The organism is Marinobacterium sedimentorum, from assembly GCF_024267675.1.
Lineage (GTDB): Bacteria > Pseudomonadota > Gammaproteobacteria > Pseudomonadales > Balneatricaceae > Marinobacterium_A > Marinobacterium_A sedimentorum.
On the sequence record NZ_JALDYX010000015.1, the window covers coordinates 56,219 to 109,110 of the forward strand.

A 52,892-nucleotide genomic window follows, 5' to 3' on the forward strand; every position below is an offset into this window, starting at 1 on the left:
CTTTCGTTGCCACTAGAACGCTGAGCGCAGCTGCGCTAACGGCATTTCGCGACGCCTTTCCGGCCTGGCAGGATGCCGATGCTTTCGAACTTGCGGACTTGTAACAGGGCCTTTCAGGCTGGCCGAGTGATAGCTGATACCTGGTATACGGGGAGCGGAGTCATTAAAACGCCTGCTTGAAAAGGTTTCACGGGCGGCGTCCAGAGTGGCGCTATACTGGTACCATGCCTGTGGCGCCTGTGCGAATTTTGATCGTTATTAAGGCAGTCCCACAAGGTAGGTGTACCAAACACCAATTGCCCTTTTATGGGCCTTTTGCCGGCATTGTTCCGGCTTGAAGGGGCAGCCCGAGAGGCTGCCCCTTTGCTTGATCCGCTGCTAAAAAGCGCACTGCGTTGCTCTGCGCCGAACTGCCGCGATCCATTCCCATGCAACTTCATATCCCTGCTGCGGCGGTGCCTTATTCAGGCTTCGTTCCATCGTTCAAATCCCTTACACTAGCGGACCTGTCAGGCGGAGCGCTGCAGCCTGTGGGCTGGTGCCTGCTATGCCGCCATGTTTAATCCCTAATCACAGGCCCGCAATGAGCAATAGTCACACCCAGAGTATCATTGAAGCCGGTCGCTGGATCGACGCCCAGGGCTGGTGCCCGGCCACCGGCGGTAACTTTTCACTGCGCGATGGTGCCGATGAGGTGCTGATTACCGCCTCGGGGCGACACAAGGGGCATCTGTGCGAGGCCGACTTGCTGCGTGTTGATCTGGCCGGTGCCGCACTGGATTCAACCCTCAAGCCTTCTGCCGAAACCCTGCTGCATACGCAGCTGTATCAGCTCGATAGGCAGATCGGTGCCGTGCTGCACACTCATTCGGTCAGCGCGACTGTACTGTCGCTGACAACCCCTGGCGACTGGCTGGGTATCGAACAGCTTGAAATGCAGAAATCCCTTAGCGGCAATCAGACCCACGATGCCGCCATCCGCATCGCCATCTTTGACAACACTCAGGACATGCAGGCACTGGCCCGCACAGTCGCGCAGTGCTGGCAGCAGGGCGCGCTGTCCTGGGGACTGCTGGTGCGGGGTCACGGGCTCTATGCCTGGGGGCGCGATATGGCAGAAGCGCGGCGTCACCTGGAAGGGCTTGAATTTCTGTTTGCCTGCCAGCTTGAGCTCAGACGTTTGGGAGTCGCGCCATGACCATCAAAGCGATATTGACCGACATTGAAGGTACTACCACGGATATCGCCTTCGTGCACCGCGTGCTGTTTCCCTACGCCTATGAACGTCTGGCGGATTACCTGCGTGCCCACGCCGATGAAAGTGCGGTACAGGCTATTCTGGAGCAGGCACGCAGCGAACTCAAAAGCCCGGATGCAGACCTGGAACGCCTGATCGGCGCCTTTCGTCACTGGATTGAGCAGGACCTCAAGGTAACGCCACTCAAGGCGTTGCAGGGGCTGATCTGGGTACAGGGCTATCAGCAGGGGGATTTTCGGGGCCATCTGTACGAGGACGCCCACCGCCTGCTGCAGCAGTGGCACGCTCAGGGAATCGAGCTCTACGTATTCTCCTCGGGCTCGATCAAGGCCCAGCAGCTGATTTTCGGCTACAGCGACTACGGTGATCTGACACCACTGTTCAGCGGTTATTTCGATACCACCACCGGCCCCAAACGCGAAGCCCAGTCCTACAGCGCTATTGTTGCCAGCATTGGCTGCAGTGCCGATGAAATCCTGTTTCTGTCCGATATCGAACAAGAGCTCGATGCCGCGCGTACAGCCGGCATGCACACAAGGCTGGTGGCCCGCGCCGAGCCACCGGCGGCGCCTGGCCATGAGTGGGTCAGCCGTTTCGATGACATTTCCCTGTAAATTTTCTGTAAACAGCGGTAAGGAAAACACCATGAGTGCCATTACAGTCTATGCCGACGACAATCCGCAGCAGGTGCTGCTGCACAGCGAGCAGGGCGAGCGCATCAGCGAGATACTGGCGGGCATAGGCGTCAATTTCGAGCGCTGGCAGGCGGCGTGCGAAGTCACCCCGCAGATGAGTGGCGACGAGATTATCGCCGCCTATGGCCGCCAGATCGACGACCTCAAACGCAGTGGCGGCTATGTCACCGTGGATGTGGTGAACATGTCACCGGATCATCCGCAAAAGGACGAGTTCCGGCAGAAATTCCTGGCCGAACATACCCACAGCGAGGACGAAGTACGCTTCTTCGTCGCCGGTGAGGGCATGTTCTATCTGCACCTGGATGCGAAGGTCTACCAGGTACTGTGCTGCAAGGATGATCTGATTTCAGTGCCGGCCAATACCACCCACTGGTTCGACATGGGGCCTGAGCCGCGCTTTTCCGCCATTCGCCTGTTCAATGATCCCGCCGGCTGGGTGGCGAACTTTACCGGCTCGAGCATTGCCGAACAGTTCCCCAAGTTTGGCTGATTAATTCCCGGCAATCTGCAACCACCGGGAGCATCCGCGGATGCTGTCGGTGGTTGCGGAACCTGAGTCAGTTGCTCTGGCGGGTGTCATGCGTGTCCCCTGTCTTAAAACTGTCTTAAAAACATCCCTGGCGTTGCCGCTTGTGCGGCCTTGTGACTACACTTTGGGCTGTCCGTGGATGCGGACCCGCAGAACAGTAGTCATTCAAGGATGTTCATATGCACCTTCCCGTAAAATTAAGAAACTCAATTGCCGTCATTCAGGGGCGCGCCGGCCTGGCTGCACTGCTGCTCGCTGCCTCAGCGTGCCTGGTGCCGGCAGGCGTCGCTCAGGCCGCGGCCATTCTGGAGGGCGACCGCAGTGTGCCGGTCGATGCCCGCAATGGCATGGTAGTGACGAGTCATTACCTGGCCACCGACGAAGCCCTGAAGGTGCTTGAAAACGGTGGCAATGCCATTGATGCCGCAGTCACGGCGGCCTTTGCGCTGGCGGTCACCCAGCCACGCTCGGGCAATATTGGCGGTGGCGGCTTTATGCTGGTGTCCTCCGAAACGGCCGGCGAAGTCGTAGCGATCGATTACCGCGAAAAGGCGCCCGCCGGTGCCACGCGGGACATGTTCCTGGACAAGGACGGCAATGCCGACAGTGATCTGAGCCGCTATTCCCACAAGGCGGCCGGTGTGCCGGGGACCGTGGCGGGCCTGGCGCTGGCGCTGGAAAAATACGGCACCCTGTCACTGGCCGATGCGCTGGCGCCGGCAATCCGGCTGGCGGAAGACGGCTTCGTCATACCGTCTCGATTCAGCGACGGTATCAGTGAGCGGGCCGACAGGCTGCGTCAGTTCGAGTCCAGCGCCAAGGTGTTCTTCAAGCCGGATGGCAGCCTGTATCAAGCCGGCGAGCGGTTTGTGCAGAAGGATCTGGCGGCCACCCTCAAGCGCATCGCAGCCCAGGGCGTAAAAGGCTTCTACGAAGGCGAAACCGCCGACCTTATAGTGGCGCAGATGCAGCGTGGCGGTGGTCTGATCAGCCATGAGGATCTGAAAAACTACGCTCCCGCCATTCGCAAGCCCGTGCATGGCAACTACCGCGGCTATGATGTCTACTCCATGAGTCCACCGAGCTCAGGCGGCACCCATGTGGTGCAGATTCTGAATATGCTGGAAGGTTATCCCATCGCGGAAATGGGGCATAACTCGGCGGCGACCATTCACCTGATGGCCGAATCGATGAAGCGCGCCTACGCCGATCGCTCCGAATATCTGGGCGATACGGACTTCGTCAAGGTGCCGGTGGCGGGACTGACCTCGAAGGATTATGCCGCCGAACTGCGCGCCGGCATTGATCCGTTGAAAGCCACCGACAGTGCCAGCCTCAAGCCCGGTAATCCGGTGCCTTACGAGAGCAACGAGACCACACACTTCTCGGTGGTCGACAAGTTTGGCAATGCTGTGTCTAACACTTACACCATTAACTTCAGCTACGGCTCGCACATAGTGGTGGATGGCGCCGGCTTTCTGCTGAACAACGAGATGGATGACTTCAGCGCCAAGCCCGGTGTGCCCAATGCCTATGGGCTGCTGGGGGGCGAGGCAAACAAGGTTGAGCCTGGCAAACGCATGCTCAGCTCCATGTCTCCCACCATAGTGCAGAAGGATGGCAAAAACTTCCTGGTGACAGGCAGCCCCGGCGGGTCGCGCATCATTACTACCACGCTGCAGGTGTTGATGAATGTAATTGACCACAACCTTAATATTCAGGCCGCGGTGAATGCGCCGCGGGTGCATCACCAGTGGTTGCCGGATGAAATCCGGGTGGAGGAGGGTATCAGCCCCGATACGGTGAAACTGCTTGAAGGCATGGGGCACAAGGTGTCGCAGCAAGCCGCCATGGGGGCGATTCAGAGCATTATGGTGGCCGAGGATGGCACCTTTTACGGTGGCGCCGACCCAAGGCGCAGCACCTCGTCGGCACGGGGGTTCTAGCTTTCCCATGTGCCGCCCGCTGCCTGTTCTGTGAGGAATATTCCGAACTGAAACGGTGCCCGACAGGCTGCCAGCTTCTGGCTGGTCTATGATTGAGACAGACTTTATAACAGGGGGGATACGGTAATGTCCCGCGGGCAGGAAAGGTACCATGAGCGGCAGCACGGGCTGTCGGTCTTTGGCAAGGATCTGGTACGACGCTGTGGTGCTCATTGCGAGTTGTGTGACCGTCAGGGCGTCAGGCTCAAGGTATTTGAAGTGCCTCCGATGGAGGCGCAGGCCAATTTCGAACACTGCGTCATGCTGTGTGAAGCCTGCATGCACCAGATTATCCACCCCAAAAAACGCGATCCCCACCACTGGCGCTGTCTCACCACGGCTGTGTGGAGTCAGACGCCGGCGGCCCGTGTACTGGCCATTGCGCTGCTGGATACCTTTATCGGCCGCGAAGACTGGGCCATGAAACTGCATGAACAGCTGTATCTGGAGCCCGAAGAGCAACTCTGGGTCGATTCAATCGACTTTTAGTCTGCCGCTCCAGTGCCGCCCCCCACTTGCGTCCTGCATCAAGCTGCGTAATCGCCGTCTGTCACACAGGTGGGCCCCAGCGCCTTGCCGGGGTCGCTGCTAGCTTTGGGCCCGGGGCGTAACGCCGAATTCGAAGGGCGTCAGGTAGCCGTCCTGATTGGCATCGAGGGAGCTGAAATAGGTTTTCAGCTCTGCATAGGTATTGGATTCCTGCCAGCTGAGCTTGCCATCCTTGTCCGCATCCAGGTCATTAAACAGGTCTTGAACAGGGTCGGCATGGGGGCTGGTGGATACTGCAAACAGGGTTGCTGCGAGGGTCATGGTCAGGCCGTATGTGGCTAGGCTGTTCATGGACATCTCCGTTCCTTTTGATAAGTCTCGCTGTGTCTATAGCGATATCTATGCCAGAAAGTAATGATGTCTTTTTAGGTGAAATAAAGTACTTATATAACAATAGCTTAAATAAAATATCTGGCTGCCGCGGCCCTGACTGAGAGCTTAATAGCGGGGGAATAGCTTCGCCAGATGTTACCTATTGGAGACAGTTGAGTCGCCTTTTCTATAAAGTACATATAATTCAGTGGCTTAGAGCGTTTGTTTTTGGCGACAGGAGACTTAAGCGCGATAAACACCTAAAGCGCTGTGGGTCGGGAAAATCGGTAGGGACAGCTAAGGGCTGGCGGGTATTGCTGGATAGTAGCTGGGAGAAAGCCAGACCGGCCGCGGGGCCGGTCTGGCTTTGGGGATAGGCGCCCGTCTAGAGGCGGCTGAGGGCGCCGGTCTCAATCTGCTGTGGTGACAGTACCTCGGTATCCAGAATCCAGCCGGTGACGAGTTTGGCCGGCGTCACGTCAAAGGCCGGGTTGTAGACCGGTGCGTCTTCCGGGCTCCAGCGCACCTTGCCGAAGCTGCCGCTGACACCCTGAACTTCAGCCGCGGCACGCTGCTCGATGGGAATCTGGCTGCCGTCCGGGCACTGCGGGTCAACCGTGGTGTAGGGCGCCACCACGTAAAACGGAACCTGGTGATACCGGGCATTGACCGCCAGTGAGTAGGTGCCCACCTTGTTGGCAAAGTCGCCGTTGGCCGCAATTCGATCCGAGCCCACCAGAATGCAGTCAATCTTTCCCTGCGCCATGAGCATGGCGGCCATGCTGTCGCAGATCAGGGTATAGGGCACCTGCAGCTGGCGCATTTCCCAGCAGGTCAGGCGGCCGCCCTGCAACAGCGGTCGGGTTTCATCCACGTAGACATGAATGCCCTTGCCCTGGCGGTGAGCTTCAGCGATGACGCCTATGGCAGTACCGACGCCAGCAGTGGCCAGGCTGCCCGTATTGCAATGGGTCAGGATACGGGCGCCGGGCGCAATCAGGGCGGCGCCATTGCGGGCCATGTTCAGGCACAGCTGTATATCTTCCTCGAAGATGCGCTCGGCGCAGCCAATCAGCGCGCCGGCGTCGTGCTGCGCCAGCGCAGCCAGCATTCGGTCCATGCAGTTCATCAGGTTTACCGCCGTGGGACGGGCCTCGCGCAAGGTGGCTGCGGCCTTTGCAAGCACGGCTGTATCGCAGCCCTGTTCGGCCAGATGAGCCAGCAGCAGGCTGGCGCCTATACCAATCAAGGGTGCACCGCGAATCTGCAGTTTGCGGATCATGTCCACCATGGCGTCCACCGAGGTGCATTCCAGCCAGTTTTCCTGGTCGGGCAGCTGGTGCTGATCCAGTACCCAGAGCTGTCCCTGCTGGTATTTCAGACTGGTGGAAATAAGGTCTTTCATGGCGAGTCACAACTGGCTGTCTTGATGAGTGCGCTACGATAGCAAAGTGACCGCGATGAAAATAGATGAAATTGCTATAAGCAAATCGCGGGCGTTTTTGCCAGAATAGGCGCTTTTACTCTGTATTTTACGGGCAGAAACCATGACCGACTGCAAGTTTTCCAGCGACGCCGAAGTAATAGCTTTCGCGCGGGACAATTCCGGCGTCTTTCAGGCCGGGGCGACGCTGGGCGTCGAAGAGATCGGCGACGGCAATATCAATTTTGTGTACCGCGTTTTTTCCGACGACGGCACCAGCGTGGTCATCAAGCAGGCGCTGCACTATATTCGCATCATCGGTGAGGGTTGGCCGTTGTCCCAGGACCGTATCCGCATCGAAGCCGAAGCGCTGCAGCAGGAGGCCGAGTTCTGCCCAGACCTGGTACCGCGGCTGTATCATTTCGATGCCGAGCGTTGTGCCATCGTGATGGAAGACATAGGCGCCCATGAAAACCTGCGCCATGCCCTGATTGCTCGAACCCGCTTGCCGCTGCTGGCCGAACAGCTGGGGCGCTTTGCGGCCGATACCCTGTTCCATACCTCGGATCTGTTTCTGGATGCGCACCGCAAGAAAGAACTGGTGGGGCGCTTTATCAATCCGGATCTCTGCAAGATTACCGAAGATCTGTTCTTCTGGGATCCGTACTGCGATCACGAACGCAACAACATCAACCCGCTGCTGTGGGACGAGGCCGAAGCCCTGTGGCAGGATGCGCCCCTGAAGCTGGAAGTGGCCCGGCTCAAGCACCGCTTTTTGACCTGCGCCGAAGCCCTGCTGCACGGTGACCTGCATTCCGGATCCGTGTTTGCCTGTGCCGAGGGCACCAAGGTGATCGACCCGGAATTCGCCTACTTTGGGCCTATCGGCTTTGATGTTGGCAGCCTGCTGGGCAACCTGTTGCTGAACCATGCCGGTCAGGCACAGCTACCTGGCTCCGAAACCGAGCGCAGCGCCTATCAGGACTGGCTGCTGGAGACCGTTACCGGCTTCTGGAATACCTTTGCCGGGCGCTTTGACGCCCTGATGGCAGAGAAGACACAGGATCCGTCGCTGAATCTGGCGCTCTATCGCGAGGCCTACCTGGCGGATCTGCTGGCCGACAGTATCGGCTACGCCGGTACCGAGATGATTCGTCGTACCCTGGGGTTGGCCCACGTTGCCGATCTGGAGTCGATTGAGGATCCGCAACAGCGCGCTCTGGCTGAGAGCCGGGTGCTGAAGCTCGGCCGTGCCATGATCATGCAGCGCGGCCAGTTCGGCTCTATTGATGCGCTTATTGCGTTCGTGCGTGCGAACTGAGGCCCATAGCTGAGCCTGTTGGTGACACCGGCGGCCCCTGGGCCGCCGCTGTCACAAGGCAATCTGGATGCCGCCAGGCTGCTAGCGACGCTCTGACATGAAATGATGATAGATCTGCACCAGCTCGTCTTCGGTGAAGGTCACCACCACCAGTTGCTGGCCTGGATGGATCAGGTCCGGATTCTGCCCCACTAAACCCTGCTCATAGTTGTAGATATAGGTTTCGCGGACCTTGTCATCCAGCACCTTGCCCAGAAAGGAGCTGCGCTTGTCCTGCAGCCGCTCGTCGGCATCCCGGGGAATGGCTACCTGGATGGAGCCGCCCGCCTGGGGCAGTTCCAGCCCTTGCGCAAAGGAGGTGATCAGGCCGCTGTTAAGAATGCCCCAGAGCCCGTCCTTGTCCAGCTCATTCACTGAATGGATGTAAAAAATCTTGCCATTGGCCAGTTCCGGATTGCTGAGCAACTCCTGCAACGTCACTTGTCCTGCGAGCTGGGGCAGGGTGCCGCTGGACAGTGCCTGCTGCTGGCTGCCGGCATCATCGCGCTTGATGGACGGGCGCAGGTCCACGGCATAGGCCGTTGCAGCGGCGGCATCAATCAGGTCTGCATTGAGTTCCATTTCCAGTTCGATATTGTCCGACAGCACCTGGTTTTCAGGCAGCAGCAATAGCTGATTGGCGCTGACAAAGCTGTTGGCCTGACCTATTTCAATCGGCTGGTCGGCATTGGCGGTGAGCTGCTCTATATGGGATTGGGCCTGCTGGCGTTCCTGGTCGCTGATAACGACCTCGGTGGGCTCGGTGGAGTCCTGGGGGGCAAGAAACAGCCAGGCGGCGGTAATGGCCAGCGCTACGGTCACAATCAGTAGCAGTCGTTGCATCGGTGTGGTTCCCCTCTTTGCTGACAGACTAGGTTACAGGCAGATAAGGGCGCAGCTCGTCGCGACCACTGTAGAACAGATCGCACTGGGGCGAAAGTCTCGCTGCGGGGCTGGAAATCGGGGGGCAGGTCCTTGTTATACTGATCTGCCCTGTGCCCCGCAGGTTCTGTTACAACCTTGGAGGAATGCCGATGGCCGGTTCAGACCCGAACAGCGACTTCGATCAGTTGATGCAGCGTGACGGCGTTGCGCCCATTCGCAGCAGTCCGCGGGCGGATACAGGCCGGGCACCGCTGCCGCCGGCGGTTATAACGGCCAGGCGCCGGGCGGCGCAGGGTCACCCGGATGGCCTGGGGCTTGAAATCCTGCAGCCGATCGATCCTTATGATCCCCTGGCCTGGAAACGCGATGGCGTGCAGGATGGCGTCTATCGCAACCTCCGTCTGGGGCGCTACCGTGCCGATGCGCGGCTGGAGCTGCTACGAAAAACCCTGCCCCAGGCACGGGATGAACTGCGCAGTTTCCTGCGCGAATGCCTGACCCACGGCATCCGTACCTGTGTCATCAGCCATGGCCGCGGGCGTCACAAAGACGATGCCGCCAGCCTTATGCGCAGTGCCCTTAACCAGTGGCTGCCATCACTGGATGAGGTGCTGGCGTTTCATTCGGCGCCGACACAGCAGGGCGGGTTGGGTGCGCTTTATGTGATGCTGCGCAAGAACGAGGCGCAGCGTCAGGACAACTGGGAGCGACATCAGAAACGCGGCTGATAATCCGGCTGCGCTCGCCCCGGGCCCCGCTATACTTTTGAGTCAGGCAGACTGGCTGTGGCAATGAAGTGGAGTAGGTCATGACAGAGAAGATCGAGGAGGTGCTGCTGTTCTGGTTCGGGCCGCTGCAAAATGGCGTTGCCTGTGAATCGAAACAGCGGCTCTGGTGGGAGGGGCGAGAAGAGGATGATCGCCAGCTGGATGAGCTCTTTGGCGCTCTGGTGCGTCGCGCCATGCGTGGCGAACTTGACGCCTGGAGCAGTAACCCGCGCGGGCGACTGGGGCTGATTCTGTTGCTCGATCAGTTCAGCCGCAGCATTTACCGGGGCACGCCCGATGCCTTTGGCGGTGATGCCAGGGCGCTGCAGAACTGCCGCCAGGGCATAGCGCTGGGCCACGACCTTGCGCTGGAAACCGCTGAAAGGCTGTTTTTCTACATGCCGCTGGAGCATGCCGAATCGCTGGAGGCGCAGAACCTGCATGTGGCCCAGCTGGAGTCCCTGCGTCAGAGTCTCAATGGCGCGCACCGCAGTCTGCTGGACAATGCACTGGATTTTGCCCATCAGCACCGTGACCTGATCCTGCGTTTTGGCCGCTTTCCTCACCGTAATGATGCCCTTGGCCGGGCCTCGACGGAACAGGAGCTGGCCTACCTTAATCAGTCGCACCGGCGCTGGGGTCAGTAGAGCAGTCGTTGGTTGTGGTGGCGCTGTAAATTTTAAAATGAATTAAATTCAATAAAATTAGAAAATACATCAATTTAACTAATTGTCATGCTTCGTCATAATGCCTGCCACTTCAACGGCTGCATCAAGGGATGAATTCAATGGCAACCACTCATACACTCGGCTTTCCCCGTATTGGCGCTCAGCGCGAGCTCAAGTTCGCCCTCGAATCCTACTGGAACGGCAGCAGTACGCGGGAGCAGCTGCAGCAGGCGGGCAGCCGCATTCGCCAGCAAAACTGGTCGCAACAGCAGCAGGCGGGCCAGGCGCGGGTCAGCGTGAACGACTTCTCGCTGTATGATCAGGTGCTGGATCATTCCTGCCTGCTGGGGGTCATCCCGGCGCGTTTTCAAGATGGATCAAGCGATGCCTTCGATACGGCCTTTCGCATGGCCCGTGGTCGGGCACCATCGGGTACGGCGGTACGTGCCTGTGAAATGACCAAATGGTTCGATACCAACTATCACTATCTGGTGCCGGAGCTCGAGGCGCAGCAACGTTTCACTTTGTCGCCTGACAAGCTGCTGGCCGAAATTGCCGAAGCCAGAGCCTGTGGCTTTGACGTCAAGCCGGTGCTGATCGGGCCTGTGACCTACCTCTGGCTGGCAAAGTCCGCGGGTGAGAGCTTTGATCGTCTGCAGTTGCTCCCCGCATTGCTGCAGGCCTACGGCGAGCTCTTCGAGGTGCTGGCACAAGCGGGCGTGGAATGGCTGCAGATCGATGAACCCATTCTGGTGCAGGAGCTGGAACTGAACTGGCAGCAGGCGCTGCAGCATGCCTACCAGGCCCTGTCCGGTACGCCACTGCGACTGTTGCTGACCACCTATTTCGGTAACCTGGGGGATAACCTCAATCTGGCGCTGTCCCTGCCGGTGCAGGGGTTTCATCTGGATGCGGTGCGCGGCGGGCTTGAGTATCGTCGTGTGCTGTCTGAACTCGCTGATGATCAGGTACTGTCGCTGGGTGTGGTGGATGGGCGCAATATCTGGAAAACAGACCTGTCGGCGCGGCTGAACGAACTGAAGCCTGTATCAGAGCAACTGGGTGATCGCCTTTGGCTGGCCAGTTCCTGCTCGTTGCAGCATGTGCCTGTGGATCTGGCCCAGGAGACGGCCTTTGATGCACAGTTGCGTAACTGGATGGCCTATGCGGTGCAAAAACTTGATGAGCTGCAGCTGCTGGGAACGGCACTGAATGGCGGCAATGTTGCCGCGGCCCTGGCGGACAATGCACTGGCTCTGGCGGGGCGGCGCAGCTCTGACCGGGTGCACCGCGAGAGCGTCAGGCAGCGCTGCCAGCGGCTGTCGCTCAAGGATGGCGAGCGGGGTCTTGAATATGCGCAGCGAGCGCCACGTCAGCGCGAGCGCCTGCAGTTGCCGGCCTTTCCCACCACGACCATCGGCTCTTTCCCGCAAACGCCGAAGATTCGTCAGACCCGTGCCAGCTACAGGCGTGGTGAACTGACCGAGGCGCTCTATGTGGCCCGGATGCAGGCCGAGATTGCCGACTGCATCCTGCGTCAGGAAGCCTGCGGGCTGGACATGCTGGTGCACGGTGAAGCCGAGCGCAATGACATGGTCGAGTACTTCGGAGAACTGCTGCAGGGCTATGCGGTCAGCCAGAATGGCTGGGTGCAGTCCTACGGTTCTCGCTGCGTCAAGCCGCCGGTGATCTACGGTGATGTCTACCGCGATGCCGCCATGACGGTGCAGTGGAGTCGTTATGCCCAGTCGCTGACCTCTAAACCGGTCAAGGGCATGCTCACCGGGCCTGTGACCATGCTGCAATGGGCCTTTGTGCGGGACGACCAGCCGCGGCAGCAAACCTGCCTGCAGGTGGCGCTGGCCCTGCGCGACGAGGTCTGCGAGCTAGAATCCGCCGGTATCGCCGCCATTCAGATCGACGAGCCTGCGATTCGCGAGGGCCTGCCCCTCAAGCGCAGCGAGTGGGATCACTACCTCGACTGGGCCGTCTATGCGTTTCGCGTTTCGGCCTGTGGTGTGGCGCCTGAAACCCAGATCCACACCCATATGTGCTATTCGGAGTTCAACGGCATTATCGAGGCGATCGCGGCCATGGATGCGGACGTTATTACCATCGAAACCAGCCGCTCGAACATGACGCTGCTGGATGCCTTTATCGACTTCGAATACCCCAGCGAGATAGGGCCGGGTGTCTACGATATCCACAGCCCCAATGTGCCCGAGGTGGCGCAGATGGAAGCGCTGATGAAAAAGGCCGCCGAACGTATACCGGCCGAGCGTCTGTGGGTCAACCCCGACTGCGGTCTCAAGACCCGTGGCTGGGAGGAGGTCGGCCCGAGTCTGGAGAACATGGTGGCGGCGGCAAAGCGCCTGCGCGGCAATATCTGACGCAGGCCGCTGCGGCGATGCGGGGGTAAAATCGGTACACTGTGGGACCAACGCCGGGCGGCCACAGGCTACCGGCGCTTCTGTCCCCTGTTTGCCGGAGCCCCTTGATGCCTGAAAAGCTGCAATCCCCCCCAGATGCCACGCCCGGAACCCGCGGGCGCCAGCTGGTATGGCTGCAGGGTGATGCACTCTGGGCGCAGCAACAGGCCGCTGTACTGCTGGCGGCCACAGCTGCGCAGCAGGTGTTGTGGATTGGACAGGAGGCGCCTGCGCCTTTCGAGGCGACCGAGGCGCCTCGGGTGCAGCGCTGGCTCGGGCGTGAAACCGATGCCGTGGTGCTTGATGCCTGGGCGGGGTTCAACCCCAATGCCTTTGGCCAGAGTGTCGGTACCGTGCGCGCAGGCGGAGTGCTGTTTCTGCTGACACCCGCCGCCGCGCCCTGGAGCCGGTTTGATGACCCCGAACAGCAGAACCTGGCGACCTTGCCCTACGACTCCACTGATGTGGGGCACCGCTTCGTACAGCATCTGATACGGGTGCTGCAGGCCGACGGCCAGGTGCTTTCTCTGCTGCAACTGGCCCCGCAGGAATTGCCTGCGGGGCATTTTTCTTCTGTTCATGCGCTCGTAGCCAGGCTGCTTGCCCTGCAGGCGAGCGCTGCCTCTGAAATCACTCCTTTGCGTCGCTGTGTGCCGCCTTTTCGCAGTCAGGATCAGCAACAGGCTGTGGCCGGGATCCTTCAAGCGCTCAACGATGCCGTGCCGCTGGTGCTGACGGCGGATCGCGGGCGCGGCAAGACGGCGGCCCTGGGCCTGGCGGCAGCACACTGGCTGGAGCAACAGGGCGGTGACATTCTGGTAACGGCCCCATCCCTGGCTGCACTGGATGCGCTTTTCGAGCGCGTGCAGGCGCAATTGCCGGGCGGGGAGCTCAAGGGCGGCTGTTACCGCCATGCACGCGGCTCGGTGCGCTATATGGCACCCGAGCGCCTGCTGCAGGGTGATACTGCGCTGTTCGCCCAGGCTCAGCTGCTGCTGGTGGATGAAGCCGCCGCTATTCCGGCGCCGGTGCTCAGTGGCCTGCTGGCGCGTTTTGGTCGCATTCTGTTCGCCTCCACGGTGCATGGATATGAAGGCACCGGGCGCGGCTTTGCGGTGCGCTTTCGCCGTGAGCTTGAGCGGCGGGCGCCGGGCTGGCGGGCGCTGAGCATGACAGAGCCCGTGCGCTGGAGTGCCAATGACCCGCTGGAGGCGCTGTCATTTCGCATGCTGTTGCTGGATGCCGAACCCGCGGAGCCTACAGCAGTGCGCCATTTGTCGGCGGCACAGCTGGCGTATCGGCGCCTGGATCGTGATCAGCTGCTGCAACAACCGGCGCTGCTTGAGCAGCTGTTCGGCTTGCTGGTGCTGGCGCACTATCGCACTACCCCTGGCGATCTGCGTATCCTGCTGGACAGTCCCAATCTGTCGGTCTGGGTTGCCTGCGGCCAGGGTCAGCTGGTGGGGGCCCTGCTGGTGGTCGAGGAAGGCGGTTTGCCGGCAGACCTTGCCGCGGCGATTCACGATGGCTACCGGCGCCCGGCCGGACACCTGATCCCCCAGGCGCTGATTGGCCAGGAGGGTTTGCTGGCGGCGGCGCCGCTGCGCTGCCTGCGCGTGATGCGCATCGCGACCCACCCGGCGCTGGAGCGTCGCGGCATTGCCAGCGCCCTGCTGAGTGAGCTGGCGAGCTGGGCGCAGCTGCAAGGTCAGGATGGCGGGCGTCCCGTCGACTATCTTGGCACCTGCTTTGGCATTAGCCAGGATCTGCTGGGCTTCTGGCGACACAATGGCTACAAGGCCATCCGTCTGGGCACTACCCGTGATCCGGTGGGGGGCACCTTCGCCGGCATTCTGGCGCAGCCGGTCAGCGAGGCGGGGACAGAGCTGATTCGCGTGGCGCGTCAGCGTCTGCGTACCGGCCTGCTGCACCAGTTGCCGGCCCCGCTGGCGCAGCTGGAAGCGGATCTTGTGGTGGCTCTGCTGCCAGATGCCGACGTGGAGCTGGCAGATTTTGAACGCGCCGAGCTCGACGCCTTCGCTCTGCACAAGCGTGCTTTTGAGAGCTGCGAGCCGGCATTGTGGAAGCTGTGCAGCGCAGGGCCAGAGCACTGGCAGCGTGCGGGTCTTAGGCCGCAGGAACAACGTTTGCTGGTGCGCAAGCTGCTGCAACGTCACAGCTGGGAGGTTCTAGCCGCCGACAGTGATGGCGGGCGACGCCTGCTGGTAAGGCAGCTGCGAGAGGTTACGAGGCAGTTGCTCTGTGCCTCGTCGATGGGCATGATGAGGTAGCTTGAATCTGGCCGGTGCTTTGCGGTGGCAGCCAGGTTACCCGGCGGGGCAGTGGCGGGAGCAACGAGAACAACGGAAATAACGGCAATCGACAGGACGGACATGCCTGTTCGTCTGTCAGGAGGGGTGGATGCGGCCAGGCGTGGTGCGGGGATTCTATCTGGTGGCCGGGATGCTGGCGCTGTTGCTCGGCGTCATTGGCGTTGTCCTGCCACTGCTGCCGACCACGCCTTTTGTCATTCTGGCGGCATTCTGCTTTTCACGCAGTTCCGAGCGGCTGCACCAGTGGCTGCTGAATCAGCGGCTGTTCGGGCCGCTGATCCGTGACTGGGAAGCCCATGGCGTGATTCCGCTGCGCATCAAGTGCCTGTCCACGACCATGATGCTGGTGCTGATCAGCTATCCGATGCTGTTTCGTGATTTCGATTGGCGTCTCAAGGCGCTGGCCGGCCTGTCCATTCTCTGTGCACTGCTGTACATCTGGAGCCGCCCGTCGGTGCCGGCACCAGGTGCCTCCCGTCAGAGTGCCTGACTATTGGCCGGCCACAGCTCCAGTATTTCGACCTCCATGCCCACTTCCAGCACGGCTTCGTTCATCGGCACCAGATTCTGCCCGAACAATACCTGACCCTTTTCACCACGGCGGTATTTGGCCAGGGTGCGCAGCGGCTGCTGCTGCGGGTTGGCTAGCGCGGTTTGGCTATCCAGATTGACCATTACGCAACGGGAACAGGGCTTGACGAACTCCAGTTCCAGACTGCCGATGCGAATGCGCTTCCAGTGATCTTCCGCATAGGGCTCGCTGTCGGCGATGACGAGATTGGGGCGAAACTGGCCCATGCTGAGCGGGGTTTCGCAGCGGTGGGCAAGATCCTGCAGTGAGCCCTGACCTATCAGCAGCAGTGGATAACCGTCGGCGAAGGCCACAGGGGCGTCGGGGTTGAGTGCGGTAACGCGCCTCGAGGCTGATCCGAAGTAGAGCAGCTGGCAGGGCATGCCCAGATAGTCGCTGAACCAGCGATCCGCCGCCTCGCTGCATTGCTGGCCCTGCACCTCATCGTCCCAGACCTGAACGGGCTGGTAGCGGGTCGAGAACTGGCTGTAGCTTAATCGCATATCTGCGCAGCCTGTGGCGCTCAGTATAAGACCCTCGACGCAGGGCGTGGCGCGCACGCGCAGCAGGGCAGGGTGCTTGCGGGCGGTGAGGAAGCGGCCGCGGCTGTCGGTCAGTATAAAGCGCCGATCGAAGGCAAGGCCTTCGCGCTCCACAAAAGCGCGCTCAAGGCGCAGACCTGCGGTCGATTTAATGGGGTATATATGCAGGTCGGACAAGTACGGCATCGGTCTTCCTTGGGCTGGTTGCACTAGGGTGGCTTGCTGATGATGGGGTCAAGACAGGTGCGCAGCGGCGCGTCCTGACTGGATCTGGCAATAAGATAATCCTCACCCCTGGGGTATTCAAGGTCGACAAATTCGATTCGATCCTGCAGCAGAGCGCCATCGGCATGGCGTCATTGCATCTCGCAGTGTAGCCGGCGCCTACAGGCGAGCTCAAAACCGTCCTGTACTTTACAGTTGATGGGCGTGTAGGCATGGGGTGACCCGCCTGTGCGGACAGTATAGGCTGGTGCCGCTGGCTGCAGAAATACTGTCGGCAGTGGATTTTGCAGTACCGCTATAATTGACACAGATGCGCAGAGCCAGAGGAATAATATGAACCTTGACCCGCAACAGCTGGTAAAAATTGCCAATATGAAGATGCCGTTTGGCAAATACAAGGGGCGGGTTTTACTGGATCTGCCTGAGCCCTATATGGTGTGGTTTGCCCGTGAGGGCTTTCCCGGCGGGGAGCTTGGGAACCTGCTGCGCATGCTTTACGAAATAAAACTCAATGGGCTGGAGGCGGTGGTTGAACCACTGCGACGCCAGCACCGGGGAGCAAATCGTGAAACTTGATTATCTGTTTATGCCATTGCGGATATCGGGGCCGGTGGCACCATCGATTCCAATACGCTGCAGTCGCCCATTATCGGCTTTATCTTTTCCAACAAGGGGTTGATGTACAACCTTACACTGGAAGGCTCAAAATTCACACGGATGAACAAATGATGCGAATCAAGGCAGTACCTGTTGTTTTGTTGCTGGCGGCATTTTCGGTATCGTTCTCGGTACCGGGCTTGGCGCAAAAGCCGGAATCCCAAGAAGATAAAAAATACGACAAAAAGCACGACAAAAAATACGACAGCCAGGCGGAGATAATTTCGGGCAAAAAGCACGAGCGTGCGGATGAGCAAAGGCATGAAGTACAAGGTACAAAAAGCCAGAGCAGTTATCTGCTCGCGCCCCTGGCGGGGCAGGATCGAGACTATATACGCCAGTATTTGCGCACCGGCGATGCCGGCTTCTCGGGTGAATCTGACGGCCAGGGCAAGCACAAGTCGCTGCCGCCTGGCCTGCAGAAAAAGCTCGATCGAGGCGGTGAGCTGCCCCCTGGCTGGCAAAAGAAGGTCGCCCGCGGTGAGGTGCTGGAGCCCGATCTGCGCCGCCATGCACAGCGCCTGCCCGCCGATCTGAATCGGGGCCTGCACGGCTATGATGCCGGCACCGAGCTTTTGTTGCTCGAAGATCGTGTTGTGCGTGTCGCCACTGGCCAGGGTACGGTGCTGGATGTAATTGATATTGCTGATATATTGGTGCGCTAGTCACCTGTAACGGACACTGTCATGACACCGGCGATCAATGCGGCGAAAAAAGCCAACATCAGTTTTCAGGTTCACGAGTATGTCCACGATGCGGCGGCGCCGTCCTATGGACTGGAAGCCGCGGATGCGCTGGGTCAGTCGCCCCGGCGGGTGTTCAAGACCTTGCTGGTGGCGCTTAATGGTGACGGTCGTCGCCTGGCGGTTGCGGTGGTGCCGGTATCCGGCCTGCTGGATCTCAAGGCGGTGGCCACGGCGCTGAGGTGCAAAAAAGTCACCATGGCTGAGGCGCAGGATGCGGAACGCACCAGTGGTTACGTCGTGGGGGGGATCAGCCCGCTGGGGCAGAAAAAGCGCCTGCCAACGGTGCTGGACAGCAGCGCCCTGACATTTCCCAGCATCTACATGAGCGCGGGCCGGCGCGGGCTGGAAATCGAAATGGCGGCCACTGATCTGATTGCGCTGACCAGCGCGGTCACGGCGCCCATCGGGCGGGATTAATGGCGCCTGCAGCACGTTTACCCGTTCGGAGTCTTAGTACTCCCAAGCCTGCTTTTCACGCCATATACATAACGTTCTAGCTTATCTTGCGGGCGGCCACACGGCTGCTGTCGCGGCTCTCTACCCTGTTGCTGTTGTCGCCTGGCTTGAAGTCACTCGCTTCCAGGCTGTGGCGGTTTAGCAGCTTGTAGAAATCGGTACGGTTGCGCTGTGCGATACGTGCCGCGTGGGTCACATTGCCCTCGGTAATGCGCAGAACCTTGATGAGGTAGCGGCGTTCAAAATCGGCCCGGGCCTCGTTGAACGAAGGTACCACGCGCTCCTGATTGGCCAGCGCCTGGGAGACCAGGCCTTCGGACACAATGGGGCTGTTGCTCAGCGCGACGACCTGTTCGAGCACGTTTTCCAGCTGGCGCACGTTGCCGGGCCAGGCAGCCTGGGCCAGCAGATGGATGGCGCCGGGTGAAATGCCGCGTACCTTGGGATTGTGGCGGTCCGATGCCTTGCTTAGAAAGTGTCTTGCCAGCAGCGGAATATCTTCCGGGCGCTCGCGCAGGGCCGGCAAATCCAGATTGACTACGTTCAGGCGGTAATAGAGGTCTTCCCTGAACTCCTGTGCCTCTATGGCCTGTTCCAGGTTGCGGTGAGTGGCCGAAATGATGCGCACATCAATCGGCACGCTCTCGGTCGAGCCCACGGCGCGAACGGTACGCTCCTGCAGTGCCCGCAGCAGTTTTACCTGCAGCGGCTGGGGCATGTCGCCAATTTCGTCCAGGAACAGGGTGCCGCCGTGGGCGGCCTGAAACAGCCCCCGGTGCTGGGTGATGGCACCGGTAAAGGCGCCCTTGTTATGACCAAAGAGTTCGGACTCCAGCAGTTGTTCTGGCAGCGCGCCGCAGTTGATGGCGACGAAAGCCTTGCTGGCGCGGCGGCTGGCCTTGTGAATGGCCTTGGCAAAGCACTCCTTGCCACTGCCGCTGGCTCCGGTAATCAGCAGGCTGACGTCGGATTCGGCGACACGCTGCGCCTGCAGTAACAGGGACTCTATGGCGGGGCTGGTACCAATGATGCCGGCTCGCCATTCCTGATCCTGGCGGCGTGCGCTGGACTTGAGGGCAGCGCGGACAGTGTCCAGCAGCTGGTCACGGTCGATGGGCTTGGTCAGGAAGGCATAGACGCCACGCTGGGTCGCCGATACGGCTTCGGGGATCGAACCGTGGGCTGTCATGATGATGACCGGCAGATCCGGCCGTCGGCGCTGTACCTGCTCAAATAGTGCCATGCCGTCCATATGATCCATGCGCAGATCGGTGATGATCAGATCCACAGTATCGCCGGACAACAATTGCAGGGCTTCCTGGCCGCTTTCGGCGGTGCTTATGCGGTAGTCCTGTGCCTGCAGACGCATCTTGAGCAGCTTGAGCAGTGCACTGTCGTCATCGACGAGCAGGAGGTGTGGCGTTCTGTTCATGATCATAAATCCTTGCGTTGACGCGTGATCTCTTGTTCCAGATCCGTGAGCGCTTCTATCTTGCGTGTTAGTTCAGTGATCTGGGCATTTTGCTGCTGAATCTTGGCACTCTGCTGCTGAATCTTGGCACTCTGCTGCTGTATCAGGCTGTGTAGCTGCTGGCGTGGTTCCAGCTGGCTTTTCTGGATATCAAGGTAACGGTCTGCGGTGCAGTCGGCACTGGGGTAAAGCGGCAGGCTGGTCAACAGACGGCGGCCCTTGCCGAACTGCTCGGCACTGGCCATGGGGCTGGTGAGCAGCAGCGCCTCGAGCGCCTTGTCATTGCTCCTAATCGCCTGTGCCAGTTGCTGCTTGCGGGCCCGGTCGCTCTGGCTCAGGTAGCGCTGCTGATGCTGCAGCAGGTCGGCCAGTGCATCATTACTGACATAGCAGGCTGGTCCCAGGTTGCTGGCCGCTGGCTGCAAGGTCTCGGGTATCTGGCAGCCGAGCAGGCTCAGCAACAGGGGTGCGGCCAGCAGATTACGAGGCATGGCTGTCATTCACCGCAGGTAACATGATTCTGAACACCACTTTATGATCGGCATTGTGGGCAAGGTAGAGTCTGGCACCTAGAGCTACGGCGGCGTCATGCGCGACGCTCAGGCCAATGCCCGAGCCCTTGAGGGGCCCTCGGCGCCGATTTTTTCCCTGGAAAAAGGGTTTGAAGATCTGATCGATTTCAGCGGCCGGAATCGTTGGGCCGCTGTTGCCTATATCAATATGCATCTGGCCATCCTGTATCTGATAGCAGACACTGAGTTTGCCCTGTTCATCCCCGTAGTAAATCGCATTTGAAATCAAATTGCTGAGAATTCGATGCAACATGGCCCGATCGGTGGGCCACTTGGCGTCTTTTGTCGGCCGCTGCAGCAGAATCTGTTTTTGCTCAAGCAACAGCTTGTGCGGATGCAGTGCTGCATTCAGGCAGCTGTCCAGACTGGTGCTGCGCACATCCAGTGGCCCTGGTTGCTGCAGTCGGTTGTAGTCCAGCAACTGCTCAATCAAGGTTTGCAGCTCAAAGCTGTTGCGTTGAATCAGCTCAATGATCTCGCGTTGGTTATCCGTGAGCGGACCTGCGACTTCCTCCGCCATCAGGTCTGAACCTTCGCGCAGCGTGGTCAGTGGCGTTTTTAGCTCATGTGAAATATGGCGCAGAAAGCGCTGCTTTTCCTGTTCGAGCTCGTTTAGATGATCACCCAGCCAGTCGAGCTGGGCGTTCAGGTCAACCAGCTCGCGTGGCCCGCGCAGCGGTGCCGTGTTCTGTGGCTGGCCGTGACCGAGGGCGCGGATGCGGCCAATCAGCTGGCTGACCGGGCGACTGATGCGCAGGCTGAAGAACAGCATCAACAGCGCCGAGACTGCAATCAGTATCGCCGCCAGCAGCCAGAGCGCCTGCTGTGTGGTACGGGCCTGAAGATCCAGTTCGGCGAGTCGCTGCTCCAGCTGAAGGTTGCTTGCGCTAATCAGCTTGCCGGTCAGCAATGCCAGCTGCTCCAGCAGTGGCAGTCCGATTTCACCGTTCTGTGCCTGTTCGATCAGGCCCAGGGTTTCCTGCAGTGAGGGTATGACCGGATTGCCTCTGAGCAGGAAGCTCTGAATATCCAGCTGATTGCGGTAATCACCTATCTGCTCCTGCTGGCGCGTGCGGATGTCGCTGCGCTGCAAAATGGCGTATTGGCGCGCCGAACGCAGTATGTCCTCCGCCAGCACGTTGAGCTGCAGGTTGCGCTGACTGATCTCCAGCGACAGACGCGCTTGCTCGCGGCCTTGGCGTGCCTGCTCGACAAGCTCGTTGCTGGCTTGCAGCAGGAGTACGCCCAGGGGCGTGACGACCAGCAAAAATGCCAGCAAGATCAATTGCCTAAGGGAACCGGCGCGCCAGCGATGTGTCGGGGTCATAGGGCGGTTCCGAAGACTGAACAAGAAGGCAGTATTATCTATCAAATGAAATCTGTCGTTAAGCACAGACGCTAGCAGCCTGTCGGGCTTTTCCGCAGTAGATCAGTGTTAAGTCCGACAGGCTGCTAGGGCCGGGCGCTGTTGGCGATCTGTGGCTAGACGCGTACCGAGTCCAGCTCCTGCGGGCTCAGGTAGCCATCCAGATCCAGATCCATGCGATAAAACTCCTGACCGAGGGTTTTGTCCTGGCGCGCCTCGAGAAAGCTGAGCTTGCCATCAGCATTGCGATCAAGCTGGTAGAACACCGGCATGGAAATCCGCGGCTGAGCCGCTGGCATCCTTTCGGTGGCTGCGGCCGGGTTTAGCGGCAGCCAGAGTGTTAGCAGTGTCAGGGCACTGGCCCCAAGGGTGGTCGTGATTTTCATCCAGGCTTTCCCTGTCGGTGGAAAGAATCAATACGGCAATACAATATACATGCCTGATATCAATAAATATAATAAAAACAATAAGTTAAGCTTTGTCCTCGGATTTTTGCCGCCATCCGGGGCTGATGTCGTTGATAGATGTCTGTATTGGTGTCTCCATATACCGACCATTAGCTGTAGTACAGGTATAATTGTTTAAATATCAATGTCTTATGGTGTATCTTTATGGAGACAGTCGGTATCAAATGGCTAACGGCGAGCCTTGTCGAACTGCGCTGAGCCGCCAGGGATCGGTGCTGCCAGCTCAGGCAAGGTTGCCAGGTATCGGGCTGGCTATACCGCGGTCGTCAATGGGACGGTTTGTGCGCGGTGGCAGCGCGATATGTGCGCTATCTTCGGTCAGGCGGGAAGGGGTGTCACCCAGATAGGAGGGGGCTAATAGAGGCTCGGCAGGTTGGTCGGGCAGGGGCGAGGATTGAATCCGGGACTCAATATCCACCGGCTGAACCGGGCCCGGTTTCAGAGCCTCATTGGCGGCGCCCAGAGTTGCGGCGGCCACAATAATACCGCACAGCAGCAGGACAGAATTATTCACGGTTGCACTCCTTGTCAGATAGGTCGGGGCTGGTCTTGCCCGCGTTGGTGTATCTGAATACAAGAGTCGTGCCACTTTAATTTATTTGTTTAAAAACATATAGTTACTGATGTTATATGCGGGTTTGTAAGCACCGCTGTAGCATTTGGGTTACTGCTTGCCATGAAACTGTCACTTTTCGGTGACGGTTTTGTGTTTTAATCCTAAAAATACAATAAAAACAGTAGGCTAGCGGTCGTCAGGCGGCGACGGCAGCGACCGGCGTTGAGGTAACTGGGTCTGATGCGGTGCCGGGGAGATCCCGGCACGGCTCTGTTGCTGCGGTTGTCATGGCAGGCCGGGGGCTATTAGTCGAGCCGGAAGCCGATTTTGACGACAACCTGGTAGTGCGCGACCTTGCCATCCTGGATGTGGCCGCGCATTTCCTTGACTTCGAACCAGTCCAGATTCTCCAGCGATGTAGCAGCCTTGTTGACCGCTTTCTTAATGGCATCGTCATAACCGACGGTGGATGAGCCCGCGACTTCTATCAGCTTGTAGACATGTTCTGACATGGGGATACCCTCGCTATTGGCGGCCGCACTAACTGGCGGCTGTCCTTAATTAATAGCAGTGGGTGTCCGGTTCTTCGATGATGGGGTTGCACAATTCGCCTATTCCTTCAATTTCTACCCGTACCCGGTCGCCCGGCTTCATATAGCCCCGTGGCTTCATGGCGACGCCCACACCGGAACTGGTACCGGTGGCGATGATATCGCCGGGCTCCAGCGTGCAGACAGTGGAGAGGGTTGCGATAAGCTGATAACAGTTAAAAATCAGGTGGCGAGTATTGCTGTGCTGGCGCAGTTCGTCATTGACCCAGGTACGCAGCTCAAGATTGTGCGGGTCAATGGCGTCGCTGGTTTCAATCCAGGGGCCGATGGGGCCATGGGTATCGAAGGATTTGCCCAGCGTCCAGGTGGGGGATTTGACCTGCCAGTCCCGCACAGAAACATCATTGGCAATGGTGTAGCCGGCAATAACGCTGGCTGCCTTGTCCAGTGGAACATGGCGGCAGCGCCGGCCGATGACGATGGCCAGCTCGCCTTCATAGTCGAGCTTGTCGGAAATGCGGGGTCTGTGAATCGCCTCGCCCGGGCCTATAACGCAGCTGGTCTGCTTGTTGAATATGGTGGGGAATTCCGGTGTGGCCAGGCCTGTCTCGCGAATGTGGTCGGCATAATTGAGACCAACACCGAGAAATTTGCCGGGGCGGGGCACCGGGGCCAGCAAGCGGACCTGGTCCAGCGCTATGACGGCGCGGGGCTTTGTTGCGAGCTGCTGCAGGCGCTGCAGGGCGGGTGCCCCTGCTGTCAACAGTGCGATCATGTCGCCGGGTAGCATGGGGTCCGCGGCGGCATCGATGATGTGGTCATCGATCAGGGTGCCGACGGACTGACGGCCCTGGTGTTCAAAGGTGATCAAGCGCATGAGCGGGCTCCAATCTGGACGGGTGACTTTGGCTGAGGCCTTGGCTGAATGGCGGCAGCCGGTACTTCACCGTGACTTGTTCTCCAAACCGAGCCTGGCGATCTAAGAAAGCAGGCGGCAGTGGTCAGGCGTGAAGGGTGTCAGTGTGCGCAGTGGAGGGCGCTGATGCAATACCGTCGGGAGTGCGGGCGGGATTCAGCACCAGCAGCAGCTGATGGATAATGCCATCGTACACTGCGGCCTGAGGGCGTTTTTTGCTCATGACGCGCAGCCCCCAGACGCCGCTCATCAGAAACTGACCCAGGGTCGAGGCATTGGTATCGGTTCGTACCTCGCCGTTGTCGATGGCACGTTGAAGGGTCGTTGCAAGGTGCTGTTCGATGCGGTTCAGGTGCGCACTGATGCGTTCGCGAATCTCGTCATCCTGGGAGCCCATTTCCAGCAGGGTGTTGACCATCAGGCAGCCGCGCCCGTCCCTGTCGTCTATCAGTTCCTGGCGCAGGCGGCTGAACAGGGCTTCAATGCCAGCCAGCGGTGTGGCTGCTGCAATGAGCTCTGCCTCAATCCGGGCCAGGCGATTGCCGGCGTAGGTGTCGATAATTTCGAGAAAAAGATCGCGCTTGCTGTGAAAGGCCCCGTACAGAGAACCGGGTTTGAGTTTGGTGGCCTGCACCAGGGTATTGATGGAGGTCGCGCCATAACCGGAGTGCCAGAATACGTTCATCGCAGACGATATGACTTCGGCGCGAACAAATTCAACCGGTCTGGCCATGGGTGTGTTCTCCACATCAAATGCGGCTATTATCGGTAACCTCATGGAACATTCAACCTAAAAGTAACATTTAATATGCGTATTTTACGTGCAGGTGCAATCTGCCTGCTGTCGGCGGTCGTTTTCGTTGCAGGTTGTGCCTTGAATCCGGGGCCTGCGGATGGCGTCGAGCTGCACTTCTACCGCGGAGAAGTGACTCCCAATGCTGGCGCCTGGGAGATGCGGCCCTGTTATTCACGCCGCAGCCGGGTATTGATCGATCCCCAGGGGGTGCTGGCGGCACGCTACGCTGAGCAGGCGGTATTACCGGGGCTGCCGCTCTATATGGAGCTCAGGGCCAGTGCAGACGGTGAGGTGCAGCAGCTGCTGCTGGTCGGTGGCGACAGTCGGGCCTGTGCTGCGGAGCTTGATGGCATTTTTCTGCGTGCGGCCGGCGCGGCGCCGGACTGGGCGGCGGATTTGTCGGGTGACAGGCTGGAGGTGCGGGATCAGAGCCGGCGTATTCGCTTTCGCTTCAGGGTGGCGCAGGAGACAAGCTGGCGTGGTGATGGGTTCTGGAGCGGCAGCCTCAAGACGCCGGATGGCAAGAGTCGCGATGTGGAACTGCGCCTGACGGAATCCCGCGCCAATGATTCCGGCTGTCGGGATGAATCCGGCGTCTGGTATGGCCTGAGTGTGGACATGCGGATGGACGGACGTCGTTACCGGGGCTGTGGCCGCTACGGTGATCTGACCCGTGCGGCACTGGCCGGCCGCTATTCCCGTGTGCTGGTGTCCGGAGAGGGGCCCCAGCGCACCACGGCCCTTGAATTGAGCGCAGAAGGGCACGCCAGCCTGACGCAGGATATGCACGATGGTACGCCCGCAGTGCGTCGTGATGGCAGCTGGCGCTGGCTGTCTACGGGTAAGCTGATGCTGCATTTTATTCAGCGTGATGGCCAGGATGAGCAACAGCTGCGCCTGTTCAGCCGCCAGCCCGATGGCACCCTGGTGCAGGAAGGCAGGGTGCCTGAATCTGAAGGTCCAGGCTTGCGGTTGTCCCGCGACTAACCTCAAAAACCCTGGCAGCTAACCGGTGGGCGACGGGCTTTTTGCTGCTCTTTGCGCTGGCGTTTGTCGAGCGGTTGTGAAATGGGTGGGCGCTGTATGAACAGCTGAAATAGTGTGTCTGTATATTGTTCGACGATGGTTTCTTCAGTGCGGCCTTGCAGGCTGGCGTGACTGAAGGGCTCTGGTGGTCCTGGGTGCGCGTGCAAGTGCTGTACAAGCACTGCACAACTGGGGCCTGATACCCGCTGAGATGCGCGCGGATTTAGGACTGGTGCCTATAGCCAGGCGGGGAAAAGTCTGAAAAAATGCCCGGCCTCTCGCGTTGCCGGGAAGTCGTGGTGTCGGTTTGACCGCCGCGGGGTGTTACAAAAATCGAATTTAGCCGGGGCGTTGAGGATAGCCCGACACACAACCTTCGGGCGGTAGCGTGTCTGGCGCATAACAGGCTTGGCTGGCGCGGGCTGCACTGCGAAACGCGCAGCTGTCGCCGATTAGCGCCAATAAATCAGTATCTTGAGCTGCCAGGCGCTCTTGTACCTGTCTTGTGGCTGCCTGCTGCCGGGTAGTGGTATCCTTGGCGTCGCTCGGTACTCGTGTTGAGCTTCAATTGCGGTCGGGAAAGCATTGAGTCATGTGTAGCGACCGGCCGATGAGACATGCACGACTGACTCCGTTCTGTAGGAGCAGCAGGAATTTTGACTGTTGGGCAGCGCTTTCACCTGCACTTTTTAGTTTAGTTGCCAATCTGAATGCGCCGACGAGTCCGATATATATAAAAGTGTATATAAAGAGGTTTCTGTAGCAGATGTATCGAAATATAGAGAACTTCGCCAAACTGTCGGTCGGGGCGCTGGCGGTTGTCGTCCTGGCCGGTTGCAGCGCATGGGGCGGTGGCAGTGAGTCTGCCTACGCGGGTGGCGTTTCCCCGGCCTCGAAGGGGCAGGCGTTGTCCGCCGAGGTTTCTGCGTTTCTGGCACAAAGTGCCGATTACTCGACCCAGGCTTTCGCGAACACCTACTGGGGCGAGAGCGTCGATGTGACAGCCAACGAACGCTACTTTGCTGCCAGCGGCCGCTATTGTCGTGAAGTGGCAATCAATACCGCCACGGGTGCCCAGTCGAGTCGCTGGCTGACCTGTGAGACAAACAAAGGCCAGTGGGCCGCCGTGCGCCCGCTCAGTTCCCCCCTGGCCGCTCAGTGATCTATAGCCACTCAGTACAGCGAATGGAACTCTTGCAATGAAATCTGTTGTTTATCGTAGAATCACCACGCCGTTCGTGTTTGCTGCCATCTTGAGTACGGTATCGTCGCTGGCAAGCGCTATCGGTTTCGAAACCTCCGTGCTTCCCGAGAGCGAGCAAGCCCAGGTCATTCCTGAAAAGGTTGATGATCAGGTGAAGACAAACTGGCGTACCGGCACCTATGCCGCGCCAGCACCGCTCCCGCCTGCAATGGCTGACAGTACCGAAATTCGCCCGTTTGGCGCCGACCTGTTCACTGGCGGCTTTCGCGGTGTGCGTGCCGATGGCCTGAACTCGACCTACCGGCTGGTGCCTGGCGATCAGATTACGCTGCGCATCTGGGGTGCTGTTGAATTCGAACGTGTGCTGCCGGTAGATGCGCAGGGCAATATCTTCCTTCCGGCCATTGGCCCTGTGATGGTGCAGGGGCTGACCAACGGCGAACTCAACAGCCGTGTTACCAGGGCGGTACGGTCGGTTTACCCGGAAAATGTCCAGGTCTATACCAACCTGCAGGGCGTGCAGCCCGTGGCCGTGTTCGTCACCGGCTATGTGACGAATCCCGGTCGCTATGCCGGCACCCCCAGTGATTCACTGCTGTATTTTCTTGACCAGGCCGGCGGCATCGATGCCCAGCTGGGCAGTTACCGGCAGGTGACGGTCTTGCGTGACAAGAAAGTGATCGCCAACGCCGATCTGTATGATTTCCTGCTTAATGGCAACATGGCACGGCTGCAGTTCCAGGACGGCGACACCGTCGTCGTGGCAGAGCGGGGGCCGGCGGTAACAGTGACCGGTGATGTGGAGCGCAGCTATCGCTACGAACTGGCGAACGACCGCATGAACGGTGCCGCGCTGCTGGATCTGGCGCGGCTGAAACCGGATGTGTCCCATGTGCTGCTGCGCGGCGGCCGCACAGACGGGCCCATATCGCTGTACTACTCACTGTCCGAGTTTCCACAACAGACGCTGAATAACGGCGATGAAGTGCTGTTCAGTGCCGATCGGCGTGACGAAACCATAGTGGTGCAGCTCGAAGGCAGTTACTACGGGCCTTCGCGCTATGCGTTACCCAAGAGTGCCCGCCTGAATGAACTGCTTGATGCCGTGGCCGTGCCGCGTGATCTGACCGCGGTACAGAGCATTTCCCTGCGCCGGGTAAGCGTGGCGGAGCAGCAGAAACAGGCCTTGCAGGAAAGTCTGCGTCGCCTGGAAACCACTTACCTCGGTGCGCCGTCCGCGACGCCGCAGGAGGCACAGGTACGGGTGCAGGAAGCCGAGCTGATCACCCAGTTCGTGGCGCGTGCCTCGCAGGTTGAGCCCAGTGGCCGGCTGGTGGTGGCACATAACGACCGTATCACCGATATCCGCCTGCAGGATGGCGATGTCATAACCCTGCCGGAACTCAGTGACTCGCTGCTCATCAGCGGTGAAGTACTGGTGCCGCAGTCCGTCGTGTTTACCCCTGGCGTCTCGGTCGAGGGGTACATCGAAGGGGCCGGTGGTTACACCCAGCATGCAGATGACGACCACATTCTGGTCGTGCGCCAGAATGGCGAGGTGCGCGACGCCAACGACGTCGACCTGCGACCGGGTGATGAGATCCTGGTACTGCCGGCCGTACCCACCAAAAACCTGCAGTTGGCCACCAGCATTTCCCAGATCATCTTCCAGATCGCCGTTGCCGCCAAAGTCGCACTGGATTGATCTTGCAGATCGATATACTACAGCGCGGGCCACAGAGCCCGCGTTACTTTTAAGCGGAGTCTTATCGTTTTGAAAACCCGCACACCCTGGCAGGTTACCAGATCGGTCTGGTATGCCATGTTCATGCGTGAAGCCTTGGCGCGCACTACGGCAGATCGCTTTGCCTGGTTTTGGATGCTGGCAGAACCCATCGCGATGATTGTGATCATGACCGCCATTCGTACCCTGGCCATGGGCGGGGGGAAGCATATTTCCGGGGCCGAATTCGTGCCCTGGATAATTACAGGCTTATTCGGCTTCTATCTGTTCCGCGAAAACATGATGCGTTCACTGGGAGCCGTCGGTGCTAACCAAGGGCTTTTTGCGTACCGGCAGGTTAAAACCGTCGATCCCGTACTGATTCGCTGCTTTCTGGAAGGGATGCTAAAAACGTTTATTTTCATGCTGTTTATATTTGCCGGCCTGTTGCTGGATATTGGCTTGATGCCAGCTGATCCTCTTGGCGCCTTGTTTGACTGGCTGTCGCTCTGGATGCTTGGGCTCGGAACAGGCCTGACACTCTCGGCACTCGATGCTTTGGTGCCGGAAACAGGACGCGTCATGCGCATCCTATCGTTTCCATTGCTTATTATTTCTGGTGTTATTCTGCCGTTAAATTTTATACCGCACGATCTGCGAGTCTATGTGCTTTGGAATCCAATCGTTCATGGGCTTGAAAGCCTGCGCCTGAGTTTCTTCCCGGCATACCGTTCCCTTGATGGTGTTGATTTGACTTACCTCTGGTTCTGGGCGCTGAGCCTGATTACCCTCGGGCTGATTTTACATTTACGGTTCGCGATGAGGCTGAAGGCACAATGATTCGAATTGAGAACCTCTACAAGCGTTATCACAATCACCATGGCAGTGACTGGGTATTGCGTGATATCAATCTGGAGATTCCGGCCAATGTCAGCGTTGGGCTGGTAGGCCGAAATGGCGCGGGCAAGTCAACACTGTTGCGCCTGATCGGTGGAATGGACAGTCCCGACAGGGGCGGAATTGTTCGTGACTGCCGCGTTTCGTGGCCTATCGGGTTGACCGGTGGTTTTCAAGGGTCAATGACCGGGCGGCAAAACGTCAAGTTCGTTGCCCGCATCCATAGTGGTGATAATAATCTTGCAGAGCTAATTCGCCGGGTCGAAGAGTTTGCTGAAATTGGCGATGCTTTTGATGAACCGGTAAAGACCTATTCGTCCGGCATGCGCGCCCGGTTAGCGTTTGGCTTGTCCTTGGCTTTTGATTTTGATGTTTATTTATCAGATGAAGCGACCGCCGTGGGTGACCAGGCTTTTCGCAAAAAGGCATCACAGGCTTTCAAAGACAGAGTAGGCCGGGCCAGTCTTATTATGGTATCACATGGTGAGGGGATACTCAGAGACCTGTGCCAGGCAGGTATCTGGTTGCATCAGGGCCAGGCGATCTGGTTCGATAACATCAATGAGGCAATTGAGGCCTACCACCAAAGTGCCGGTATTACTCGACCTCCAGTAAAGAATACTCACAAGCCAGGCCCTCAGGGCCAAGGCGCCTCAGCATAAATTAATGAACTTAACAGCTGATGATAGCAGCGCTTAAGGTAGTAACGCAGAAATGAAGCACCTGTTCCGACAATACCCTTATTGGTTTTTATGTTTTGTATCGATTGTTCTGGTGACGGGTTACTGGAGCCTGTGGGCAAGTGATCGATATGTTTCAGAAAGCAATGTCGTGCTGGAGAGCCCGCAGATTGCTGCGCCAACTCTAAGCTTTTCCTCTTTGCTAAGCGGTGCTGGGGGAGCTAGTGGCGATATGTTATTGCTACGCGACTATCTGCTTTCGGTGGATATGTTGCGTAAGATCGATGATGAACTGGGCTTTCGCGAGCACTACGCCAGCTCGAAATTCGATATGTTTTCCCGGCTCTTCGATGAGGATGCCCCTATCGAAGACTTGCATGAATATTATCTGAAACGGGTCTCGGTTGAGCTTGATGATTACGCCCAGATTTTGCGTATCAGGGTTCAGGCTTTCAGCCCGGAAATGGCACATGCCATTACGTCGTTGTTGCTGAGCGCGGGTGAAGCTCATATGAATGCCATGGGGCAACGGTTGGCAGAAGAGCAGGTGCGATTTCTCGAAGGCCAGGTCAGCCAGTTGAGTGCCAACTTCAATGCGACTCGTCAGTCTTTGCTGGATTATCAGAACAAGAATGGGCTGGTGTCGCCTACGGGCACGGTGGAAAGCCTCAGTGTGGTCGTAGCCAACCTCGAGGCGCAGCTCGCCAACCTTAAAGCGAAACGCACCGTGCTGGCCAGCTACCAGAGCACACGTTCGCCAGACGTATTACGAGTTGCGAGCGAAATAGCAGCCCTTAATCAACAGATAGCGCAGGAGCGGGCGCGCATGGCGCAGCAGTCGGGTGGGGCGCTGAATGTCATGTCATCCGAATACCAAACGTTGGAGCTGCAGGCGCAGTTTGCACAGGATAGTTATTCCGGTGCTCTGGCAGCACTGGAAAATACCCGAATCGAAGCGGCACGCAAGCTTAAGCAGGTATCGGTTTTGCAAAGTCCAACCCTGCCAGAATACTCTGTTGAACCGCGCCGGCTATACAACTCTGTAGTCTTTGCCATCATTGCGCTGTTTCTCGGTTTGATTCTGCATATGCTTGTTTTGATTATTAAAGATCATCGAGACTAGTAGACAAATGGGTTTTTCAGTAGGTTATTTATAGGTGGTTTGATTGTAAGTGAAAATGCACCGTTAAAGTGATTTTAATACAATTATAGCCATTTATTGAAAGCTATCTTAATAGCTCATATAGAGAAATTAATAAAGCCAAAAGGAAGCTGGCTATGATAATTTCGCGGTTTGTATTGTTATATGATAATAGGTATGCGATCTTCTATTTTGATATTAATTACGCTTAGATTCAATATAAATACAAAGTGATTGCAGTCAAAAAGCTGAACTTTGATAATTAGAAATCGTTTTGCATCCACGCGTCCTGAGTTGAAAATAGAGCATTTCTTGATTTCATGGAAAGATAAGGCAGACAGTGCTTCAAATGATTCTCTTTTACGCTATCAAATCATAGTATTGAAATGTGAAATAAAGTTAATTTAGGCTATTTTCTATATGCGCTTTAAAGAAAGATTTATTTTGTTGGGTGGTGAGGTCCTTCTCGGTAGTCTATGGCTGAGTAAAATTTTATTAAAAGCCGTTGGATATACGCGTATCCATAGCATTATTGTGTTGAAATTGATCCGTCGAAATAATATTTTTGATGCGGATTACTATATAGAAAATAATCCAGATGTCGCCGGATCCGGTATCTCTCCGATGAGGCACTATGCGATATATGGTGACCGTGAAGGCCGGACACCGTCTGCGATCTTCGATCCCAACTATTATCGCTCCCGAGCAGAAGGTCGAACCAAACATGTCAATGCTCTGCTTCATTACCTGTACGTCGGGCGCTATAAGCGTATATCGCCAAGCCCCTGGTTCGATGTGAACTACTATTTGTCACAGAACAAGGATGTTGCTCGGTCAGGGTATGAACCCCTTAAGCATTATCTAAGTTTCGGTGGATTGGAAGGACGTTCTCCCAACCCGCAGTTCGATGGTTCTTTTTATCTTCGTGAGAATCCTGAAGTGGTTCAGGCTCGACTGAACCCACTCTTGCATTACCTGCTGGTTGGGCGTAAAGAGGGAATACCCACTCGGCCATTGAAAAATTATGAACCTACAATTTCAACACCAGTTATTGATATAAATTCAGACGAATGCTGGGAAGAAATTAACAGAAGTAGATTCGCCTCGGTGCCGGAAGTCGATGTGGTTATACCTGTTTATAGAGATATGACTCTGACGCTCAGGTGTATTCACAGTGTTCTGATAAGCCTGAATAAAACGCCCTATGAATTGATTGTAATCAATGACTCGAGTCCTGAGCCGGAGCTGGTTTCTATTTTGAAAAATCTCGCGGCGAAGGGGCTGTTTACCCTATTGCACAATGCCGATAATAAAGGCTTTGTAGAGACGGTAAATCGCGGCATGAAGTTGCATTTAAATCGTGATGTGGTTTTGGTTAACTCGGATACAGAAGTATACAACAATTGGCTGGACCGCTTACGAAATGCAGCGTTGGATAAACGTGTTGCAAGTGTTACACCTCTGTCAAACAATGCCACGATTTGTAGCTACCCGCGATTTCTGCACGATAATCCATACCCCTTGGAAACTCCTTATGCAACTCTGGACTCCATTGCTGCCCAGATCAATTGTGGATTAAGCGCCGAAGCCCCCACCGCTGTTGGCTTTTGCATGTATATATCCAGAGGAGCCCTTGATGAAATTGGCTTTTTTGACGAGAAAACCTTTGGGAAAGGATATGGAGAAGAGAATGACTGGTGTCAGCGTGCAATTGCATTGGGTTGGAAGAACCTGATTACAACGGATACCTATGTACGTCATTTTGGTAGTGCGTCCTTTCAAGGGGAGAAAGGAAAGCGTGTCGAAAATGCGATGAAGATAATTAATCGGCTCTATCCGGGTTATAATCGTGACGTACAGCGTTTTATACAAGATGATCCTTTAAAAATAGCACGTCGCAACCTCGATTGGGCCAGGCTAAAATCCTATAAACGCAACGAAAATGTGCTTATTGTTTGTCATAACCGTGGAGGCGGTGCCGAACGGCATGTTCAGGAAGATGCTCAGATGTTCGGAGAACAGGGAAAAGGTGTTTTCTTTTTAAGGCCAGAACGCGGAAGTCCCGAGAAAGTAAGGTTAGGCCATCCAGCCTGTCGTCAATTGCTGAATATGCCTCTCTTTGATTTGGCAGACACAGAATCTCTTTCAAGAGCCCTTGCAGAGCTGGGGATTTCGGTCATCCACAGCCACGGTTTGGTTGATCTTACAGCTGAAGCGCCAGATCATTTATTGGCGCTTGTCCAATATTTAGAGATACCGCTGCATGTTGATATTCATGATTACAAGGTCGTGTGTCCTCGAATCAATTTAATTTCCGCAAATGACCAGTATTGTGGCGAACCAGGTGAGAAGATCTGTAATGAGTGTCTTGTCAAGAATGGGAATGATTTTGGGGTAAAAAATATTGTTGAGTGGCGAGATCGTCATCATAATGTACTGCGTCAGGCAGCGAAAATTTTGGTCCCCGATCAAGACGTAATTAGCAGGCTAAACAAATACTATCCGGATGTGATTTTCCATCTTGAGCCGCACAGCGATATTGATAAAAACGCGATTAAAATAATACACCCTGATATAAATCATGGTGAAAATCTTAGGATAGTGGTTATCGGAGCTATTAGTAAAATTAAAGGATATCGGGTGCTTAAAGCCTGTGCTGAAGATGCCAGAAAAAGAAAGCTTCCATTAGAATTTATCGTAATGGGTTTCAGCCATAATGACCGGCTTCTAGAACGTGCAGGTGTAAAAGTTACCGGTAGTTATCTGGACGGCGAAGCGCAATCTGTTCTGAAAAATACTGAAGGTCACGTCGTATGGCTACCATCCATTTGGCCTGAGACCTACAGCTACACTTTATCTATTGCCTTAAAAAACAACTTGCCAGTATTTGCTTTTGATTTTGGTGCCATTGCGCAAAGACTTAATAGCATTGGTGAAATTTCTGGATTAATGGCGATGACTGTTATAGATAGCCCGGTATCAATAAATAACCTGTTCATTCAATATCGTCAATCAAAGCTTGGCTCGGTAAAGTAACGGATTTATTATGAAAAAATTGGTTGGCAAAACATCAATGTTAGTACGGAAGCTACGCCGCGAAAGTCAGGTTATTGGATACGTTGAAAAAATTAAGCACGATAGTATAGAAGGCTGGGCTCACCAACGTGAAGGAAAATCCCTTGAACTACATGTGTTATTAGGAAAGCGGTCTTTTCCGCTAATGCCAAAGTGGCTTGATCGTGCTGATGTGGTACAGCATCACGGCTCGGAGTTTAGTAATGCTGGATTTTATTGCACTCTCCCCCTACATGTACAGGGTTTCATGAAGTCTTCTGATAAGGATATAAGAGACTTTAAGGTGTTAGCGAATAATGTAGAGTTGAGTATCGCAGGGGATTTTCCAGACCCCATATGTAGGCTGGTACAAGAGCCATTTCTGAATGGAGTTAAAAAAGGTAGTGAGGCAAGGGACGGCGTGAATTCACATATTTTGATTGAGAATACAGTAAGCTCGTGGGGGCACTTTTTGATACGCGGAGAGTGTTTTGGTCATCTCGAAGATATTTCACTATTAGTTAACGGAAGACAATTAAGTTGCAATGTTTTCCCCGTAGAAAATCAGTCTTCGACAAGAACGTTCTCCATGCAGAGTTATCAAATAGAGCTTCCTGGTTATCTTTGGGAATATATTGGTAGTGAAGATTCTGTAGAGTTAAATATATTGTCGGGATCTGAGCTCCTGCTCTTAGAGCCTTTAATATTAAACAGTAGTAAAACTATTGATTGGCTGGTCGAAATCGCTCAAATGGAAGCTGGTCAAGATAAACAATATCTGTCGCTACTAGCTCTGGAACATCTTCGTTTTTCAAAGTTACTGAATAGGTTGCCCGAAAGGAAGCAGCATTACTACCGGGACTTTGCGGGGAAAATGAATCTTGATCAGTACATGAGTGCATCGGAAGATCAGGACGAAAATCTTGTTGCTCTGGGAACGTTCGAAGCGATCGATCCGACAACTCTTGTTCTCTGGAAAGCTCAGCGAGACTTGAATGCCAGGCTTGTCGGTAATGGAATAACTGTGTTCGAGCATGTGCAGCGTACGATGTTGGAGCTGCGACTAACTGGTGCTGTTAAAGAACAATTTATTAAATCAGTTATACCGCTACTCTGTCGTCATGGGCAATTATGGCCCCTTAGGCAGGAAGTCAGGTTTTCGGAGTTCCACAAACTAGCGCAAAGTAGCAATATATGGGAAAAATCCCTAGCTCTTGGCCCCTTGGTGGCCGATGGTCTGATTGTCCAGGCTTCTGATGCAATGTGGCGTATTGCCAAGCATCTCGATGAGGGGTGGCTGAATACGGAATGCGTTCATTTTGCAGTTGTTCATACGCAGCAACTGGAAATCCAGGGAGACGTAGAGCATTCGGACGCGGAGCGCCTACGGTATGCATATATTGGGCTACTTGATGGTTTTAAAGGAGACTGGTTCTCGCGGCTACACGATTTAATGTTGATAGATGCAATGGTCGCTCTCTTGTCGGATCTCTCTGGCATGACCGATTACCATAAACGAGACTTGGTAAAAGCGGCGGTACGTCACTATGGCATGAGTCCGGTATTTTGGGAAAAGGTCTCCGCCAGCAAGCTGCAGATAGGCGACTCGTTATTTATACGGGCATCACGTTACTGGTTGTCGTATCACGATGCATTGAATGTCGAGCACTCTCACTTGAATGAGTACCTGCCGGAAATTCAGGCCGCCCTACTGTTCTTTATGCAGCAGGGGAATCCCGAGGCCGTTATGGCCCTGCGAGAAGTGATCGCGAACGTACTGCCAGGCTTGGGCGATACTGATAGTGAGGTCGCTCAAGTGCTTATCGCTCAACTTCTTGACAGCGATCCGATAGAAGCCGTACGGCTTGCAGCAAGCCCTGTGATTGCACATAAGGACTTGGACGGGATAATAAGCGATTATCGAACCTCGATGTTTGATAGCTTGCGGTTGAAGACTGGGCGTACGCACAGTGTTCTGTATGAGGCTCAGGTCCAGGCGGCGAATTCAATCAAACGTTTGCTTCTGCAGATTGAACAGTCGGAGCAAGCGCCGGTTGTCAAGATATTGCATGAACTGCAGGACAGGGTTGGAGCGATGAATAACTGGAACGGCATGTTTCTGACGGCGGATCTATTGGCTACCGGCTATCGGATAGCAGGTGAATCCTTCGGTGATCGGGCCGATTTACTGATGCGGCTGGATGATTCGCTACATAAGGCTTTAGCGGAAGCGAAACAGGACTTCTATCTACCGGCTCCGATATGTGCTGCCATTGCGACCATTCAGGCGTTACCTGAAACCGCTCTGACTCGTGGCTGGAAAGTACGCACAAAACAGACTTTGGGGGCGAAGTTCGGTACGGCCTTACATGCTCCATTGTTTAACTTGCCGGTAGAGCAGAAGGTGATACTCGGTCAAGGTTGGCCGCTAGACACGCTGGTCGTTATTTACTCGTGCCGAAAATATCTCGATAGCCGAATAGAAGCGATTCGCAACACATGGATCAAGGATCTGCAGGCGAGGGGCATACCTTATCTGATTCTCGTAGGTGATGGTAATGACCGTGTCGAGGGTGATGTGCTTGCGCTGGACGTATCCGATACATACGAGGACCTGCCTAAGAAGAGCCTGAAGCTTTTCGACTGGGTCTATCGCAATACGCGGGCCCAGTATGTATTGAAAATTGACGATGACTGCTATCTTGACGTCGATCGATACTTCGATACGCTGAGCTATAGAAAGCATCATTATTACGGACGAACCCTCCATCGAGGAGTTGGTGCTATGGATAGAGCTTGGCATCATTCCAAATCTCAAACAGACAGGGCAAGAAAGTCGATTGATAAATCACCTGAACCTTCTGTCTACGCCGATGGTGGCGGTGCCTACTGTTTATCGCGTATCGCGATGGCAGCGCTTACCGGAAATTCGAAGCTGCCTGCAGGACGTAAGTTGATTGCAAGTTCCTTCATGGAAGACAAGTTGGTCGGCGATCTGCTATCTCTCTCGCATATTATGCCTTCAAATGAGGATTATGAGTGTTACCAGCGGCGCCGTACTTTTGGTGAAGCGGTGCCAGTAGGAATGTGGGAAAACACTTTTTTTCCGTCGAAGGCTGCACCAACCAAGGTCGTGCATCTGGATACGGACAAAGATCATGACATGGTCGAAGGCTACCGAAAATCTACAGAGCTGTGGCCTAAGAAGGCATGGCCAAGTTGCTGGAGTCCTTCTGTTCTATTAAATTCTAACCAGCTTGAACTTTTAACTAATGTTGATAAGGTAAAGTTATTATTAGCTCAGCCAATGTTCGTTATTGCGGTGGTTAGAAATGAAATGATAATGCTCCCTCATTTCTTGAAACATTACCGGGCACTGGGTATTGAGACTTTTATTATTGCAGATAACTGTTCAGACGATGGAAGCAGGGAATATCTTCTAGAACAGCAAGATGTGGTGTTGTATTCGTCAGATACAGAGTATAAGCACTCTCACTATGGTGTTGCATGGCAGCAAGCTATACTTGCTAACCATTGTATTAACAAGTGGGTGTTGATAGCGGATGCCGATGAATTGCTTACCTATCCCGAAATGAATAAAAAAACTCTTGTAAAGTTTGTCAAGGAGGTGGAGATTGAGGGCGCTGATTGTATTCGAACAGATATGATTGATATGTATCCGTTTGGAGACCTTTGTGAAGCAGACTTTACGCGAGATGACCCCTTTGAAGTAGCTAACTGGCATGACAAAGAGCCGCTAAAGGAGTGGGCATTAGGCTCTGGTTGGTATTCTAATAGTAAAAACTGGGCTAGTAGTCTTCGTCATAGAATAGATACTAATTCTGAACCTAATGCTTTTGTTTCGCAAAAATATGCATTAGTGAAATACAAGCCTTGGATGCGATTTTCTCAGGGCATTCATTATGCTGCTGCGGTTAAAGTCGCAGATATGCCAGTGCAATTTTGTCACTTTAAATACCATGCTGCATTTAAGGAAAAAATTATAGAAGAAATTAAACGTAAGCAGCATTACGATGGAGCTAAAGAATATAGAAGATATTTTTCTATGCTCCATGAAATGAAAGGTTTTTTTGCTGACTCTGATTGCTCCGTGAAGATTAAAATTTAAGTTGTATAGGTGATCCATGAAAGGGAATATTTTTGTTTCAAAAAAAATAGGGTATCGGTTTATTCCTAAGACTGCCTGTACATCTATTAAAAAGGAGTTGTATAGAATTGAGAAAGGAATGCCTTTCGATGAGGGCTCTATTGGAACGCATGTTCATGAATATATGCGACGCAATATGTCGGGTCCCTTAAAGAAGTTAGAGTTTAGATTTATTGTCGTGCGTGATCCAGTGAAAAGATTCTTATCAGCCTATTCTAATCGAGTTATACATCATAGAGAATTATCTAGAAACTATATTGAAAGGAATCACTCAGATTTAGTCGGTATTATTAAGAAGTATGATCCTAGCATATCGGAATTTATTGAATACTTCGTTGACTATATGCGCGTTGAAACTATTAGGCATCATTTCAGGCCAATAGTTGATTTCCTTGATGGTGACGATCTCTCTTATTTTAGCAATGTGTATAAAATAGAAAATATTAAAGACTTGGAAAACGATCTGTCTTCCTACACTGGAGATATGGTTCGTTTTGGTAGAGAGCAAACAGAAGGACCTAAATTAAAATTAAGTTCATTAAAAAAAAGTGAGCTCGACTTTATTTTATGGTTTTATCAGAAAGATTATGAATTGCTTAAAGGGCAGTATAACCCCCAATTAATTCTTAGCGAATACGAAAGAGATTGTAATATTTTTAAAGGTTCGAACATGAAAGATGGTGAAACAGAATTAACAGGAGAATCTCCATTTATTATATGGACTTTGAGACGGTCTGGTGGCACTAATCTAGGTGATGCTCTGTTTGCGGCTTCCAAGTTTTCGGCTATTCAACACGAACCCTTTAATGGTGATCGTATCTTGGGTCATATAACAAAGGCATGGATGGAAAACAGTGATGAAGCTCGCTTGAGAAAAGAAATAAAAAACGTCTTAAAAGATAAACCTTTAATTAAGCATTGTTTTGAGATTATGCCGGATTTTTTGAATAGAGTTCTGGCCGAAGAAAGCCAAAAAGTTGGCTATAAGCATGTTTTTTTGTATAGAGAGTACGCTTCAGATAGATTATTAAGTCTAAATTACGCACAATTAACAGGTATTTGGGGTAAAGAGCATAAAAAGACAGTTGAAATTTCTAATGATATTTTTTCTACGCCGGTTGATGTTGAAAGACTAATAACTCATGAAGAAATGTGTAGGCGTAAAATAAAACTAATTTATAAAAACCTGAAAGAAATAGGTGAGACACCTATCTGCTTAACTTTTGAATCTATATACAAAGGTGTTTATGAACACAGCCAACTTTTAATTAAACATGCTTTCAAATTACTAGGCCTTTCTCAAAAAACACCTAGTGATTTAGAGTTGGATAAGATGTTAAGAGGCGGCGGTCAGGGCACTAAAGAAAAATACCTTGTGTTCCCTGAGGCTAGCGTATTAGTTGAAAAAGCCAATAGATTAGGGCGAATAACACTATTAAATGCTGGGAAAGTAGAAATTTCGCCTTCTGAATACGCCAACAATCTTAGTTTATTTGAGGTATGGATGCCTTACGTAGGATTGAAAGATGGTGAGTTTTTTATATCGGGGGCGATTTTTGATAACAAAATGGAAAATAAATGGACGATGTACATGAAGTGCAACGATGGAAACGAAATTTATTTTAAAACCCATTTGATCTCTCCTAGGATAAGAAATAAATTCATTGGTGAAGATATGGCAGGTAGGGCAAGGTTTATATCGTCTACACCATTTTCAGAAAGTGGCTATTTATATTTAAAATTTGATCAAAGCGAGCATTTGCTTTGCTCAGTAAAGTTAAATCAGTAAAAGTTTATTATTTGTTGTTGTATGTTTTAATCTTGGATTCACTTAGCTTTGCCATGGTAAATAATAGATATGCTGAACTAAATTTGATGATGTTACCTACATCGATGTTTTGTGTGCAGCTGTTTATCTTATCTTATCTTATCTTATCTTATCTTATCTTATTGGTTTTGGTTCGTAATATAAGAAAAAGATAGTATTCGTTAGTAATCCGGCGGCTTTGAACTATAAGACTAATGATAATGCTGGGAACATCTTTCCTAGCTATGCAGCAAGGAAGCCTTTCAGCTATTATGATAACGTTAAAGTTAGTTTTGAGCCTGATGATTTAAAAATAATGGCAACTATTCAGCTGATTTGATTTGAAAAGGTTTCGGCATTATCTTCTGGCGTTTCCGTGAAGCCCGGCAACCACTCCTCGAACAGAAACGTCAATACCTCGGAACCACTTAGGCCCTGCCTGCGTGCCGTCGACTGATTAACTGCGTACGCGGCAGAGTCCCATCGAGCGGAAGCAGCCAGAGATTTTCTGCTGCGCCTTGAGCATGCGGATGTCCCGTTAACCCTGGTAATGCCGCTCTCTTTTTAACGGACGAGCTACAGCCTTGCGTAGTCCCGTAGGGTTGGTACCCCCTGGACGAGCTAATAAACGAAAATAAAGCCGATTGTCATTACAGTAAGAAAAAGTTTTCTATATTGCTAAATCAAAAGTTTAGTATTTACCCTTAGACGAACTTTAAAAGATCATAGTTTATGTATTTTAATTTATTTCCCGGAAATAGAAAACCTACGGTTATATTGCACGTCGGAATGAACAAGACTGGGACAACAGCGTTACAGTCTTATTTTTTCTCTAACAGAAAAAGATTATTGAAATCAGGGGTGCTTTACCCTGAAACTGGTCTGATAGGAAATGCACACTATGCATTTAGTGCATCCTTAGGGTTTTCTAATCCAGGTGTGAATAGTTCATGGATCAAAGACCTTGATATTTTGAAAAAGAGATTTAAGTCCGAGCTTGGAAAACGGGTACATACTGTTATTTTAAGTTCGGAGGACTTTTTGCTAAACAAATCTGCCTCTTGTGTTACTGATTTTTTTAAAGATTATCAAATTAAAATTGTAGTTTATTTGCGGCGGCACGATCACTGGTGGCTTTCCGCATACTCTCAAGCTGTTAAAATGAAGCACCTTCCGCCGTGGAACCAAGGGCCACAAGGATTTATTAATTATAATCTAAAACGCAATAAATACTATGGCGATTATCGGTATTTGATTGATCGTTGGTCTAAAATTGTAGGACGGAATAATATTATTGTTCGACCGTATGAGCCTGAGCAGAATCAGCCTGATCTGGCATATGATTTTCTTGAGTCCATAGGAGCCAGAGAATTGGCAGAGCAGATGCCCCGAATGGATCAGAGAGAGAACAGCTCGTTAACGCTGGCAAGTGTCCAACTTATGGATATTTTTCAGCGAATTGATACCAATCCTGAAATTCATAAAAAGCTGCTCGATCATGCTCGTTCTTTCCGGAGTGACGATACTCATTCACTTAAGGAGCTGATTAACCCCCAGTTTTTACTAAAACTACTTGATAGCTATGAGAAAGATTACACTTATATAGCTCAGGAATATATTGGTAGAAAGGATGGGAGATTGTTTTATGAAGCTTTGCCTGAGCTAGATTCTGAATGGAAGGCACCTAGGTGGCCAACTCAGGCGGAAGTAGCGCAGGAAGTTTTAAAAGTAGTCGCCGCCGCTAATTAATTAACTCTTTTACTAATGCGGTTTTCGTATAAGATTATCAACTATAGTAATGGATTGAACTTAAACTTGAAATGAATTCCTGCTCCTAATTAAGGTGTTGTTTGGAATATATTTTATCATTAGAAGTTGATTGCCATTTTGTATTTGATTAGGTAATAATGCTTTAATCTTCCTTTGTATACTAGGTTAGAGTAATGAAGCCTGTTCGTGCATGATGAATGCATTCAAATGTCAATGTTTATATTCTGAATCCCATTTACATGCAAGAGCATTTTAAATAATTTTTTAGCGTTTAAGCTTCCGATAGTTGTAGTTGTAGTTGTAGTTGTAGAACTCGAGCTCATCTAAAAATGAAACAGAAGTATCTAGGCTCTACGTTTGGGTACTATAAACTAGATATAAAGAATAAATTTATTCTGGCGAATTACAACTGGCATAAATTCGCTTTATAAAAAAGTTTAAAGGTAAATATGATCCAAAGCTGAGTTTGTCTAACATCCAATAGATTATTAATAAGAGAATTAAACGCATTCTCCAAGTATGCGACAAAGAAAAATATATATTTTTATATATCAAGAAGCGCAGTTTTATAAATATATATTTATAAGCGAAGAATGCCATAGCTTAACTGAGTTTGACCAAGTTATTAAGGTGGTTTATGACCTGTTTGGCGAAAAAGCAACTGTGTTGAATTTATCAAAGCTAAAAAGTGCTAAAGATATGGTTCAGTTGTTAATTTGATATATTTAACGCGTTCATATTAAATATATTTGTTGAGTAAATAGGGTTTAAACCAATCTTACTTGAAAATAGATGTAGGCTTCTCTTCTTATTATTTCACTAGCACAATAGCTCAGCACTTCTGTATCGTTGACTAGGTAAATAATGACTACTATTCCCGTCCGACTGATTCAGTGTCATATCTTGCGGCAATAACCAATGCTACTATTTTGAAATAGGTGCTTTGAGAAGATTCCGTATAATATTTAATTCTGGGTGGATTCTATTAACTGAGAATGAATAGTTCAAGTGAGGGGCGTACAAAATTTCTCCCATCACTTACTGAAAAGACTATTTATAGACAGGTTACTGTGTTGGAAAGTAGTAGGACCGTTGTATTGGCTTTCCAAAAGCAATGATTCAGCATATGAGGTGTAAATGAGTATAAAGTGCATATTACACGTTGGTATGCCTAAATGTGGGAGTAGCGCCTTGCAGTCCGCTCTCTCGTCTGCACCGGTGATTAGTTCGGCTGAACATGGTCGCTTTAACTACGTCGCCTTGAGAAGCAATGGTATTTTGCTGGCCGGGTCGGAGCTTTCATCGCAAAATAGTTACTCCGCAGCGGGTTACATTCCTTCTTTTGGTGCTAGGGGAGTGCAAGAACTGTCGTCACTCAAGGCATCCAGGCTTAAATCGCTGCTGGGTCGCTATCGTTCGGAATCGATAATTCTTTCCAACGAAGGCTGGGGCAACCGGCACGATATTTTTGTCGATACTAGATTACTGGAACGCCTGGGTCTAGACTGTCATATAGTGATTTATATCAGGCCTCAAGTTGGCTGGTACAATTCGGCATGGTGGCAATGGGGGGCCTGGACGGGAAAACCGCTCGAGGAGTGGGTTTCTGCCAATCTTGATAAAACGCGTTGGGCTAAAGTGGTCCGTGCTTGGGAACAGGTTCCTGGTGTAAACCGGGTAACTGTCAGGGTGTTACCAAGTGATATTTTGCCTGATTTTTATGCGTTATTGGGTACTGATTCTCCCAAATTGGATAAGATTAATCTCAGTTTGCCGGGGTCGGTTCTGCGTATTTTTCAGCGTCATCAGGGTTTAAGAAAGAATGCTCACGATTCGGCAATTGATTTCTCCATTGGTCGTCATCTGAAGATTGGGCGGTCTCCCACGCCCTGGGTTATTCCGCAAGGGATAGTAAAGAGCATCATAGATAGCAACCTCAATGGTAATCAAGAACTTATCCACCTTTTGGATCCTGATCAGAGATTGCTATTTGAGAGGGATGCTGCGTGGTGGGATGCTGATTCTTACTCGGACAAAATGTTAGAAGAGGCAGGCATGATCGCGCCTGTTGTGGGTGATTCTGATAGGCTAGCAGCTGCGGCCCTAGAAGGTCTGGCTGATCTGGATCATAAGTACAGGGCACTTGTAAAAGAGCTTGAATTAGCTAAACGAAGCCAGTTTGGTGGAAGTTCGATTAAAAAACTGCTTTCTAGATTTCGTTAGTACCTTCGAGTAAAGTTGGTTTATTGTATTTGAAAGTATTAGTTGCTAGGAGTTTCAGTCGATTCGCTAAACGCAGTAGTTGCCAATTTCTATTCGTCTATCTACTTTAGAATCTAAAAATTTGTTAAAGACTGGCGGACATGGTGTCTGATAATTTGGGGCGTCCAACTATATTTTTAGTTCAAGATGGTGAAAACCCATCTTCCGATTTTTTTATACGGCCTTACGTTTTTCATAAGTCTGTAGTAAAAATGCATTTCGATGAACTTCCTAAGCTTGAGGCTTTTGACAGATCAGAAGTGGTTTTTGTTCGTTATGTTCCGCCGCTCTGGAAAAAGTTTGTATCAGACAATCAAGATAGGATATCGGAAATCAATTTCTTCATGGATGATGACCTGTTTGATTTTAAGGCAACTAAAGGTATGCCCTTGCGGTATCGATGGAAGCTATTCAATCTGGCCTGGCGACACCAGGGCTGGCTTAAAGAAATAGATGCGCAACTCTGGGTGTCTACACCTTATCTGGTTGAAAAATACGCATCCTGGAAGCCGGTTCTACTGCAACCAAAGGCAACAAGGGCGCAGACTGAAACCGTCACGACGCTGTTTTATCATGGGTCTGCTTCACATTATGATGAGATTGAGTGGCTCTATCCTATTGTTGCTGAAGTACTTGAGCGTGCGCCCTTGCTTGTATTCGAAATCATTGGTAATCAAAAGGTGCGTAAACTGTTTGCCAATTTGCCGCGGGTCCATGTGCTGCATTCGATGAAGTGGCCTGCGTATCAGGCATTGCTGCAGCGGCCCGGGCGCACGATTGGTCTTGCCCCTTTGCTCGATTCACCTTTCAATCGAGCGCGCTCGCATACCAAGTTTTTTGATATCACCCAGGCCGGTGCCGTGGGTATTTATGCTCCGGGAGCCATATACGAACGTATCGTTCGGCACGGTGACAATGGGCTGTTGGTACCGATGGACAAAGCGGCCTGGGTTGAGGCCATTCTGCAGCTGGCAGGGGACGAAGCCTATCGGGCCCGTCTGCTGCAAGGTGCGCGTAACTCGCTATGATCGGCTATTTTTCACCGGGAATTGCGTGTATACCTTTTCTGGACCAGTTGTTAGAGTCGCCCAGCCGGCGTATCGGCTGGAATACTCCAGGCAGGGAAATCAGCCAAGTCGCGGGCTGGGGGCTGAAGCCTACTGCGGATAGAGCACGCCGCTATGCTGCTAAAAAGGGGCTGCCCTATCTGTCGCTCGAGGATGGCTTTCTGCGCTCCTTGGGCCTCGGCGTTGCGGGCGCACCGCTGCATAGCCTGATTGTTGACGCGACCGGCATTTACTACGATGCCACCCGTCCGAGTGATCTTGAGCAACTGATTTCTACGGCGGATTTCTCCACCGCAGAGCTTGCGCGGGCCCAGGCATGTATGGAGCTGCTACGTCGTTATCGCCTTTCCAAATACAACCATGCGCCAGATGTGCAACTGGGATCAGAGTTGTTCGCCGCGAGGCGCGGCTCCTACGACGAGGTGGCACCGTACAGCACAGGAGCAATGCCTCCTTTGCGAACCAGCGCCGAGCCAGAGTCGTTCGCCGCAGGGATGTGCCCTAGGGTGCGTGGCTCCTGCGAAGGGGAGCCACGGGTACTGGTCGTTGACCAGACATTCGGCGACCCATCGATTGGCTACGGTCTGGCAGAAGAAAGTACCTTCACGCGAATGCTTGAGGCTGCGATAGCCCAGAATCCGGGTGCGGAGGTTCTGGTCAAGGTCCACCCCGATGTGATCTGCGGCAAGAAGAAGGGGTATCTGCTGGAGCTGGCCCAGGCGCGCCACTGCAGGTTGATCGGGGAAGATCTGTCGCCATGGGCGTTGTTGGATGCCGTTGACAAGGTCTACGTGGTGACGAGCCAGCTGGGTTTTGATGCGCTGATGGCGGGCAAGGAGGTGCATTGTTTCGGTATGCCGTTCTATGCTGGCTGGGGTCTCACAAGGGATCGCCAGAAGTGTGAGCGACGGGGTGTTCAGCGCTCGCTCGAGCAGGTATTTGCTGCGGCCTATCTGCGTTATTGCCGATACATTAACCCCTATACCGGGGAGCGCTGCGAGCTGGAAGACACCATCGCGTTAATCGCCGACCAGAAGCGCATGCTGGAGCGCCTGCGTGGCGACTGGCTGGGGGCCGGCTTTTCGCGCTGGAAGCGGTCGTTCGTGCCTTCATTTCTCGGATCGGCAGCGGCGCTACGCTTTGGTCGCCGTCATCCTGAATTGCTGGAGTGTGTTGGCTCGCAGACGGCTGTCGTCAGCTGGGCCAGCGCGCTCGCACCTGAGTTTGTCTCTGCCTGTTCCATTGCTGGAGTCGCGCTGTGGCGTATGGAGGACGGGTTTGTGCGTTCGGTGGGGTTGGGCGCCGATCTTGTGCGGCCATTGTCGCTGGTGCTTGATTCGCGGGGAATCTATTACGATGCCACCGCGCCAAGCGACCTTGAGGTCCTGCTGCAGGAAACGGACTTTGCGCCTGATCTGCTGGGGCGTGCGAGCGTCCTGCGTGCAAAGCTCGTTGCGCTTCGCGTGTCGAAATACAACGTCGGCACGTCGGCACCACTTGATTTACCGCGCAACCGGCGGTTGATCCTGGTGCCGGGGCAGGTGGAAACCGATGCGTCGATTGCAAAAGGCTCACCGGTTATCAAAACGAATCTCGGGCTGCTCGAGGCGGTGCGCGAGACCAATCCAGACGCCTTTATTATCTACAAGCCGCATCCGGATGTGGTGGGAGGAGGGCGTTATGGTGACATCAATGCGGCGCGTCTCTGCGATCTGGAGATAGGGGATGTTGCCATTACCGATCTTCTCGATCGGGTTGATGAAGTGCACACGCTCTCGTCCCTCAGCGGGTTTGAAGCCCTGCTTCGCGGTGTGAAAGTCGTGACCTATGGCATGCCATTTTATGCCGGCTGGGGGCTGACCCAGGATCGGCTGCAGTGTGAGCGACGTACGCGGCGCCTGAGCCTGGAGCAGCTGGTCGCCGGCACGCTGATGCTTTATCCGGTCTATGTTGATCCCAAGACGGGCGACCAGGTCAATGCCGAAACGGCGATCGCTTTGCTCGCGATCCAACGCTCCACAGCCAAGCCGGATAGTGTGAAGACCAAAGCGTATCGTTTGGTTCGAAACCGTTTTTTGAAACGGTGAGTCCATGCGTTACGACCGCCAGCTCTGTACTAACTCGTCGATTTAGTCAGGTGGGCAAGATCAGACTTCGGAACGTGCATAGGGTGCAATGGGGTTCTCTGTTTACTTTGTCTTGGCGTCAATGTACTTGAATTCTACTACCGGGTTTCGGCTCGGGCGCAGCACCAAATTTGTATGAAGGCGCATCTGCTCGGCCTCGAATGTGGTGACGTGACCCAAGCCGATTACCGTTGCCAATATCGCCAGCATTTCCAGCCAACTGCTCTTGGCCGCAAGGCAGGTGTGTTGACCGGCACTAAAGGGAATGAATGACATTGGCTGGGACTGATCATCGGCAAACCGGGCCGGGATGAACTTGTCGGGTTCACGCCATAATGCGCGATGCCTGTGGATTGCATAAATCGGAACAACCAATACACTACCGGAAGGCAGTTCTTGTCCCGCCAGAGTAACGGGGTGCGTGCATGTCCGGACAGTCGTGACGGACGGCGAAAACAGACGCAGTGTTTCCTTTAGCACAGAATCCAACAGGACCAACTGCCGTAAGTTGGCAACAGTTGGCCGCCTGCCTCCTAGAACCTGCTCTGTCTCGGCGCGAAGCCGGCGCTGCAGATCAGGGGCCTGCCCAATCAGCCAGAGTGCCCATACCACGCCCAGTACCGTCGTCTCCTGCCCCGCATAGAGCAACGCCAGGAAATTATCATCGATTTCACCCTTTGACAGGATGGTTGCAGCCGCCGGATCAGATCGGGTAAGCGCAGCAAAGGGGTTATCCGGCTGGATCGCAGGACCGGCATCGCGATGAGCGATAGTCTTGGCAAGCTGCGCGATCCATTCGCCGGCCCTGGTCAGGTCGTTATCGCTGTTGGCTTCGGTTACACCTCGGGCAACGGGGCAAAGCAGGGGAGAAGGTTCGGATTGCGGCTCATCACCTAGCAGTGTCCGCCAGATAACATCGAGCGCGACACGCGTTATCGGCAGGTTGATATCGCAGTTGCCGTGCCACGTCCGTATCGACCTGTGGGTTGCCGCCACGGCGTTGGCGACCAGCAACTCGGCCCGCTCCGGGGCAAACATGGGAGCAAAGGCGTGGCGGAGAATGCGCCAACGCTCATTAGTCGTGACAAACATGCTGTTTGGTCCGGTATCGCGTCCCGCGGTTGGCCGGTAGATGGGCAGCCATTTTGGAAAGAGACCGGGCTTGCCTCCCAGTATCTGGCGCACCGCCTCGGGCTCGCACACAAGAGCCAGCGATGTCTGGCGGATCCTTGCCGCAATGATTGGTTTTTCAAGTATCGCGGCGGGCCAGCTTGTTTCGGGGAGACGAATGGCGCGGGTAACCGATTGTAACCGGTCACTGTTGCCGGTAAATTCAAGTCGAGGAATGAACATTATACCGACCCCATCTTTTTCTGATCGGGTTCCAATTCAACGAGATGGTAACTGCGCACTGCCCGGCGCATCAAGCGGCCCCAGAGTGGGCGCCCGAGTTCCGAAACGACTTTTATGAACGGCTCCAGGGTGTGTTCGGTAATGTCGTCGAATCGCCTCACAATGAACCCGGCCTGTCGGGCCTCATTCAGAAAGTTGGATTGGGTCATCCCCACGCTGTGACGCGGGATATGGAGCCCTCGTCCGCTACGGTACAGTATGTCGGTCAGTACCAGTCGACCGCCGGGACGTAGCGCCGAGCGAGCCCTTTTCAGGAAGTCGAGCCGTGTCTCGAAATAGAACGCAGCCTCGACACAATGAATCCGGTCCATACTTTGTGCGGGAATATCCATCTTTGCGGCATCCATTCTCAGGAAGCGTGCCTTCGGGCAACGCATGGCGGCCGCATCAAGCTGTTGTTGCGAATTACCCAGGCCGGTAATCTGTGCATTTTTATATGCTCGTTCAAATACAGCCGTTGTCGCGCCGAGACCACAGGCGACATCCAGAACTGATGATACGTTCAGCAGATCCTGCGGGCTTTCGGACACCAAATGTCGGTGTGCCAGCGCTCGTGCGGCAACGGGCATGTTGGCAGGAATTGGTTCCAGTTCGGCGTTCCAATATCCCAGATTATAGAAACCGCTATCTGCGTAAAGAGCGCGTGCGACAGGCCCGAATATTTCCTGATCAAATATTTGCTCGAAGGTCTTAGGAGTATTGAAATCAGATGTCATCTTAAGGGCTCCGTTCTATTGTCGGGCCACCAGTTCATCGTAAGCCGGAGGCAGCGGATAGAGAAAGATCCGACCGAGCACCTCAATCATATCCAGCCAGTTTCGAAAGGTTTGTACTGTTTGCAGATACTCGGGAGCTGGCCGGAACTGAGAGGACCAGCTACCGCTATAGAGCCTGCACTCCGAACAATCGACATCGGGCGTACAGCATTTGACCGCGGCCGGTTGCAGACCGGTCGAATGATAGCGCAGTGCTCCTCTGATGCGGGAGCCGCAATCATTTGCAATACCTGTTTCCTGATCAATGTTGTAAAGAGGTCCCGGTCGTGTAATCCATTCGCGATAGGCATCGGAAAATAAGACGATATCGGGATGCGTTTCCATGGCAAGCGACAGTATATCTGACGTACGGTCAAGATCGTCAGGCGTAAACACCGGTGCCCCCTTTGTCGCTGCAATTCGGTAGAACTGGCTGTCCGCCGGAGTTTGACGACGGATCTTGTCGAGATAGGTATGGGTCGGTGAAAACATGCTAAAGGTTACCGGTAGTCCGTGATCTCTGCAGGCATCCAGAACCGTTGGTACGGTATGCAGATTCCATGGAGATAGCGTAAAAAGCATGATCGCCCGCGGGTCTCCTTGATAATTACGCAGTGCCTTGCGCAGCACGGATCCCCCGCGAAGCGAAGTATCTGTTTCTTCGTCCCCCCAAACTGAAATACCTATTCGGAACTGAATATCGGAATCAATGCGGATTGTACCGTTTGTACCGATCTTTCCATAAGGGATTCGCCCCACAGCCGCACGCAGACGATCGACTTCCAATGCGGGTTCTGCTCCGACAAAATACCCCATCGTTACGTTGCGGCTGTGTTCAGTATCAAAAAAGCTTTCCCACTCCGTTTGGCGCGGCTCATGGGTGACTTCGATACGATTTTTGTTCTCGAAATAATAACAGCCTTCGCACCACAGATTGCACCTTTGGCTCATTTCATAAAAGGCGGGTCTCCGAAATGCCCGTATGACTTGTTTGGCTAGCTGATATCTGGGTACCAGTTCTGGGAAATCCGCTACGAATTTCTGGCACTTTTCCAGACTGTCGCGAAGGCTCAGGATTTGGCTTTCGTTGGTTCTTTGTGTGAGTGTGTTCACTAGCTCAATATCCATATTAAATTATGTTCAATCTTGAAGATAGTTCCACACCGGAGACAGCAGGTTTAAGTTTTCCGGGTCGCCAGTCATGACTTTCTCGAACTTTCCTAGATAACTAGTCGCCCAACGGTCACACCAAGTTTTCATATCTTCAGATGGTAACGGATCTGGCAGGCGTTCGAGTTCAAATGTTATTCGCCCCTGAACAAAAAATGACTGTACCCAATAAGTTGGAAGACCATACTTGGCAGAAATCTTCGGTACTATGGGCGATACCGCGTAAGGTTTTCCAAACAAAGAACCATTTGCTGCACTACGTGTATTCATTTTATTGAGCACATTGTGGTGTACATCGTTGGCGACGATTATTGGGGCCCCAGTCTTAAGAATATCGATAATTTTCCTTGCTGATGTTGGGCGGGTATAGTCAAGTCTGATTGGATTTAATGACGGATTTCCCACTGATGCAACAGATCGTGCAGCCATAAAATAATGAAGTTCCGGAAACCTCTTTGTAAAATACCATAACGTTGCTGGTGGGCCAAAATGCGACGAGACAATAATGAACGGGCGTTTTTTATCCGCTAAGGCTTCCAGTTCATCCAGTTCGGGGGTGTCGATATATTCATCTAATAGGTCAAGTGTTTCTGGTGACGACGCGAAAGTTGAGACAAACATGCGCCAACGGGTGGTTGCTCGTCGAGCGGCCCTTGCCCAACTTTCGAATTCGTATCGATTCTGATCGGTAACAGACCATGCGGCCCGTAGATTGTTTATCGGTATAGTCATTGGAATATTTGGATCGCCATCCATGGCGTTGCGCAAATCGGGGGAAGAGTAGCCCTGGATCTCAAATGCATCTGGCATTTTAAGCCGTAGCACTTCAAGGTCTTCCAAGGCCTCGCCGCCAATCACGTTCAGTGCTGGCGCTGCGATTTGTGCGGTTCTCTTATCGTCAGGGTTCTGATGTACCCAGCCGCGAATAACGCGTAAAGCATCATCTGCACGATTTCGGTCAATTAACAACCAGGGGAGGGGAGGGATTAAATTCTTTTTAGCCTTTGTTATCAGCTCGTCGATAACTTTATTTGCTGTTCCGAAGTCGTCTGCTTTTTCATATGCCTCAACCAATTTACACAGCCGCGAAGACTGGCCACTGTGTTCGAGTCCGGCCAGACGTACCAGCAGCTGCAAATAGCGATCATCATTCGATCTGAACTCATATATGTCCAAAAGCGACGATAGTAGTAGTATTGAATGAGGGTTTAGCTCAAGCGATTCTTCGAGCAGAGAAATTGCCTGCTGTTCTTGCCCGGTGGCGCGCAGTACGCTCGCAAGGTTTGTCAATGCCCCCGTATCGCCTGGCCAACACTTATGTAACCGTTTAAGCAAAGCCGCAGCCATATCATAACGCTGCATGGCCTGAAGTACTGCCGCTTGCTTCAGCAACAGCACGCGGTCGTCAGGTCGTATCTCCAGTGCCGCTTCGACATGTGCCAGTGCTGCCGCCTGATCTCCGCGCTGTAGTGCGTTGTCCGCGCGGCCGAGCAGCGCGCCGCGATGCTCCGGCTGCGTCGCCAATGCAGTTTCGCACAGTG

The 52,892-nt window shown here is 53.7% G+C and carries 44 protein-coding genes and 1 pseudogene (1 of these 45 cut by a window edge); 28 read left to right on the plus strand and 17 right to left on the minus strand.

The genetic code is table 11. From position 1 onward, the window contains the following. From MRS74_RS13745 to MRS74_RS13770, 6 genes are all read left to right on the plus strand, one after another. Positions 1–104 carry the end of an amidohydrolase gene (locus MRS74_RS13745; RefSeq protein WP_256557940.1) on the plus strand. Its footprint begins 697 nt before the window's first position, so the window shows 104 of its 801 coding nt (coding positions 698–801); the start codon falls outside the window, past its left edge; it ends in the stop codon at positions 102–104. 479 nt (positions 105–583) lie between these two features. Beyond that, complete coding sequence (locus MRS74_RS13750) at positions 584–1,198, plus strand: methylthioribulose 1-phosphate dehydratase (protein ID WP_254580852.1); 615 nt, start codon at positions 584–586, stop codon at positions 1,196–1,198. Continuing rightward, positions 1,195–1,872: an acireductone synthase gene (mtnC, locus tag MRS74_RS13755; RefSeq protein WP_254580853.1), complete on the plus strand. Its 678-nt coding sequence runs from the start codon at positions 1,195–1,197 to the stop codon at positions 1,870–1,872. Before MRS74_RS13750 ends, mtnC begins: the two co-directional genes overlap by 4 nt. 31 nt (positions 1,873–1,903) lie before the next feature. Continuing rightward, on the plus strand, positions 1,904–2,446 hold the full coding sequence (locus MRS74_RS13760; protein ID WP_254580854.1) for a 1,2-dihydroxy-3-keto-5-methylthiopentene dioxygenase: 543 nt from the start codon (positions 1,904–1,906) through the stop codon (positions 2,444–2,446). Between the two features lie 218 nt (positions 2,447–2,664). Beyond that, entirely contained in the window at positions 2,665–4,431 is a 1,767-nt protein-coding gene (ggt, locus tag MRS74_RS13765; RefSeq protein ID WP_254580855.1) for a gamma-glutamyltransferase, read from the plus strand. Between the two features lie 126 nt (positions 4,432–4,557). Further along, positions 4,558–4,959, plus strand: a complete 402-nt coding sequence (locus tag MRS74_RS13770; RefSeq protein ID WP_254580856.1) for a phnA protein — start codon at positions 4,558–4,560, stop codon at positions 4,957–4,959. Between the two features lie 99 nt (positions 4,960–5,058). Here the strand turns inward: MRS74_RS13770 and MRS74_RS13775 are convergent, their stop codons facing one another. Then, positions 5,059–5,310 (minus strand): EF-hand domain-containing protein, encoded by a 252-nt coding sequence (locus MRS74_RS13775; RefSeq protein ID WP_254580857.1) that lies wholly within the window; start codon positions 5,308–5,310, stop codon positions 5,059–5,061. A gap of 406 nt (positions 5,311–5,716) precedes the next feature. Beyond that, positions 5,717–6,736, minus strand: a complete 1,020-nt coding sequence (gene mtnA / locus MRS74_RS13780; RefSeq protein WP_254580858.1) for an S-methyl-5-thioribose-1-phosphate isomerase — start codon at positions 6,734–6,736, stop codon at positions 5,717–5,719. A gap of 142 nt (positions 6,737–6,878) precedes the next feature. Here mtnA and mtnK point away from each other — a divergent pair, with 142 nt between their 5' ends. Further along, entirely contained in the window at positions 6,879–8,075 is a 1,197-nt protein-coding gene (gene mtnK / locus MRS74_RS13785; protein ID WP_254580859.1) for an S-methyl-5-thioribose kinase, read from the plus strand. Between the two features lie 81 nt (positions 8,076–8,156). On the opposite strand, the gene MRS74_RS13790 is transcribed toward mtnK, so the two are convergent. Further along, entirely contained in the window at positions 8,157–8,957 is an 801-nt protein-coding gene (locus tag MRS74_RS13790) for a hypothetical protein (RefSeq protein WP_254580860.1), read from the minus strand. Between the two features lie 191 nt (positions 8,958–9,148). Between MRS74_RS13790 and smrA the strand changes: the two genes are divergently transcribed. The 5 genes from smrA (at position 9,149) to MRS74_RS13815 (ending at position 15,686) form a co-directional block, all read left to right on the plus strand. After that, complete coding sequence (gene smrA / locus MRS74_RS13795) at positions 9,149–9,727, plus strand: DNA endonuclease SmrA (RefSeq protein ID WP_254580861.1); 579 nt, start codon at positions 9,149–9,151, stop codon at positions 9,725–9,727. A gap of 80 nt (positions 9,728–9,807) precedes the next feature. After that, on the plus strand, positions 9,808–10,413 hold the full coding sequence (locus MRS74_RS13800; protein ID WP_254580862.1) for a DUF924 family protein: 606 nt from the start codon (positions 9,808–9,810) through the stop codon (positions 10,411–10,413). A gap of 140 nt (positions 10,414–10,553) precedes the next feature. Beyond that, entirely contained in the window at positions 10,554–12,824 is a 2,271-nt protein-coding gene (gene metE / locus MRS74_RS13805; RefSeq protein WP_254580863.1) for a 5-methyltetrahydropteroyltriglutamate--homocysteine S-methyltransferase, read from the plus strand. 107 nt (positions 12,825–12,931) lie between these two features. Next, positions 12,932–15,154 (plus strand): tRNA(Met) cytidine acetyltransferase TmcA, encoded by a 2,223-nt coding sequence (locus MRS74_RS13810; RefSeq protein ID WP_254580864.1) that lies wholly within the window; start codon positions 12,932–12,934, stop codon positions 15,152–15,154. A 130-nt stretch (positions 15,155–15,284) separates the two neighbouring features. Continuing rightward, on the plus strand, positions 15,285–15,686 hold the full coding sequence (locus MRS74_RS13815; protein WP_254580865.1) for a YbaN family protein: 402 nt from the start codon (positions 15,285–15,287) through the stop codon (positions 15,684–15,686). Here the strand turns inward: MRS74_RS13815 and MRS74_RS13820 are convergent. Beyond that, the gene (locus tag MRS74_RS13820; RefSeq protein WP_254580866.1) at positions 15,674–16,495 is read right to left on the minus strand and encodes an MOSC domain-containing protein; all 822 of its coding nucleotides are present in this window, start codon (positions 16,493–16,495) and stop codon (positions 15,674–15,676) included. The two genes, MRS74_RS13815 and MRS74_RS13820, sit on opposite strands and share 13 nt — an antisense overlap. 372 nt (positions 16,496–16,867) lie before the next feature. Here MRS74_RS13820 and MRS74_RS13825 point away from each other — a divergent pair, with 372 nt between their 5' ends. Genes MRS74_RS13825 through ybaK form a run of 3 tightly spaced genes read left to right on the plus strand, consistent with a single transcriptional unit; the run spans position 16,868 to position 18,354 of the window. After that, on the plus strand, positions 16,868–17,110 hold the full coding sequence (locus MRS74_RS13825) for a DUF3820 family protein (RefSeq protein ID WP_254580867.1): 243 nt from the start codon (positions 16,868–16,870) through the stop codon (positions 17,108–17,110). After that, complete coding sequence (locus MRS74_RS13830; protein WP_254580868.1) at positions 17,107–17,856, plus strand: hypothetical protein; 750 nt, start codon at positions 17,107–17,109, stop codon at positions 17,854–17,856. Before MRS74_RS13825 ends, MRS74_RS13830 begins: the two co-directional genes overlap by 4 nt. Before the next feature lie 21 nt (positions 17,857–17,877). Further along, positions 17,878–18,354 (plus strand): Cys-tRNA(Pro) deacylase, encoded by a 477-nt coding sequence (ybaK, locus tag MRS74_RS13835; protein ID WP_254580869.1) that lies wholly within the window; start codon positions 17,878–17,880, stop codon positions 18,352–18,354. Positions 18,355–18,430: 76 nt separating this feature from the next. On the opposite strand, the gene MRS74_RS13840 is transcribed toward ybaK, so the two are convergent. From MRS74_RS13840 to MRS74_RS13875, 8 genes are all read right to left on the minus strand, one after another. Continuing rightward, on the minus strand, positions 18,431–19,831 hold the full coding sequence (locus MRS74_RS13840; protein WP_256557941.1) for a sigma 54-interacting transcriptional regulator: 1,401 nt from the start codon (positions 19,829–19,831) through the stop codon (positions 18,431–18,433). Further along, positions 19,828–20,355 carry a hypothetical protein gene (locus tag MRS74_RS13845; protein WP_254580870.1) on the minus strand — a complete coding sequence of 176 codons (528 nt, stop codon included), beginning with the start codon at positions 20,353–20,355 and terminating at the stop codon, positions 19,828–19,830. The genes MRS74_RS13840 and MRS74_RS13845 overlap by 4 nt, the downstream gene beginning before the upstream one ends. Continuing rightward, positions 20,345–21,763: a sensor histidine kinase gene (locus MRS74_RS13850; protein WP_254580871.1), complete on the minus strand. Its 1,419-nt coding sequence runs from the start codon at positions 21,761–21,763 to the stop codon at positions 20,345–20,347. Before MRS74_RS13850 ends, MRS74_RS13845 begins: the two co-directional genes overlap by 11 nt. Positions 21,764–21,918: 155 nt before the next feature. Next, entirely contained in the window at positions 21,919–22,188 is a 270-nt protein-coding gene (locus MRS74_RS13855) for a hypothetical protein (protein WP_254580872.1), read from the minus strand. A gap of 304 nt (positions 22,189–22,492) precedes the next feature. After that, positions 22,493–22,783 carry a hypothetical protein gene (locus tag MRS74_RS13860; protein WP_254580873.1) on the minus strand — a complete coding sequence of 97 codons (291 nt, stop codon included), beginning with the start codon at positions 22,781–22,783 and terminating at the stop codon, positions 22,493–22,495. 347 nt (positions 22,784–23,130) lie between these two features. Beyond that, the gene (locus MRS74_RS13865) at positions 23,131–23,337 is read right to left on the minus strand and encodes a dodecin (RefSeq protein WP_254580874.1); all 207 of its coding nucleotides are present in this window, start codon (positions 23,335–23,337) and stop codon (positions 23,131–23,133) included. 49 nt (positions 23,338–23,386) lie between these two features. Then, entirely contained in the window at positions 23,387–24,253 is an 867-nt protein-coding gene (locus MRS74_RS13870) for a fumarylacetoacetate hydrolase family protein (protein WP_254580875.1), read from the minus strand. Between the two features lie 124 nt (positions 24,254–24,377). After that, positions 24,378–25,025, minus strand: a complete 648-nt coding sequence (locus MRS74_RS13875; RefSeq protein ID WP_254580876.1) for a TetR/AcrR family transcriptional regulator — start codon at positions 25,023–25,025, stop codon at positions 24,378–24,380. Between the two features lie 75 nt (positions 25,026–25,100). Between MRS74_RS13875 and MRS74_RS13880 the strand changes: the two genes are divergently transcribed. The 9 genes from MRS74_RS13880 to MRS74_RS13920 all read left to right on the plus strand — a co-directional run bounded on the left by MRS74_RS13880 (position 25,101) and on the right by MRS74_RS13920 (position 40,770). Next, positions 25,101–26,075: a hypothetical protein gene (locus MRS74_RS13880; protein ID WP_254580877.1), complete on the plus strand. Its 975-nt coding sequence runs from the start codon at positions 25,101–25,103 to the stop codon at positions 26,073–26,075. Between the two features lie 805 nt (positions 26,076–26,880). Next, a complete protein-coding gene (locus MRS74_RS13885) occupies positions 26,881–27,276 on the plus strand; it encodes an RT0821/Lpp0805 family surface protein (RefSeq protein WP_254580878.1) in 396 nt (131 codons plus the stop codon). A gap of 37 nt (positions 27,277–27,313) precedes the next feature. Then, positions 27,314–29,023, plus strand: coding sequence for a polysaccharide biosynthesis/export family protein (locus MRS74_RS13890; protein WP_254580879.1), 1,710 nt, complete (start codon positions 27,314–27,316; stop codon positions 29,021–29,023). 69 nt (positions 29,024–29,092) lie between these two features. After that, positions 29,093–29,881 carry an ABC transporter permease gene (locus tag MRS74_RS13895; protein WP_306422000.1) on the plus strand — a complete coding sequence of 263 codons (789 nt, stop codon included), beginning with the start codon at positions 29,093–29,095 and terminating at the stop codon, positions 29,879–29,881. Next, a complete protein-coding gene (locus tag MRS74_RS13900; protein ID WP_254580880.1) occupies positions 29,878–30,600 on the plus strand; it encodes an ABC transporter ATP-binding protein in 723 nt (240 codons plus the stop codon). The genes MRS74_RS13895 and MRS74_RS13900 overlap by 4 nt, the downstream gene beginning before the upstream one ends. Before the next feature lie 52 nt (positions 30,601–30,652). Then, positions 30,653–31,741, plus strand: coding sequence for a KpsE/RkpR family capsule polysaccharide export protein (locus MRS74_RS13905; RefSeq protein ID WP_254580881.1), 1,089 nt, complete (start codon positions 30,653–30,655; stop codon positions 31,739–31,741). Positions 31,742–32,179: 438 nt separating this feature from the next. Further along, complete coding sequence (locus MRS74_RS13910; protein WP_254580882.1) at positions 32,180–34,795, plus strand: glycosyltransferase; 2,616 nt, start codon at positions 32,180–32,182, stop codon at positions 34,793–34,795. Between the two features lie 10 nt (positions 34,796–34,805). Then, positions 34,806–38,942 (plus strand): glycosyltransferase family protein, encoded by a 4,137-nt coding sequence (locus MRS74_RS13915; RefSeq protein WP_254580883.1) that lies wholly within the window; start codon positions 34,806–34,808, stop codon positions 38,940–38,942. Positions 38,943–38,958: 16 nt separating this feature from the next. Continuing rightward, positions 38,959–40,770, plus strand: coding sequence for a sulfotransferase family 2 domain-containing protein (locus MRS74_RS13920; RefSeq protein WP_254580884.1), 1,812 nt, complete (start codon positions 38,959–38,961; stop codon positions 40,768–40,770). Between the two features lie 345 nt (positions 40,771–41,115). On the opposite strand, the pseudogene MRS74_RS13925 reads toward MRS74_RS13920, so the two are convergent. After that, a pseudogene (locus tag MRS74_RS13925) lies at positions 41,116–41,326 on the minus strand (IS66 family transposase); the annotation flags it as partial. A 251-nt stretch (positions 41,327–41,577) separates the two neighbouring features. Between MRS74_RS13925 and MRS74_RS13930 the strand changes: the two are divergent. From MRS74_RS13930 to MRS74_RS13945, 4 genes are all read left to right on the plus strand, one after another. Then, positions 41,578–42,537, plus strand: coding sequence for a hypothetical protein (locus MRS74_RS13930; RefSeq protein WP_254580885.1), 960 nt, complete (start codon positions 41,578–41,580; stop codon positions 42,535–42,537). Between the two features lie 1,212 nt (positions 42,538–43,749). Beyond that, on the plus strand, positions 43,750–44,781 hold the full coding sequence (locus MRS74_RS13935; protein WP_254580886.1) for a hypothetical protein: 1,032 nt from the start codon (positions 43,750–43,752) through the stop codon (positions 44,779–44,781). A gap of 140 nt (positions 44,782–44,921) precedes the next feature. After that, positions 44,922–45,848 (plus strand): glycosyltransferase family protein, encoded by a 927-nt coding sequence (locus MRS74_RS13940; protein ID WP_254580887.1) that lies wholly within the window; start codon positions 44,922–44,924, stop codon positions 45,846–45,848. Next, entirely contained in the window at positions 45,845–47,974 is a 2,130-nt protein-coding gene (locus tag MRS74_RS13945; protein ID WP_254580888.1) for a capsule polysaccharide biogenesis protein, read from the plus strand. The genes MRS74_RS13940 and MRS74_RS13945 overlap by 4 nt, the downstream gene beginning before the upstream one ends. A 102-nt stretch (positions 47,975–48,076) precedes the next feature. Here the strand turns inward: MRS74_RS13945 and MRS74_RS13950 are convergent, their stop codons facing one another. The 4 genes from MRS74_RS13950 to MRS74_RS13965 form a co-directional block, all read right to left on the minus strand. Beyond that, positions 48,077–49,366 (minus strand): cytochrome P450, encoded by a 1,290-nt coding sequence (locus MRS74_RS13950; RefSeq protein WP_254580889.1) that lies wholly within the window; start codon positions 49,364–49,366, stop codon positions 48,077–48,079. Then, positions 49,366–50,142, minus strand: a complete 777-nt coding sequence (locus MRS74_RS13955) for a class I SAM-dependent methyltransferase (RefSeq protein WP_254580890.1) — start codon at positions 50,140–50,142, stop codon at positions 49,366–49,368. Before MRS74_RS13955 ends, MRS74_RS13950 begins: the two co-directional genes overlap by 1 nt. 15 nt (positions 50,143–50,157) lie before the next feature. Then, positions 50,158–51,294 (minus strand): radical SAM protein, encoded by a 1,137-nt coding sequence (locus MRS74_RS13960; RefSeq protein ID WP_254580891.1) that lies wholly within the window; start codon positions 51,292–51,294, stop codon positions 50,158–50,160. Positions 51,295–51,321: 27 nt separating this feature from the next. After that, the coding region (locus MRS74_RS13965; RefSeq protein ID WP_254580892.1) for a tetratricopeptide repeat protein at positions 51,322–52,892 on the minus strand (1,571 nt) is incomplete at its 5' end.

What these genes read in the sequence shown, in the direction of transcription:
- MRS74_RS13770 (WP_254580856.1), top strand. Translation starts at nt 4,558, where the DNA reads ATGTCCCGCGGGCAGGAAAGGTACCATGAGCGGCAGCACGGGCTGTCG.
- MRS74_RS13875 (WP_254580876.1), bottom strand. Translation starts at nt 25,025, where the DNA reads ATGGCCAGACCGGTTGAATTTGTTCGCGCCGAAGTCATATCGTCTGCG.
- MRS74_RS13870 (WP_254580875.1), bottom strand. Translation starts at nt 24,253, where the DNA reads ATGCGCTTGATCACCTTTGAACACCAGGGCCGTCAGTCCGTCGGCACC.
- MRS74_RS13900 (WP_254580880.1), top strand. Translation starts at nt 29,878, where the DNA reads ATGATTCGAATTGAGAACCTCTACAAGCGTTATCACAATCACCATGGC.
- MRS74_RS13840 (WP_256557941.1), bottom strand. Translation starts at nt 19,831, where the DNA reads ATGATCATGAACAGAACGCCACACCTCCTGCTCGTCGATGACGACAGT.
- MRS74_RS13850 (WP_254580871.1), bottom strand. Translation starts at nt 21,763, where the DNA reads ATGACCCCGACACATCGCTGGCGCGCCGGTTCCCTTAGGCAATTGATC.
- MRS74_RS13810 (WP_254580864.1), top strand. Translation starts at nt 12,932, where the DNA reads ATGCCTGAAAAGCTGCAATCCCCCCCAGATGCCACGCCCGGAACCCGC.
- ybaK (WP_254580869.1), top strand. Translation starts at nt 17,878, where the DNA reads ATGACACCGGCGATCAATGCGGCGAAAAAAGCCAACATCAGTTTTCAG.
- MRS74_RS13775 (WP_254580857.1), bottom strand. Translation starts at nt 5,310, where the DNA reads ATGAACAGCCTAGCCACATACGGCCTGACCATGACCCTCGCAGCAACC.
- MRS74_RS13790 (WP_254580860.1), bottom strand. Translation starts at nt 8,957, where the DNA reads ATGCAACGACTGCTACTGATTGTGACCGTAGCGCTGGCCATTACCGCC.
- MRS74_RS13930 (WP_254580885.1), top strand. Translation starts at nt 41,578, where the DNA reads ATGAACAAGACTGGGACAACAGCGTTACAGTCTTATTTTTTCTCTAAC.
- MRS74_RS13760 (WP_254580854.1), top strand. Translation starts at nt 1,904, where the DNA reads ATGAGTGCCATTACAGTCTATGCCGACGACAATCCGCAGCAGGTGCTG.
- MRS74_RS13855 (WP_254580872.1), bottom strand. Translation starts at nt 22,188, where the DNA reads ATGAAAATCACGACCACCCTTGGGGCCAGTGCCCTGACACTGCTAACA.
- MRS74_RS13800 (WP_254580862.1), top strand. Translation starts at nt 9,808, where the DNA reads ATGACAGAGAAGATCGAGGAGGTGCTGCTGTTCTGGTTCGGGCCGCTG.
- MRS74_RS13910 (WP_254580882.1), top strand. Translation starts at nt 32,180, where the DNA reads ATGCGCTTTAAAGAAAGATTTATTTTGTTGGGTGGTGAGGTCCTTCTC.
- MRS74_RS13915 (WP_254580883.1), top strand. Translation starts at nt 34,806, where the DNA reads ATGAAAAAATTGGTTGGCAAAACATCAATGTTAGTACGGAAGCTACGC.
- mtnC (WP_254580853.1), top strand. Translation starts at nt 1,195, where the DNA reads ATGACCATCAAAGCGATATTGACCGACATTGAAGGTACTACCACGGAT.
- metE (WP_254580863.1), top strand. Translation starts at nt 10,554, where the DNA reads ATGGCAACCACTCATACACTCGGCTTTCCCCGTATTGGCGCTCAGCGC.
- MRS74_RS13865 (WP_254580874.1), bottom strand. Translation starts at nt 23,337, where the DNA reads ATGTCAGAACATGTCTACAAGCTGATAGAAGTCGCGGGCTCATCCACC.
- MRS74_RS13885 (WP_254580878.1), top strand. Translation starts at nt 26,881, where the DNA reads ATGTATCGAAATATAGAGAACTTCGCCAAACTGTCGGTCGGGGCGCTG.
- MRS74_RS13945 (WP_254580888.1), top strand. Translation starts at nt 45,845, where the DNA reads ATGATCGGCTATTTTTCACCGGGAATTGCGTGTATACCTTTTCTGGAC.
- MRS74_RS13815 (WP_254580865.1), top strand. Translation starts at nt 15,285, where the DNA reads ATGCGGCCAGGCGTGGTGCGGGGATTCTATCTGGTGGCCGGGATGCTG.
- MRS74_RS13905 (WP_254580881.1), top strand. Translation starts at nt 30,653, where the DNA reads ATGAAGCACCTGTTCCGACAATACCCTTATTGGTTTTTATGTTTTGTA.
- MRS74_RS13950 (WP_254580889.1), bottom strand. Translation starts at nt 49,366, where the DNA reads ATGTTCATTCCTCGACTTGAATTTACCGGCAACAGTGACCGGTTACAA.
- MRS74_RS13845 (WP_254580870.1), bottom strand. Translation starts at nt 20,355, where the DNA reads ATGCCTCGTAATCTGCTGGCCGCACCCCTGTTGCTGAGCCTGCTCGGC.
- MRS74_RS13920 (WP_254580884.1), top strand. Translation starts at nt 38,959, where the DNA reads ATGAAAGGGAATATTTTTGTTTCAAAAAAAATAGGGTATCGGTTTATT.
- MRS74_RS13880 (WP_254580877.1), top strand. Translation starts at nt 25,101, where the DNA reads ATGCGTATTTTACGTGCAGGTGCAATCTGCCTGCTGTCGGCGGTCGTT.
- smrA (WP_254580861.1), top strand. Translation starts at nt 9,149, where the DNA reads ATGGCCGGTTCAGACCCGAACAGCGACTTCGATCAGTTGATGCAGCGT.
- MRS74_RS13750 (WP_254580852.1), top strand. Translation starts at nt 584, where the DNA reads ATGAGCAATAGTCACACCCAGAGTATCATTGAAGCCGGTCGCTGGATC.
- mtnA (WP_254580858.1), bottom strand. Translation starts at nt 6,736, where the DNA reads ATGAAAGACCTTATTTCCACCAGTCTGAAATACCAGCAGGGACAGCTC.
- MRS74_RS13955 (WP_254580890.1), bottom strand. Translation starts at nt 50,142, where the DNA reads ATGACATCTGATTTCAATACTCCTAAGACCTTCGAGCAAATATTTGAT.
- ggt (WP_254580855.1), top strand. Translation starts at nt 2,665, where the DNA reads ATGCACCTTCCCGTAAAATTAAGAAACTCAATTGCCGTCATTCAGGGG.
- MRS74_RS13890 (WP_254580879.1), top strand. Translation starts at nt 27,314, where the DNA reads ATGAAATCTGTTGTTTATCGTAGAATCACCACGCCGTTCGTGTTTGCT.
- MRS74_RS13940 (WP_254580887.1), top strand. Translation starts at nt 44,922, where the DNA reads ATGGTGTCTGATAATTTGGGGCGTCCAACTATATTTTTAGTTCAAGAT.
- mtnK (WP_254580859.1), top strand. Translation starts at nt 6,879, where the DNA reads ATGACCGACTGCAAGTTTTCCAGCGACGCCGAAGTAATAGCTTTCGCG.
- MRS74_RS13820 (WP_254580866.1), bottom strand. Translation starts at nt 16,495, where the DNA reads ATGCCGTACTTGTCCGACCTGCATATATACCCCATTAAATCGACCGCA.
- MRS74_RS13825 (WP_254580867.1), top strand. Translation starts at nt 16,868, where the DNA reads ATGAACCTTGACCCGCAACAGCTGGTAAAAATTGCCAATATGAAGATG.